Below are 57,671 nucleotides of genomic sequence, written 5' to 3' on the forward strand. Positions count from 1 at the left end.
AAGTTGTTTAGATTATTATATGAATTGAACCGCCGTATGCCGAACGGCATGTACGGTGGTGTGAGAGGGGCTACTTGCTAGCCCCTACTCGATTGGGCGCGGCAGCCTGAGGCCTTTGCTGGGAGACCTAACCCGGCGAAGCATGAGCCGCTGGTAGGTCCCCTGTCAGGACCGCAGATGGCACAGAGCCACAGGCGTTGCGCCACCCAGGTTATCCTTATCATATTCTTGTGTTCTGTCGGGCAATTGGCCTGGAAGTGCCCCAGTCCTGAGACTGTGGGCGATATGGACATGATGCCCGAAAATGCCGGAATCATATCCGCCACATTGCCACAACTATTTAGGGAATTCTTGCGTCTATGAAAAACTTCTTAGTTAGATTAGTGTCCGGTATTCGCATACGAACCATCGGCCATGAAATATTCCTGATATAGAGGACTCGGCCACGAATATAGATCCATATGTTAAGTAAATTAGTGTCCGGCATTCGTTTATGAACCATCGGCCACGAAATATCCCTGATATAGAGGACTCGGCCACTATTCATCTTATATGAATGTGCACCTCAGCTATTATTGAAATCATTAAAGCCAAAATCAGGGATTATTTCAACTAGCGGGCCGTCTCTGAACCGGCAGCGATTCCGCAGGAGCAGGTGCAGTCACAGCCGCAGACGAGCTGGAAGAGCAGCTAAATATGGCCGCGCTGTTTAACGGCGAAAAAAATGTGACAGTGAAGGAATAACATACTTGTATGTTTATTCCGACAATGTCACCTTTTAAAGGCTTCGCAGAAGACTTTATATATTTCGCCTAGTTCGCGGCATATTCTGCTCTTCGCGAGTGAGGCTATATGACTGCCCGCGCACGAGGACCAGCAGACGGGACAGCGGCACGCAACTATTTCAGGAATTCCTCCAGCTTGCCGCTGAGACCTTCGGCCACGAAGTAACCCTCCTCATAAGCCTTCTTCAGCTTATCTTTGTTCATCTCCGTGCGGCCGATATCCAGAGGGCCCATAGGAGCGATGACGAAAGCAGTACCCTTTGTTACAGCCTCCCCGATATAATCAAGAGTCGCATTATAGTTGCGGTTGCGGTCAGACAGAGCTTTCAGCATGTTCGGATAGCGGTGGTACTTGGCCCGCAGCGCCGGCATCAGTGGCTGAGTCTCATGTTTCCTGTAGCCGCAGGGACGCGTCAGGACCAGGACGATCTTATCATTACCATCCTCCTCAGCCCGGCGAATAGGAATAGAATCAGCGATGCCGCCATCCATGTAAACATAGCCATCGATGGGCACCATGCGCGACAGTACAGGCAGGGAACTGGAGGCGCGGACATACTCCATATCCTCGTGCATGTCCTTGACCTCAGGGTACTCCGCCTCCCCGGTGATGCAATTGGTCATAGCCACGCGGAACTTCATGCCGCGGTGCTTGAACTCCTCATTATCTATGGGATAGAGCTTTTCCGGGATCTCGTGATAGAGAAAATCACTGCCGAAAAGATCGCCGGTCTTGCGGAGGCTCTTCATACTGCAATATCTCGGATCATCCACATAATCCGTTGATGTAGCGTAAGCCCTGCCCCTTTGTCCGCAGACATAACTGCAGGCGTGGCAGGCCCCGGCCGAAACCCCGTAAACATTGTCGAATCTGATATCATTGTCAAGGAAATAGTCGATGACTCCCGCGACGAAGATTCCTCTCATTCCGCCGCCTTCAAAAATAATTCCTGTGCTCATTTACCTTTCACCTCTATTGATCTGCCTGCTGCGAACAGGTACAAATACGATTCCCTGACAGGTTTGCCAAGACCTTTTTCCAGGGCTTCACTGTAGATTTCGATCTGTCTTCTGTAAAGTTCCCTGATCCTGGCTTCCTCGTCTTCAACAGCCTTGGACCTGTCGATCCAGTTTGTCTTGTAGTCCAGGAGCACTATGGCGCCGTCTTCCTCGAAACAGCAGTCGACGATTCCCTGAACTATGACATCCTCGCCTTCCATGGACATTTTCACATCGAAAGGCAATTCTCTATAAAGTTTACCACTTTCGTAGGCTTTGATACACCTTTTTCCCACATCTCCCGCAAAAAATTCTTCGATCCTGCCAAGGTCTATGGCGCTGACCTCCGTCGGCAGGAAAATACCTTTTGCGACAAAATCCGACACGGCAGCTTCCAGATAAGGCCGGCCTTCTTTGCCTGCCCGGCTGAAATCCAGGCGCTCCATTATGCCGTGGTAGACGGTGCCGCGTTCTGCGGCCGTCATCTGCCGCTCGCCCTGAAGGAACTTGGGTTTTTCCAAGGTGGGCGGTGACGTGCCTGCATCGGCTACCGGGGCTGGCGCTTCTGTCGAGGCTGGCGCTGCTCCCGGCGCTGGCGCTGCGTCAGACCCCGGCATTACCGCTGTGTCCAGCGGCGGCGCTGTGTCCGCGTTCTCACGGTTCAAAGCGCTGACTGAGTATTTCCCGCGGAGTTTCCTAGCTGCGGCATATGGATACTCGTATTCCAACCGCCTGCTCACCTGCGCAAAGGTTTCCGGATCCGGCTCGACCGTCATCAATATCCGGCTACCGCCTCGGGCTCTTCCGGCGACTTCCTTCTCGGGAGCCACCAGGCTGGCGCAGTCTATGATCTCAGTCTCAGGCATGACCTCCAGCAGATTCAGATATGTCGAAGTACTCGTAATAGAGTTCTCCTTAGCCTGCTGAAATTTCTCACCGTTGCTCACCGTGCCTGTCAGGAACAGCTTCTCCCGAGCCCTTGTAAATGCAACATACAGAACACGGATGTGTTCCTCAAGTTCTTCCTTTTTGATTTTGCTTACTATGATGTTATATGGAAGGGTCCTGTTTTCAGTGTGAGCGGCAGGATCCTCCAGATACATGCCCAGGCCTACATCCTTATGGAAAAGCACCTTACTCTTTCCGGCATCCTGCGCGTAGCTTAACTTGCTGCCGAGTCCGCTTACTATGACCATTGGAAACTCCAGGCCTTTACTTTTGTGAATTGTCATCAGCCGGACCACATCGTCGTTTTCACCAAGGAGCTTCACCTGGCCCATATCAACGTCTTTCTCCTTGACCGTATCTATATATCTTATGAAACTGTAAAGTGAACTCTGGCCGCTGGCCGAGAATGTCTCCGTCCTGTCGATGAGATACCTGAGATTGGCCTGGCGCTGAGTGCCGTCGGGCATGGCGCCCATGATCATATAGTAGCCTGTATCCAGTAGGATCTTCCAAAGAAATTCCGGCAGTGGCATAGCCAGTGACAGTTTCTTCCATCGACCGAGATCTGACAGAACGCGGCTGCATTTCCGTCGCAGCTCGTCGTCACCTTTTCTCTCACCAGCCTCATGGCCGCCCTCCGCGCCCTGGCTGCTGCTACCGTCATCGTCGGCGCCGGCGTAAGCCATGAATGCTTCCACATAGGAGCCCGACTGCCGGGCAAGGCGGATGTCCGCCAGCTGATCCGTGGTAAATCCGAATATCTCAGAACGCAGAACGCTGATAAACGCCACATCCTGATATTTATTATCTATTATTGACAAAAGGTTCAGGCACACATTGATTTCCATAGTGTCGAAGTAACCTTTATTATTGTCTATATATAAAGGTATGCCCTGAGAACTCATGATATCGTAGAATATCCCGGATTTAGTCATTGCGCGCATGAGAATGACCATGTCCCTGTAACGAAGCTTCTTCGTCTGGCCGGCTTTGGAATCATAGTACTCTTTGCCCAGATTTTCCTTGATGAGCCGGCATACTCCCAAGGCTTCTATCTCGCTTTTCTTCAGGTCGCGGATGGCTTCGTCGGCGTCATCCACTGACGATATGTCGATGACCTTAGCTTCAGGCGCAAAGGAAAACTCGCCGTCGTATCCGATGCCCGGGTATAGGCTGGCGTCGGCGTCATAGCCTTCCATGATCGGCTGAAACATCTTATTGATATTGTCCAGGATCACGGGCTTGCTTCTGAAGTTCCGGTTAAGGTCTATCTTCGCCGATTTTCCGTCTTCGCATGCGGCGAAGTCGCGGTATTTATTTTTGAAAATCTCAGGCTCTGCCAGCCTGAATTTATATATGCTCTGCTTGATATCGCCCACCATGAACAGGTTATCCTCGCCTTTGATCCTGTCAATGATAGCTTCCTGAAGGACGCTTGTATCCTGGTATTCGTCGATGAATACATAGAGGAACTTTTCCTTATAGAATTCTGACGTGCCCGGCTGTTTGAGTATGTCCAGACAATCGTGCTCGATATCGTTGAAATCAACCAGTTTCTTTTCCAGTTTCTTTTCCCTGAATATCCTGTCGAAATCCATGACCAGCTTCTGCAGTGTGCGGGCCTGGCCGCTGACTTTATTTATATCCGCCAGCTGGTTCTCTATAGTATCGCTAAAATACGATTCTTTCATGGTTTTGAAGGAGTCTTTCGCCTTGTCCCGGAGAGCACTTACCTGATCCTTGATCAGGGCATACTCTTCCTTCTCATCCTTGCCCGCCCTTAAAGTAGTCCACGACACATTAGAAAGGCCTGCCGAAAGACCAGCCAGGTCACCCTTTGTTGCCAGTTCAGAAAGCCCCGCGCACATGTCCATGTCCGGTTTGAATTTTTCAGCCAGGTTCTCAAGGCCATTATCCAGAAGCAGGTCATAGGCCGCCTTGGCATTGTCGAAGGCTGTTTTGAAAGTGTCGGCTACATCCTCCAGCATGAGGACCATGGCATCGGTTTTCATATAATCTCCGGGAGGCATTTCCAGTTCCCTTATCTTCGCGTCCAGAGTCTCGAAAGGCTCAGGCAGCGCCATGAGGGAATTGTGGACAGACTTGATCATGTCGCGAACGCTGTCATTACTGCGCTCGGAACCGTACCAGTCCAGGAAATCGTAGAAATCCCGATCATCATCTGCGAAACGGCTTTCCAGAAGATCGTCCAGTGCCTCTTCCTTCAGGACTGTGGACTGAGCGTCATCGCAGATAGTAAAGTCCGGCTCCATATCTATAAGATAGAAAAAATGGTGGATCACATCGAGAGCAAAGGCATGGAAAGTACTGATGCTGGCTCTCGGCATGAGTTCCAGCTGATCCTTCAGTTCCGGCACTTCTCTGGATTTTTCCTTCAGCGCCCTGCGTATCTTCTCCCGCATTTCCGAAGCGGCGGCGTTGGTAAAGGTCACCACGAGCATTCTGTCGATGGGCACGCCCTCTTCAGTGACCATCTTCTTGATGCGCTCTACAAGTACTGCCGTCTTTCCCGAACCGGCAGCGGCCGAAACGAGCAGATTCCTGTCTCTCTCGTCTATAGTCCTCTGTTGTTGTTTAGTCCAACCCATAATATTCTCTCCTGTGTTCAACTATTAAATTATACCAAATTATTGGTCATAAGTACATTGCTGATTACCGGCTCTTGTGTTATTATTTAGTCAACTACTGATATTTATTCGAGGATCGGAGTATTATAATGAATAACAAGAAACCAACAATGCTACTGATAATGGACGGCTACGGAATCAACGAAAGCAAACACGGAAACGCCATCGCCCAGGCCCGCAAACCTGAGCTGGACGCCATATTTGCCAAGTACCCGTGGACACGGCTTGACGCCTCAGGCAAAGCCGTAGGTCTTCCTGAAGGCCAGATGGGGAATTCCGAAGTAGGCCATCTGAATATCGGCGCAGGCCGGATAGTTTTCCAGGACCTGAGCCTCATAACCAACGCCATAGAGGATAAGAGCTTCTTCAGCAACGCTGCCCTTTGTGACGCCATGGACCACGTGAAGAAAAACGGCTCGACACTGCACCTCTTCGGCCTTTTGTCCGACGGCGGCGTACACAGCCACATAAGCCATCTCTTTGCACTCATGGACATGGCCAAAGCCCGGGGACTGACTGACCTTTGCGTCCATTGTTTCCTTGACGGCCGCGACGTTCCGCCAAGATGCGCAGAGGAATACATAGAAAGCCTGGAGCTCAAAATGTCCCAGGTGGGCATCGGCCGGATCGCCACTGTCGGCGGACGTTATTATGCCATGGACAGGGACAAAAGGTGGGACCGGGTGCAAAAGGCATACGATGCCATGACCCTCGCCACAGGCGTTGAAGTGGCTACTGGCTGCTCCGCAGTTGACGCCGCTTACGGGCGCGATGAAAATGATGAATTCGTCCTTCCGACAGTTGTCCTGGATGAGAACGAAAAAGCTTCATTAGTTGACGATGGAGATTCCATAATAATGTTCAACTTCAGGCCCGACAGAGCCAGAGAAATCACCAGAGCCTTCGTGGATCCGGATTTCGACGGATTTAGTCGAACTAAGGTTGTAAAGGATCTGAAATATGTCTGCATGACGGAATATGACGCAACTATGCCTAATGTGGAGATTGCATTCCCGCCGGAACATCTGGACAACACTCTGGGCGAATACGTGTCAGGCCTTGGCCTCAAACAGCTGAGAATAGCCGAGACTGAGAAATACGCCCATGTGACCTTCTTCTTCAACGGCGGCGTAGAAGCGCCGAACCCGGGTGAAGACAGAATACTGGTCCAGTCGCCTAAGGTGGCCACCTACGACCTGCAGCCGGAAATGAGCGCCTATGAAGTCAGGGACAAAGTCCTGGAGCAGATAGCCGCTGATAAATACGACATGATAATACTGAATTTCGCCAACGCCGATATGGTGGGCCATACTGGTGTCATCCCTGCAGCCATCAAGGCCATAGAAACACTCAACGCCTGCGTGCCGCCAATTGCTGACGCTGTCCTGGCCAAAGGCGGACAGATACTCCTGACAGCTGACCACGGCAACGCCGATGTGATGCTGGATGATGCCGATAATGTAGTCACGGCTCATTCTCTGAACCAGGTACCCCTGGTACATATCGCCGCTGATCCTGTAGAATTCAAGGACGGCGGAAAGCTGGCCGACATAGCGCCGACTATGCTGACACTTATGGGGATAGAAGTGCCGAAAGAAATGACAGGAAATGTTCTGATAAAGTAGTTGAAACTTAAAAGTCCGAAGCAGCGATTAAACTGCTCCGGGCTTTTTGATTGCATTTATTTTCCTTCATATGGGCTGTATCTGCCGATGAGCTCCTCTGCGACTTTGATACCGTCGCAGGCAGAACTGGTTATACCGCCTGCATAGCCGGCTCCCTCGCCTGCCGGGTAAAGTCCCTTGATGGCAGTGCTCTCGAAATTCTCGCCTCTGACGATACGAACCGGCGATGAACTTCTGGTCTCAACAGCCGTGAACACAGCGCTGTCCTCGTCGAAACCTCTGAGTTTCTTGCCGAGTTCAGGCATTGCTTCTCTGATGTCTGTAACAGCAAACTCCGGCAGACACTCGATTACAGCCGTTGCAGAATCTTTTCCATCTCTGAATTCACCCCAGGTAGTCTTAGGCGCTTTGTATCTGCCGCCGCCGTTTTTATATGCCATGGCCTCGTATTTCTCCTGGAATTCAACGCCGGCCAATGGGGCATCGCTTCCGAAATCCTCAGTCCGAACATCTACCAGCAGGCCGCTGTTGGCAGTTCCGCTGTTTCTGGATCTGAAACTCATACCATTAGTAACCACATGACCTGACTCAGAAGACGCCACTATGACCTCGCCGCCGGGGCACATACAGAAGGTATAAACGCCTCTGCCGTCCTTGCAGTGATGAGCCAGCTGATAAGTAGCGTGAGGCAGATGCTCGTCGCCTGCCGCCGCACCGTACTGAGCCTTATCCACCATTTCCTGAGGATGCTCTATGCGGACCCCTATGGAAAACGGCTTCTGTTTCATCTCCACTCCGGTCTCAACGAGACTGCGCAGAGTATCACGGGAACTGTGGCCTATAGCCAGGACCACATTGTCCGCCTCTGTGTTTATGAGCTGATAACCTGTCTGTACCATGAGCCCCGTCACATGACCCTCTTCAACATTGAGATGATTCACCCTGGCGTCGAATCTGATTTCGCCGCCCAGACGTTCCACCTTCAGCCTAATATTTTTCACCACCTGGCGCAGAACATCCGTACCGATATGTGGTTTTTGTTTATATAGTATATCCTCGTTGGCGCCGGCCTCGACGAACTCCTCCAGGACCTTGCGGATCCGCGGATCCTTGATGCCTGTAGTCAGCTTGCCGTCAGAAAAAGTACCTGCCCCGCCTTCGCCGAACTGCACGTTACATTCAGGGTTGAGGATGCCCTTCTCCCAGAAAGCCTTTACCTCCCTGATGCGGTCCTCCATAGCGTAGCCCCGTTCCAGAACCAGCGGTCTGTAGCCTCTCTCAGCCAGAATCAGGGCGCAGAACATACCGCAGGGTCCGAATCCGATTATGACCGGCCTGCGTTCCATTATCTCCTTGCCTGCTTCCACCTGTTTGTAACTCATATCCGGAGCTTCCGGCAGATCCAGTTTAACGTCCGAAGAGAAGTCCACAGTGTAGACCTTCTTTATGTCCGATTTCCGCCGGGCGTCAATGGAATCCCTGATGATCTCCACATCGAAGATCTTGATGGTATCCTTATGTCCCTTGCCGTATCTGGCCGCGATCCTCCGCGGCAAAACATTGACGGATTCATCTATGCCTAATTTCACCTGATTCAGTCTATATCTTATTACTCTCATCTGCTCATACCTCTTCCTGCCCTGATGCCGGTCTCCCATGCGTTCTGCAGATTGAATCCGCCGCAGGGGCCGTCATAGTCCAGCACTTCGCCTGCGAAATACAGGCCCTTAACAATTTTTGATTCCATAGTTTCTTCATCTACCTGGGCAAGGGGCACGCCGCCACGGGTTATCTGGGCGAAATCCCAGCCCTTAAGGCCTTTCGGGCGCAAAGGCCAGCCTCGCAGGAGTTCCGCCATGGCTTTCACGTCTCCGCCGGACTTTTCATATATGGCCCGGCCTATGGGCTGACGCACCAGGGAATCCAGGATATTCTCTCCGGCCAGGTCTTTCATATGTGCCCGCTGGCGCAAAAAGTTCTCTATGTCTCCTCCCTTTGGGAAGAAGTCCACGAGGATCTCATAGTCGTCGAAACCACCCTTCAGGTTCTTTCCCTCCGGTAAAATCAAAAAACGTGAAAGGTCGAATACGCAGATTCCGGAAATACCGTACTTGGTAAACTGTACTTCCCCTGCTTCTTCGAAAACCTCTTCGCCTTTATATTTCAATATGACTCTCGCCTTGGCACGAATGCCTGCGAAAGCCTTCATATCATCGTATGTTTCTACTGCCGTAAGAGCCGGAGCCAGTCTGGTCACACTGTGTCCCAGGGATTCTGCCAGCTTGTAAGAGTCCCCGGTAGTTCCGAAAGCCGGGCCGGCCTTGCCGCCCCCTGCAATAAGCAGCTTCCTGCAATCAATAGTATGCAGGCTGCTCTTTGTGCCATAGGTCACATGAAAACCCCCGGCATCATGAGTTACGGCGCTGACATGAGCATCACACCGGACTTCGACACCTTCCGACTTATTTCGACGCAGGAGAGCCTCGACTACGTCGGAAGCGTCTTCTGTATACGGGTAAAACCTGCCAGCCTCGTCTTCACGGGTCAGAAGGCCTAATGTCTGAAAGAATGACAGAGTCTCACGGTAGCCCGGGCAATTCTCATTAGAAAGATTGCACTTGCCGTTACCTGTAGCCAGCAGCTTCCTGGCAGGCTCATGCTTCTTCTCGAGAATAATGACCGACGGATCCCCGCCGCTTTTTTTCAGAGCGATGGCTGCCGTCAGTCCCGATGCGCCGCCGCCTATGATGCATGCGTCATACATTTTCTTTCATATCCTCATCGACTATATCATTAACGAGTTCGTTGAAATCCTTACTGTTCTCCGCTTCCTTAGCGGCCTTCTTGGCATGGCGGGCCTTTCTGATAGCACGGCGCACTTCCTTATGGGCCTCTTCAGCGGCTGTTTCCGCCTCTTCAAGTTTCTCTTCCTTAGTCTTCAGAATATCCGGTTTGACATAGGTCATGTCGTAACCGAACTTGATGACAGTGGCTCCCTGGATCGCGAAACATATGCCCAGAATAGCCAGTACCGACAATGGGTACAGCAGATTATTGAAGAATGTGTACAGGCCGATGACTATGTTCAGGGCACTGATGACCAGGTCCCAGTAGAAGTCGAAATCTCTGACTATATTGGCCCTGTCGACCTTCAGCTGCGTCAGAACTACGAAGCCTCTGATACCGGATATCATGACCCACATGCCGAAGACGACGGGCACTGCAATGTCTGCCGCCAGCTGGCCTGTAAGCACTACGACTCCGAGGATGAAAGTTGTCAGTCCCTCTGTAAGGAGCCAATGCTTCTCTTCATTGTTATCCAGGGATTTCCTGTATGAAATGCACTCGAAAATTCCTACTATAATAAGTATTATGCCAATGGGGAACGCCATCGACATGAATGACAGTCCCGCGTTAGCTATGCAAAACACTCCGAAAAGAGTGAATAATATGCCTGCTGCAATTGTAACTATTCGCACTGATATACCTCCTGAAAGTAATTGTAACATCAATCATTATACTTGGGTCCCGGACATAAGTCAAGAAAGGGGCCCCGCCCGGATCAATGCATGAGCAGTCTGATGATCTTATCTTTCAGGGGCGTGTAAGGTCTGTATCTCACCGGCAGATCCAGCCAGGTGCCCTTACTGACGATGCTCCTGTAATGGGTGAATGTATCGAAGCTCTTCTTTCCGTGATAGGAGCCCATACCTGAGGCTCCCACTCCGCCGAAAGGCATTCTGGAAGTAGCCAGATGTATGATTGTGTCGTTGATGCAACCGCCTCCGAAGGAACAGCATCTGAGGACCCTGCGCTCAGTGGATTTGCTGGCCGTGAACAGATACAGGGCCAGAGGTTTTTCGTGGGATATTATGTATTCTATACAGGTGTCTATGTTGGTGTAGGTGATCATCGGCAGAATCGGTCCGAAGATCTCTTCCTGCATTATAGGCGAGTCAAGGCTAACATCGTCCAGCAGTGTCGGCTCTATGAAACGACGCTCAGGATCCGTGGTTCCTCCGACTACGGCTCTGCCGCTTTCCAGAAGTCTGCTGACTCTGTCGAAATGCTTCTGATTTATTATTACGTTCATGTCGCTCATATCTCCGTCAGGGAAGAAGTCGCTGATGGCCATCTGGTATTCTGTAATGAACTCTTCCTTAACGCTTTCATGGATAAACATATAATCCGGCTCCACACAGGTCTGGCCTGCGTTGAGGACCTTGCCGAAGGCGATGCGCCTGGCTGCGATCCTGATATCCGCCGTCTGATCTACGATGACCGGGCTCTTGCCGCCCAGTTCCAGAGTCATCGGCGTCAGATATTTCGCGGCGGACTCCATGACCATGTGCCCCACTGCCGGGCTTCCTGTAAAGAAAATATAGTCGAATCTCTGCTCCAGAAGCTTGGAATTTTCCTTCCTGCCTCCCTGGACAACTGCTATATATTTAGGCGGGAATACCGAATGTATTATCTCGCCAATGGCTGCGCTGGTTGCCGGCGCGTAGGCCGACGGTTTGATGACAGCCGTGCATCCGGCGGAAATTGCTCCGATGAGCGGCTCCAGACAAAGCTGGACCGGGTAGTTCCAGGGTGACATTATGAGGGCAACGCCGTAAGGCTCCGGGGATACGTAAGACCTGGACGGAAACTGCGCCAAAGGCGTGATTTTCTCTTTGTCCATAGCCCAGCTTTCCACGTGCTTCAGGTGATAACGGATCTCGTCCAGGACCATGCCCGTCTCCGTCATATAAACCTCCAGAGGACTTTTGTTCATGTCCTCCTTCATGGCCTCGTTGAGAAGATCCTCATTATCCTTGATAGCGCCTGCCAGCCGCCTGAGCATGGCCCGGCGGAATCTGACCGACCTGGTTCCCCCTGTGTTGAAGAAATTTCTCTGCATTTTTACAAGTTTTTCTATATCCATATTTACGCCTCTTTTCGAATTTTATCGTTAGTAAGATTATAATTCTTTCTCTTTCCACTTGCAAGAACTTCCGTTTGCCACAGGGCCAAAGTCGGGATATAATATAGCCATGGATAGAGTGATTTTACATTGTGATATGAATAGTTTCTTCTGCTCCGTGGAACTTCTGGACCACCCGGAGCTGGCCGGCGTACCGGTGGCAGTCAGCGGCAGTGCAGACAGCCGCCACGGTATTATATTGGCAAAAAACGAGCTCGCCAAGAGGGCCGGCGTCGTGACGGCGGAGACCATATGGCAGGCCCGGCGCAAGTGCCCGTCCCTGGAGCTTTTGCCGCCCCACCATGAAAAATACCATGATTACAGCGCCCGCATCAACAAAATATACCTTGAATATACGGATATGGTGGAGCCTTTCAGCGTTGACGAGTCCTGGCTTGACGTAACGGCCAGTCAGAAACTCTTCGGCACGGGCCGCCCGATTGCAGATAGGATAAGGGCCCGGGTCCACGAGGAGCTGGGACTGACTCTATCTGCCGGCGTGTCATATAACAAAATTTTCGCTAAGATGGGCAGTGAGTATAAGAAGCCTGACGCGACTACGGAGATCACCCGCGACAATTACCAAAGCCTTCTCTGGCCTATGGCCATTGAGGAGATGTTTTTCGTGGGGTTCGCCACGGCAGGAAAACTCCGCGGCGTAGGTATCAATACTATAGGAGATCTGGCCAAGGCCGACCCCAAGAGTATGGAGTCTCTTTTGGGCAAACAGGGACCACTCCTGCGTTCTTACGCCCGGGGCGAAGACACCAGTCCCGTCTGCCTCTTCGATCAGCGTGACAAGATCAAATCCGTAGGAAACGGCTTCACTTTCAAGCGCGATCTCACAGGCCGCGATGATATAGTGACAGCTCTTCTCAGCCTGTCCGATACAGTTGCAAGCCGCCTGCGCAAATATCAGATGAAGGCCTATGGCGTCAAGGTCGACATCAAGGATCCCAACTTCAAGAGCATATCCCGCCAGAAGCAGCTGGCGTCGCCGACTAATCTTGCTGATGAAATAAGAAAAAGCGCCATGGAGATCATCGATTCCTCCTGGCGCCTCTCCGATCCTATCAGGCTCCTGACGGTGACCGCCATAAACCTGGTAGATGAATCCGAAAGCGAACAGCTTTCCATATTTTCTGATGTCAACGCTGCCCGTGAAAAGAGCGAATCCGTTGAACGCACTATGGACGAGATCCGCCGAAAATTCGGCGACAGTTCCATAGGTTTCGGTCAGTTAATCGGCAACGATATCGGCATTGACCTGTAAGACCAGCGCCGGCAGTTTCTGTCAGGCCCGGGCTCGCCGCTTATAGAGCCTTGATGGCCTCGACTAAAGGCCCGATAGCGCTCATATCCCTCAGGTCACAGCCGTTTCTCATACGGTCTATGAGAGAATTGCTTTCTGCCGTCTGCCCCTTGGCGTCACCCTCACCTATTAGTTTCAGTGTGAAGCCCATTATCTGCTTGTCCACGCCCGTGTTCTTGGCAGGATCATAAGCCCCCGGCAGGAAATAACAAGGCAGGCCCTCCAGCCTTTTGACGAAATTTATCTCCCGGCACTGCTGGCAGTTTTCCTCGTGATCCACCGTTATGCCAACAGCGAAAACCATGATCTTTTTCTCGCAGAGACCTTTGTTCCAGTTTTTCTTGAGAAATTCTATTCCCTTGATACCGCCGGAATAAATGCCGCCGCCGTAAACTATGACATCATAATCTTTAATGTCCTTATACTTGACCTTATGGGCGTCGAATAGATCTCCTCCGACTTCTTCCGCCACTTTCCGTGCGTATTCTTCAGTTGTTCCGTGTTTGGAATAATAAACTACCGCTATTTTACTCATTTACTCAATACTCCTATCAGATCGTACATTTCCATATCCAGTTCTCTGGTCTGCTCCAGGGCTTCCAGCAGATCGAATGACACTATGGCTCCGTCTTCTGTGCCTATGGCCTTGCTCTCAGAGTCCTCCTTCAGCAGATCTACAGCCTTGGAGCCACAGAGAGTAGCCAGTATCCTATCTCTCATTGTCGGAGAACCGCCTCTCTGAAGATATGACAGAATGACCATCTTGGTCTCTCTGCCCGTGCGCTTTTCTATTTCATCGACCAGTTCCTGGGTAGTGATATCAACGCCCTCAGCCTTGATTATTATGCTATGCTGCTTGCCCCTGTTGGCGCTCATGACTATCTTCTTGCATAGGGCCGTCACATCGTAAGGAAGCTCAGGTACCAGAATATCCTCGGCGCCGCCGGCCAGACCTGCGAAGAGAGCTATGTCGCCACAGCGTCTGCCCATGACCTCGATGACCGTAGTCCTCTCGTGAGAAGACGACGTGTCCCTTATCTTGGAAATAGCCTCCAGTACTGTAGTCACAGCCGTGTCGAAGCCAATAGTAAAATCCGTATATCCCAGGTCGTTGTCTATAGTCCCCGGAAGTCCCATGACCTTGATGCCCTTCCGCGTCAGATCCGCAGCTCCGTGAAGGGTCCCGTCTCCGCCGATGACTACCAGACCCTCTATGCCGAAGGTGTCCAGCATGGCGATAGCCCTGTCCACGCCCTCTTCAGTTCTGAACCGCTCGCTCCTGGCGGTCTTCAGCATAGTCCCCCCACGCTGCATGATATCGCCTACAGAATTCCTGTCCATCTCCTCGATCTCGCCGTCGATGAGGCCCTCGTAGCCTCTCTGTATACCGTAGACCTCAAGGCCTTTATCTATACCGCACCGTACCACAGCTCTGATTGCCGCATTCATTCCCGGAGAATCCCCTCCGCTGGTAAGTACTCCTATCCTCTTCATCTTAGCATCTCCCTTCACCTTTCGATTTTCACATTGCTGTTGCCGACTATGGCCCCAAGCTGTGACTTCAGACCTTCCGACGGCTCTATTCCCGCCCTTGGATCGGTCCTGACTATTTTCCCGTTCTGCAGGTACATGAGGCCTGTGGCCCCTCCGTGATTCCTGCGGAACAGTTTATGAATGAGTTCAAGGGTCTCGGCCTCGTCCACCTCTGCAGGTATCCTGACCTTGACTATGGCTCCGTCCTCAGTATCCTCTATGGCCTCATCCATATCCACTACGGAATCCGCCAGAAGCTTCGGCACTTCGCCCTCCTTGAAGTTGAGTTTTCCCTTGATTATGACCACCTTGTCCGGCATTATATCCTGCTGGCATCTCTCGTAAACATTAGGGAAAACCACTACCTCCACAGGGCCGTAAAGGTCTTCCATGTCAACAAAAGCCATCATTTTGTTATTTTTTGTGACCAGATTTTTCTTGCCGGTGATCATGCCCGCCATGACGACCTTCATGCCGTCATAAATGTCCGCGCCGCCTTCTGCCATTCCGGCCTCGGCCATGTCGGCGTCTTCATCATCGGCAGTTCCCACCGCCTGGAGATCCTTGGCTGTCACCGTTGCCAGCTTGTCGATGCGGCCTGCGTACTCGTTCAAAGGGTGGTCCGTAATATACACGCCCAGCATTTCCTTCTCCATGGACAAAAGGACCTTCTTGCTGAAGTTTTCTACCTTAGGTAGCTGGCCGCTGGTGTCGCCGGTGTTCATTTCCTCGCTGCTGGTCTGGAACAAAGACATCTGCCCGGCGATGTTTCTCCTGGCGTCGTTCTGAGCGCCCTCCATGAGCCGCTCGTAGACGGCCAGATGAGCTGCCCTGTTAGGATTCAGGCAATCCAGAGCGCCGGCCTTGATGAGGCTTTCCACGGCTTTCTTATTGACTACGCTTACATCTATATTGCTTATGAACCTGAAGATGTCCTCCGGTTCGCCCTTGGTCTCTCTGGTCTCGATTATATTCTCTATGGCGTTTTCACCGACGTTCTTCACGCCCATAAGGCCGAATCTTATCTTGCCGTTGACGACGGTGAACTTCTTGCTGCTTTCATTTATATCCGGCGGCAGGACTTCAATGCCCATTTCCTCGCAGTTCCTGATGTACTTGGAAATAGACGTGGCGTCGCCCATGACGCTGCTCATGAGAGCGGCCATGAATTCCACAGCGTAATACTTCTTCAGATAGCCTGTCTCGTAGGCCACCACGGCATAAGCCGCCGCGTGGGATTTATTGAAGGCGTACTGAGCGAAGGTCTCCATGTCGGCGAAGATGCTCTCTGCCGCTTCCTGAGATATGCCATTGCGCACGCTACCCATGATCTCTATGTTGCCATTTTCGTCATCCTTGCCGTGGATGAAGTATTCCTTCTCCTGAAGCATGACATCCCGCTTCTTTTTACTCATGGCGCGGCGAACGATGTCCGAACGGCCGAAGCTGTAGCCGGCCAGATCCCGGACGATCTGCATTACCTGCTCTTGGTATACCAGGCAACCGTAGGTAACGTCAAGTATGGGCGCCAGTTCTGGCGTCACGTACTTGATCCTCTTCGGGTCCTTCTTATTGGCTATATATGTCGGTATGGAGTCCATAGGGCCCGGTCTGTACAGTGATATCCCGGCCACTACATCCTCGAAGCATGTAGGCTTCAGATTCTTCATGAAGGAAGTCATGCCGGCGCTTTCCAGCTGGAAAACTCCCTCGGTGTTGCCCCTGGCGATCATGTCGTAAACGGCTCTGTCATCGTAGCCCATTCTGGCGAAATCTATAGTGTCGCCGCAGTCCTGCCTGATAAGTTCCAGGGCGTCTCTGATGACAGTCAGGTTCCTCAGTCCCAGGAAGTCCATCTTCAAAAGGCCCAGCTCCTCTATAGTCGTCATGTTGAACTGTGTGGCCACGCCCTTATCTGTCATGTACAAAGGTACATATTCGTCTAATGGCAGTCTGGAGATAACGACTCCCGCCGCATGGGTAGATGCGTGGCGCGGCATTCCCTCCAGGGCTCTCGACATGTCCAGGACCTTGGCTACCCGTTCGTCGCTGTCGTACATGGCCTTCAGCTCCGGGTTGGTGTTCAAAGCTTTCTCTATGGTCATGTGCAGATCGAATGGTATTGCCTTGGCGATCTTATCTGTGTCGGCGTAGCTCATGTCCAAGGCTCTGCCTACGTCTCTTACTGCAGCCTTGGCCTTCATTGTCCCGAAGGTTATTATCTGGGAAACATTGGCTTCCCCGTATTTTCTCTTAACGTAATCTATTACCTCGCCTCTGCGCTCGATGCAGAAATCCACATCGATATCAGGCATGCTGACTCTCTCAGGATTGAGGAACCGTTCGAATATCAGGTTATATCTTATAGGATCGATGTCGGTTATCCTCAGGCAGTAGGCCACCAGACTTCCGGCGGCAGAGCCTCTTCCCGGTCCCACCATGATCCCGCTGTTCTTGGCGAAATTAATGAAGTCCCAGACTATGAGGAAGTACTCCACATAACCCATGGATTCGATGACTCCCAGTTCATATTCCAGCCTCTTCTGAAGCTGAGCTGTCACTGTGTCATATCTGTCCTTAAGGCCTTCAGCACAAAGCTCCCTGAGATACTGCTGGTTGGTCTTTCCTTCCGGCGGCAAAAATTCCGGCAGGTGGTATTCTCCAAAGGTGAATTCCACATTGCATTCCTTAGCGATCTTCTCTGTGTTATTAACTGCGTCAGGCGCGATCCCATCGAAAAGCTTCCGCATTTCTTCCTCGCTTTTCAGGTAGAACTGATCGTTGGGAAAGCGCATGCGATGTTCATCGTAAATAGACGTTGCGGTCTGAATTGCAAGGAGCACGTCGTGGGCCTCGGCATCGGACTGTCTCACATAGTGGACGTCATTGGTGCAAACCATAGGTATGCCAAGTTCCTTGGACAGCCTGACGATCTCCGGATTGATGAAGGCCTCTTCCTGAAGGCCCTGATCCTGAAGTTCCAGATAAAAATTCCCCGGTCCGAAAATGTCCAGAAGTTCTGCGGCTTCCTTCCTGGCCCCGGCGTAATCTCTGTTCAAAAGGCGATTCTGCACGTTTCCTGCCAGGCAGGCGGACAGTGCGATTATACCGTCGCTGTGAGTTCTGAGCATGTCCCTATCTATGCGCGGCTTATAGTAAAAGCCCTTGGTAAAGCCTGCGGAGACGATCTTGATGAGATTCTTATACCCTTCGTTATCCTTTGCCAGCAGCACAAGATGACCCTGATACTTATCTTTGTCAGGATCTTTGTCAGCCATAGTGCGGGCCGCCGTGTAGACCTCGCAGCCTATGACGGGATGTATGCCCTGCTTCTTGCACTCTTTGTAAAAGTCTATAACGCCGAACATGACGCCATGGTCAGTGATCGCGAGGGAGTCCATGCCCAGTTCTTTGGCTCTGGCCACCACATCAGTTATGCGGGCGGCGCCGTCCAGCAGGCTGTATTCCGTATGAACGTGTAAGTGTGTAAATGCCATTTCCGTACCTCTTATTCAATGGTATTATTGTACCATTAATTTCACTGATATGGTATAATGTAATCAAATAATTTAGTAATTTTGGGGAGGTAATCACATATGAAATTTCTTATAGTAGACGCCTTTACGGAAACTACCTTCGGCGGCAATCCGGCCGGAGTCGTTCTGCTGCCTGAGGGCGCAGATTTTCCATCGGATGAGACTATGGTCAAGACCGCCGCTGAGCTGAGATATTCTGAGACGGCGTTCATCAAAGTCCTTGGAGATAACGAGTTCAATATCCGCTACTTCACGCCGGCTGCTGAAGTGGATCTCTGCGGCCACGCCACTATTGGTTCTTTCTGCGCTCTGCAGCACCTGGGCCTGATCAAGACCGGCGACACCTGTGTCAATCACACCTGCGCCGGGGATCTGGAGATAAATGTCGGCGATGGCTTCGTCATGATGGAAATGGCAACGCCGCAGGACCTGGCTACTATTGATACACCTGAGGCTCTCGAGGAGCTTTACAATGTTATGGGTACAAAATATGACTCGTCTAAAGTCACGCTTCTGCCGAAGCTGATTTCTACGGGTCTGCCTGATATAATGATGCCTCTTGCGACTCAGGCTGATTTAAATGCAATGGAGCCTGATATGAAGGCGCTTTCTGCTCTGTCTGAGCGTTACGGAGTGACCGGCGTCCACGCCTTTACTCTGGATTCAGAGGAAGGCGTAACTGCCCACTGCAGAAATTTCGCTCCTCTATATGACATCGACGAAGAAGCAGCTACGGGAACTTCCAACGGAGCCCTGACCTACTACTTCCTTCTGAATAAAATAATCAAACCGGTGGATAAGTGCAAGATCATTCAGGGCGAAAGTATGGACAGGCCTTCGATAATCCTTTCGGAAATCGATGCCAGCGGCGCCGACTGCAAAATCAAGGTCGGCGGCAAAGCAGTAGTTCTGGCCGAAGGAGAAATAAATATATAAGGGCCGCGGCAAAGTTCAGTTGGATTATTTTCCTTAATAATGAACGATCCTGTGGATTATTTTCCTTAATAATGATTAGAATTGTCAGATAAGTGTACCTATTGATTATGATATTCTTTAGTGATATAATTAGGTGAAGTTAGTTCGCACAAGTAAACGGAGGTGTTTATTATGGCAAAGGAATCAATTTTAGAAAAGGCTTATATCCAGGCAACAGATAACATGTCTACAAGCGGCGTTGATAAGGATGCAGCTTTCCAGACAATCAAGTTCGAAATGGTTGCTTATTTCAGCAAACACGATGCCAATGTGACAGAAGCCGAAATCGAAGAATACATTAAGGTCCAGACCGGTGAACTCGACGAAGCTCTATCCGACTATTCGATGATCCAAATGGATAAGAGAATCTAGCCATTACGCGCTGGATCCGAACTACATTGACCAAACAAGACTAATACTAAGAGCTGCCCTTAAGAGTGGCTCTTTTTCTGTGAAAATGGCCCGCCCCCCTAAAACCGACCTGCCCCCAAATACTTACCCAGACCGGTTGGCTATTGTTCCATCAATGGTACCTTTATGCACAAGTTTATGCATCAACCTATTCATCTTCGCAAACCTTGATCAAAAACGTCCCTGCCGACTTGAGGCAGGGAGTGGCCACGCGGCCAGCGGACGGCCGTAGGCCTTGTAGCGCAAGCGTTTCAGGCGATGTAAGCATTTCAATTCGGCCCTGGTAGCCATAATTCAGGCCCACTTCAGGGTGCTTTTGCGCAATTTGGATGCCCATTTCCCATCACGATCCTAGACTTATATGCAAAGTACAGCAACGAAAAAGTTGTTGGAGAATATTCTGGTGTTTGGAACATGAATATTCCCAAACCGGGCATAGCGGTCCAGAGCCCTTGGGGTAGGCTCGCCCGCGGATTGGAAGGAGTGGAATGTCCTCCGATACTGAGTTGAAAGTCCTCCACGCATTGGGGGGAATGTCCTCCGCGCATTGGGGCGAAAGTCCTCGCGCATTGGGGCGAAAGTCCTCCGCGCACGTATTGGCCCAATATACGGAACGATAGTGCGTATTTTATATTATTGTAAACCAAACTCGCACTTATTGGCTGAATCAAATAGGTCGAGGTGCGCGTCAATGGATGTTTTACCCATTATTTCCATTATATGGCTGCATATCATAACTTAAACGCACTTCTGTTCCTTTAAAAAAGTGGATAAGTGCGCGGATAATTGTTGGAATTCCAATATGCGCACCTCCATGTTCTGAGAATGGCTGATAAGTGCGGAAATGAAAATTGGAATACCAAAAACGCACCTTGATTCCTTGATAAGAGGCTATAAGTGCGCAGACGCACTTATAGGTCCAAATCGTTGAGAAAAGGTGCGGGCAACATTTCTAGGCAACATTTCTAGGCAACATATCTAGGTAACATGTCTAGAAACATGTCTAGAAAAACAGGTACATTCCGATAGCCAGAACTATGCATAAACTTATGCATAAAGGTACCATTGATGGAACAATAGACAACCTGCCGAACCAACCTTTCGCCACAGCCCCTTATTCCAGCTTCAGATAATACTCATGTTTCTCCTCATCGAAGGAAATGCGGTAAGTCTCGTTTTTGCCGACTTCAATTTCCAGGACCTCGCGGCCGTAATTGCGGTTTTTGCCGGAAGTCCAGGTGCCTTCATCTTTGGCTTCCACCTCCACCATATGCCTGCCCGGCGTCAGGTAGAAACCTTTATCCACGACAGAATAATTGGAACCGAAGATTTTTGGCTCCTTGCGGTCTACAGAATAGAGGTCTACGAATGTGATGCGTCTGATGTTGGGCTTGTACATAAGAAAGACCCGGCTCACATCGGGATTTGCCTTGAGCCACTGCATCAGTTTTATCTTCTTGACTATCCTGTAAATTATGTAGCCGGCTACTATTACTGCGGCTATTAATGTCAGCGTGATCATGGCGTTTTTGCCGGCGCCCTGTTTGAAGAAAATTATCATAACAAGAGCGAAGAGTACTGCGGCCAGGACCAGCTCGATTACTTTCGTAAATAACTTATTAATGGCAGTAACCTCCTATTCTGGCGCGAGTTCTTTCCTCGCCGAAGATCTGCTGGATCGTCCAGACATCAGGAGACTGAGATCTTCCCATTAGCGCGATCCTGATGACCGTACTTACATGGCCAACATGACCTTTATAATCCTCAGGATGCTTTTTGAAATCTTTTGGTTTGGCAGCATATCCCAGATCCGTTGCAATGGCACGGATCTTATCGAACCACTGGCTTTGATCGTCGCTGTGATCGTAGGAGTCCAGGTATGCCGTAAGGATCTTGCTGACATCCTCCGAAGGGACCTCCTCCGGCATTGGATCCTCGATTTTGAACATATCATCGAAGAAGTAGCTGATGAAATCAATGATCTGCTCCGCGTAGATCAGATCCTTACGAGGCTTTTTATCGTCGCGGCCCAGATCCAGGATTTTCAGCATGTAATCCCTGTCGTCGAACATGTGAGAATACTGCGGTGCGTGCTCTGCCGCCCAGGATTTCAGGAAATCATAGATTTCCGCAGCCGGTATGCGCAGAAGCACATCCTTACTTATGTCATTGAGCTTATTCAGGTCGAACAAAGCTCCGGAACTGCTCATTTTCTCCGTAGTAAATTCGAAATCGTCGATATCCGCATCAGGATTTGCCATGCGCCACTCTTCGAAATTGGAGTTCAATATAGTCAGAAGATATTCCCTGACAGCCGTGGGATGATAACCGCGGCTCCTGTAATATTCCAGTGAAAGCTCAGGATCCTTGCGCTTGGAAAGCTTACGCTTGCTGCCATCCTCGTCCAGCTTCATGAGCTGAGCTGTGTGGCAGTAGATCGGCGGTTCCCAGCCGAGCTTGTCGAAAAGCTCCACATGAATAGGCAGTGATGAAAGCCATTCCTCTCCGCGGACAACGTGAGTCGTCCTCATGAGGTGATCGTCCACAACGTGGGCGAAGTGATAAGTCGGAATCCCCGTAGCCTTCAGGATCACTGTATCCTGGAAGTTTTCAGGCATCTCAAGAGTGCCTCTTACGGCATCCTCAACATGTATTTTTTTCGGTTCAGGCCCGTTTTCAACGAAAGGCACACCGTCAGATTTCAGTCTGACTACATATGGTTTGCCGGCGTTGATGGCCTCCTCCACCTGCTCCAAGGTCCAGTCTCTGCAAGCGGCATACTTGCCGTAAATGCCCGGCGTTGCCTTTGCGCTTTCCTGGTCCCCACGGATGGCCGTTATCTCCTCCTCACTCAAAAAGCACGGATAAGCCTTGCCCTCGGCCACGAGTTTCTTTGCATAGCACTGGTATATGGGCCCGCGGTGGCTCTGAGTGTAGTCGCCGTAGGCGCCTATATCGCCTGCCATGGTAGCGCCCTCGTCGAAATCTATGCCGAAGAATTTCAGCGAGTTAATAACCGTCTCCACTGCACCTTCAACATATCTTTTGTCGTCTGTGTCCTCTATGCGCAGGTAGAAAACGCCGCCGCTCTGATGCGCCAGCCTTTCATCTACGAATGCGCCGTAGAGATTGCCCAGGTGAATGAACCCTGTCGGGCTCGGGCCCAGCCTTGTAACCTTTGCGCCAGGCGCCAGCTCCCTTGCGGGGTACTCTGCCTCGTAATCCTCGGGGCTCTTGTCTATGGCCGGGAATAACAACCCGGCCAGCTTTTCATAATCCATTGATTTTCCTCTACTATCTTTTGATATCTCCGCCGGATAGGACGTCGTCATAGACAGCTCTGCTGCCGCCGATGAACTTAGGCCTTGTCCTGGCGCATACTACATTTGCTTCGCCGATGTGCTTGGTGGCGATTCTTACGGGAACGGCAACGTGTTTCAGATGCATTCCAATGAGAGTGTCGCCTATATCCATGCCTGCGTCGGCTTTGATCTCCTCAACAGCCACAGGATCTGCGGCGTTCTGGTAAACTGTCATAGCGAAGGATCCGCCGGCGTGGAGCTGAGGCACCACATTGCAGATCTCTGTTCCCGGAAGGAGAGCAGCTCTCTCGACAATTATCGCCCTGTTCAGATGCTCGCAGCATTGAGCCGCAAGATAAACGCCCTTTTCCGACAATACCGGATAGATTCCGTCGTAAACCGCCTTAGCCGCGTCTACATCGGAGCCCTTTCCTATATTAGCGCCTTTGATCTCGCTGGATGAGCAGCCTATAACAAAAATGTCGCCTTTCTTCAGCCTTGCTACCTTCAGAAGCTCATTAACAGCTTCGTTGGCCTGCTTTTTGATTTCTTCATACGTCATTTTAATCACCTTCTGATTCTTAAATAATTATACATTCCAGCTGCCCAGATAAGCCTTCTGCTCGTCTGTCAGCTGATCGATTTCTATATCCCAGGCAGCCAGTTTCCTGCGGGCCACCAGATCGTCGATCTCGCCGCTTACATCGATCACTTTATTCTCAAGCTTGCCGTGGTTGTCCTTGACATACATAGCCGACAAAGCCTGCACGGCGAAACTCATATCCATGATTTCTGCCGGGTGTCCGTCTGCGGCGGCAATGTTCACGAGTCTGCCTTCGGCGATGACATTGACCCATCTGCCGTTAGACAATCTATAGCCCATAATGTTGTGGCGGGTCTCCTTTTTCTCAAGGGCAGCCGCCTCCAGAGCTTCCATGTCTACCTCGCAGTTGAAATGTCCCGCGTTGGTGAGGATGGCTCTGTCCTTCATAGTCAGCATGTTGGCAAGGGTTATGGTCTTGCAGCAGCCCGTAGCTGAAACAAAGATATCCCCCAGGGGAGCAGCCTTTGCCATAGGCATGACAGTATATCCGTCCATGCGCGCCTCGATGGCTTTCACCGGGTTCACCTCAGTCACGATGACTCTGGCGCCGAGAGCATCGGCTCTCATGGCAATGCCACGTCCGCACCAGCCGTAACCGACTACTACTACTGTCTTGGCAGCGATGATCAGGTTGGTATTTCTCATGATGCTGTCCCAGACCGATTGTCCGGTTCCGTAACGGTTGTCGAAGAGATGCTTGCAATCAGCGTCATTGACTGCCACCATAGGGAATTTCAGTATTCCCTCCTTCTCCATAGCCTTAAGTCTGATGACTCCGGTAGTAGTCTCCTCGCAGCCGCCCCAGACTTCTTCAGCCAGGTCCGGCCTCTTGGTGTGGAGCATTCCCACCAAGTCGCCGCCGTCATCTATAATGATGTTCGGCTTATGTTCCAGACACATTTCTATATGTCTGTTGTACTCTTCCTCTGTGGCCCCGTGGTATGCGAACACCGCAAGGCCGCTGTCTGCAAGGGCTGCAGCTACGTCGTCCTGAGTGGACAGAACGTTGCTTCCCGTAACAGACATTTCGGCGCCTCCCGCAGACAGGACCAGGCAGAGATATGCCGTCTTAGCTTCCAGATGCACCGATAATGATATCTTGACTCCCTCGAAAGGCTTGGTCTTGATGAATTCTTCTTCCAGACCCTTGAGCAGCGGCATGTTATACCTTACCCACTGGATCTTCTCGTGTCCGGACGGTGCCAGACTGATATCCCGTATATCGTATTTAGCCAATTTATATGCCCCCTCTATTCTACTGTGACTGACTTAGCCAGATTTCTCGGCTTATCTATATTCTCTCCGCGCTCTCTGGCCACATAATATGCAAAGAGCTGCATCGGTACTATGGTCAGTATCGGCGAGACTTCGTCCATGCATTTAGGTATCCTGATGACCTCCAGGGATTTGATCTTGGAGATCTGGCTGCCTTCCTTGGTCACGGCTATGACATGAGCCCTTCTGGCCCTTATCTCTTCTATATTCGAGTACATTTTCTCCATGAGGAAGTCCTGTGTGGCCAGGGCTATAACTATAGTCTCCGGCTCCATCAAGGCAATCGTCCCGTGCTTAAGTTCTCCTGCCGCAATGGCGAAGGAGTTGATATATGAAACTTCCTTCAGCTTCAGAGAGCACTCGTAGGCTACGGCCGAATCTATGCCGCGGCCGATGAAGAATATCTGATCTCTGTTGTAAAGGTTCTTAGCCAGTTCCTCTATGTCCTCAGCCTTGTCCAGTATTCTCTGGACCTTCTTAGGCGTTGCCTTCAGTTCCTTCAGGACCTGCTTATAATAGTCCTCTGTAATGGTGCCGCGCAGGTCTCCCATATAAAGGGCCAGCAGGTACATGCATACCAGCTGTGTGGTATAGGCCTTGGTAGACGCCACTGCGATCTCCGGGCCTGCCCAGGTGTAGAAGACATCGTCTGACTCTCTGGCTACGGAGCTGCCTACGACATTGACCACGGACAAAACTCTGGCGCCCTTGCTCTTGGCTTCCCGCAGGGACATGAGCGTGTCCAGGGTCTCTCCCGACTGGCTTATGGCGATGAACAAAGTCTTCTCGTCAACAAAGGGATCTCTGTATCTGAATTCTGACGCCACGTCTACCTCTACGGGCATGCGGGCCATTTTTTCTATGGCATACTTTCCTACGAGTCCGGCGTGATAGGCCGTGCCGCAGGCTACGATGCTGATTTTATCGAACTTCTCCAGGTCTTCCCTGGTCAGGGAAATGCCGTCAAGCTTGATTTTCCCGTCTTTTCCTATTCTGCGCTGAAGGGTCTCTCTGATAGCCTTAGGCTGCTCGTTGATCTCCTTCATCATGAAGTGCTGGTAGCCGCCTTTTTCTGCGTCTTCCTGGCTCCATGTGACCTTCAGGACATCTCTGTCCACAGGTTTCTTATTGGCGTCAAGGATCTGGATCTTGTCCGGCGTACAGACTACTGTTTCGCCGTTCTCTATGAGGTAGATCTTATCCAGGTATTTCAAGAGTGCCGTCATGTCTGATGCAATGAAGTTGCAATCCTTGCCCAGACCTGCGATGAGCGGCGTGTCTTTCCTGTAAGCCACCATCTTGTCCGGCTCTGAAGCTGATATAGCCCCAAAGGTGTAAGCCCCGCGCATTTTCTTCACGGCCTCGAAAACAGCATCCTCAAGATTACCTTTGTACAAAACGCTGATAAGCTGGGCGATGACTTCGGAGTCAGTTTCTGTGACGAACTTGATCCCGTGCTTACTGCTCAGCTCTTCCCGCAATTCCATGTAATTTTCTATGATGCCGTTATGTACGATGGCTATGTTTCCATCCATGCTGGTGTGGGGATGGGCGTTGAAATCTGTCGGTGATCCGTGGGTGGCCCATCTAGTGTGGCCTATGCCCGTGGTGCCCTCCAGCTTCTCGCCCTTGATAGCCTCCTCCAGGTTGGATATCCTTCCGGCTTTCTTTCTGACGGTTATCTTACCGTTGTCTGAAAGAGCGATGCCGGCGGAATCATATCCTCTGTACTCTAGTTTCTTTAATCCGTCTATAATAATGTCCTTAGCATTTTCATGTCCTGTGTATCCAACAATGCCGCACATATTATCGCCTCCTTGTTTAACTGAATTTACTGCTTATGAGCTGCGCAAGCTCATTGGCCATCTGACCGATGGCTTCCTCGTCTTTTCCTTCTATCATTACTCTGACCAGAGGCTCTGTGCCTGATGGTCTTATGAGTACGCGGCCGTCTCCGGCCATTTTATCTTCTAAGTCTTTGATTGCTTCACATATTTCCGTGTCGTCTTTATAGGCTTTCTTGCCCTCGTTGGTGACCCTGGCATTTACCAGGACCTGCGGGTAAAGAGTGACCTCAGCCGAAAGCTCCGATGGTTTTTTGCCGGATTTCTTCACGGCCTTCATGAACTGCAGGGATGACACGGCGCCGTCGCCTGTAGTGGAATAGTCCAGGAAAATTATGTGTCCCGACTGCTCGCCGCCGATGACGCAGCCCGTCTTCAGCATGGACTCCAGCACGTAACGGTCGCCTACGCTGGTCACGTCTACCTTTGCGCCTATGCCTTCCAGATACTTGTGAAAGCCCAGGTTGCTCATGACTGTTGCAGTGACTGTATCGTGGGCCAGCCTGCCCTCATCCTTCAGCATCTTGGCACAGATGCATATAGTTTTATCGCCGTCGATGACCTGGCCCTCCTCGTCGACTACAATGAGCCTGTCGGCGTCTCCGTCATAGGCCAGACCTATGTCAGCCCCTTCGGCTATGACGCGCTTCTGCAGGCCCTCCGGATGGGTGGAGCCTACGCCGTCGTTGATATTGGTGCCGTTGGGGTTGCAGCCCATGGTTATGACATTGGCCCCCAGCTCTCTGTAAACTCTCGGCGAAGTCTGGAAGGACGCGCCGTTGGCACAGTCCATAACTATTGTCATGCCGTCAAGCCTTATGTCTATAGTGGACAAAAGGTATCTGCAGTAGAGTTCCATGGCGTTGTCTTCGCCTTCCATGCAGGTACCTATTTCGTCGCCGCCCAGATGAGCGTTGACATCTATTCCTCTGAGGATAATATCCTCGATCTTCTCTTCTATGGAATCTGCCAGCTTGAATCCCTTACCGTTGAAAAACTTGATGCCGTTGTACTCATAAGGATTATGAGACGCGGAAATCACGATTCCCGCCTGTGCATCATAATATTTCACAAGGTAAGCAACGGCAGGCGTCGGGATGACTCCTACCTTGATGACGTTGCCTCCGACTGCCAGTATTCCGGCCGCCAGGGCGTTCTCCAGCATGTCGCCGGATATTCTGGTGTCTTTGCCTATTATTATGGTCGGGCGGCTTCCTTCATCGCTGAGGACGTAAGCTCCGGCCTTGCCTAAATTAAAGGCCAGCTCCGGCGTCAGTTCTGAATTGGCTACGCCTCTAACACCATCGGTGCCAAATAATCTTCCCATTTTACCTCCGTTATTCCAGTCTCACGTTTATCTTGGACGGATCCGCCGCTAACCCGGTGTATGTCCCGTCGCACTTTACAGTCAGACTGACTGAATGAGTACCGGATCCAAGTCCGTCGCAATCGGCTGACAGACTGATATCACTTTTGCTTATCTTATTTATCTTGGACGCTATTCCCGTTACTGTTACAGTAACAGTTCCCGTCTTGACATTTCCGGAAAGGTCGCTGCCGACATTGTTCAGATCGACGCTGTCTCCGTCAAATGTAAATTCCCTGCTGTGCATCTCCGATGTGACCTTGACATTCAGCACCAGATCTCTGGAATCATCAGAAAGCCAGATCTGATCCGGCAGATTCGGAACGATATCCACATCAGTGCTCTTGGTTATGCCCGTTACATCTATAGTGTCCGCCGTAATAGAATCCACCTTCTTCAAGGCCCTGTCAGGGCCCTTGATCTTAACCTTCTCAGGGGCGGTAGTCGTACGCTTATACCCGTCGCTGGAACTGTTGGTCACAGGTACCTTCAGACTTACAGTTTTAGTGTAATACAAGGCCGATGTGATCTTGGCCGTGTTCTGCGACAAGCCGATATTCTTAACTTCATTTCCGTGTTTGTCTACAGGCACCAGGTTACTGCTGGTAGATGTTTCATCGGTGGAAACATTGTCGGAACTTATGGTTGCTTTCACATAGGCCACCTTATTGACAAGTGACCTGGCTCCCGACACTGTTACGTTCTCAGGATCGGTCTTGATGGTGGTCGGCTCCTCGCCCTTGGCGTAGTTGCCCGTGTATTTCACCCTGATATTCCGCCTGACTGTCTGCTTTTTCTCCACAGTTACTGTGATCTTGGTCAGGCTCTGGTTCTTCACCTCCGCGCTGTCTGGCACGGACAAATTGATCTTAAGCTGATTATCGCCTTCCGTTGCATCAGACAGGTCAACTGTTGCCACTATATCGGCAGTTTTTATCTTGCTGAGGCTGTTGCGTTTGCCGGAAAGTGTGATCGTCATAGTCTCATCGCTGGCGCCAACTACAGCCAGACCGTTATCGCTGAGAGTCTGGGAGTTGGTCAGGGTCACAGGGATGTCCCTGTATGACTTGGTCGTGACCGGATTCATTTCCCCGACAACGTACATCCACAGTATGACGGCAAGTATCAGGGAGATTATCATGTTACCTTTTTTACTTTGTACCATCTTTCTTCCTCCCCAGGTGCTCTGTCAACTTGCTGAACATAGATGATCCATCAGCGGAATCATCAGGTATGTAAAGGTCGAATAAAGTCTTCTCGACGGTTTTAATGTCGAGGAATCTCTGGATTCTTCCGTCTTTTGCAATAGAAATTATGCCGGTCTCCTCGCTTACGATGAGTACCAGGGCGTCCGAATTCTCAGTTATGCCTATGCCTGCTCTGTGGCGGGTGCCGAGGCTCTTGTTAAGGTTGTTGTTTCCTGTCAGGGGCAAAACGCAGCCTGCGGCGTAGATCTTGTCTCCGCGGATTATGGCCGCTCCGTCGTGTAGAGGCGATCCCTCGTAGAAAAGATTGCCAAGGATCTGGGCTGAAATGTCAGCGTTGATGACTGTGCCGGTCTCAGCTATATCCTGAAGGGTGATCTCACGTTCGAATACCATGAGGGCGCCGGTCTTGGTAGCGGAAAATGACCTGACGGCACTGACGATCTCATCTGTTATCTGTTTGGCTCTGTCCTTGTCTACTTCAACAAGTCTGGTCCGGGACAGCTTGGTTCGTCCCATGAATTCCAGGCCTCTTCTTATTTCCGGCTGGAACAGTACTACCAGGGCGAAAAGGCCGATGGTAAATGCTCCTCCAAGTATCCAATGTATCATATGTAAATCAAGGAATCCTGACAGAAAATATGCCACGACTAAGATAAGGAGTCCCTTAACAAGCTGCTGAGCCCTCGTCTCCTTGATAAATTCCAGTATTTTATATATCACGAATGTCGTGATAAGGATGTCGAAAACGTCGTTTATTCCGACGCTCGAAAAAATGTTATAAAAAAAATCCTGCATACTTCACCCTTTCAAATATACTCTTTATATTTTACTCGAAAATGCGCAATAATTCAAGGGATGCACGGCCATTTAATAAATCCTTAAGGAATCTTCAAAAAGGGCGGGCCGCATCTGCGACCCGCCAAATATTCCAATTAGTATGTAGTCTCCAGCACGCCATAATTGTTGTCTTTTCTCTTATATACAACATTGACGCTGTCTGTCTCCATGTCCAGGAATACGAAGAAATTATGCTGCAGCATTTCCATCTCCAGTATAGCTTCATCAACTGACATCGGTCTCAGCTGGAACTTCTTGGTCCTCATTACCTTAACATCTTCGACTTCATCCTCGTCCTCCGGTACGAACTCGAACTTCAAGGCCTTATTATCGTTATATCTTTTCTTCAGTTTGCCCTTGAATTTAGACATCTGACTTGAAAGTTTGTCTACGACTTTATCGATCCCCTCATAAATGTCAGGTGTTACTTCCTCAGCTCTGAAAACTGCTCCCTTGGCATTGATAGTTGCCTCGATTTTATCTTTTCCCCTTTCCTGTGATAGAACTACGTTTACCGTAATGTCATCTGAGAAGTACTTGCCGAGCCTTTCGAATTTCTTCTCCATGGTCTCCTGCAGGCGCTGATAAGTGTTAAAATTCTTTCCTGTAATATTAACCTTCATATGATGACCTCCCTTTTATATTTGATAATTAATTATAACATAGTTACCTCTTCATTACAATAAAATAAGCAGTTATTCGGCTGACCTGGTCTTTGCCCCCACACTCGCCTTAACCGGGATTTTCCCGAGGACTTACATCTAGAATACGCCATGCTCGCCGGGGCTCTCTGCCCCGGTTTACGTGGATCCCTTTGCCCGTATCTGGCATGGATTTTCAACCACAGACCCGAATAACTGCCTTGACATTATATCAATATTTCGCCGCAAATGCAATGAAAATCACATCGGCCGGCTCATCTGGCGTCATAGCCCGGTAACATTCCAGGGCCGTTGCGCCTGTCGTATAGAAATCGTCGAGCAAAAGCACACGTCTGCCACGCAGCTTTTCCCTACATTTTTCGTCTGCCACAAAACATCCTCTGACATTTATCTCACGCTCCGTAGGTGAAAGGCCGCGCATAGGCGCGGTGTTTTTTGTGCGGCGAAGTGCCCCCGGCGAGAAATCTTTCCCGGTGGCTTTTGCCAGGTATTTGCCTATGAGCGACGTCTGGTTGAAGCCACGCGTCTGCTCCTTGTCGTGATTCATGGGCACGGGCACGATAACATCGTAGTCCACGCCGGCCAGAGCCAGCCTGTCCTTCATCATGGCGGCTATGTCCCTGGCGATGTACTTTTTGCCGTTGTATTTTAAGGAAAAAATCAGTGTTCTCTCATAGATCCCGTACTCAGCGCACCGAAGCATCCTGAGACCGTCCTTCTCGCGGATGTCGCCTGTGTCCCACTTGATGTGGCGAACGCAGTGATCGCAGAGGTTGTAGGTTCTGGTCTCGTCGATGAGATTTCCGCAGCAGTCGCAGTAGAGAGACGGCGGATATAGCAGATCAAGAATTTTCTTCAGGATTCCAGCGATAGCAATTTCTCCAGTCTCGGGCGAAGACCCGAATAGCGCATTTTGATTCGGTCGTTGTCGACCATGGCGTCCAGACGATTTTCCATGCCCACCAGGACGACTACTCGCTTGCCTCTGGTCACAGCCGTGTAGAGCAGATTCCGGGTGGCCAGCATAGGCGGGAACCAGGAAACGGGCATGACAACTATAGGGAATTCGCTGCCCTGGCTCTTATGAACGGTGACAGCGTAAGCCAGCTCCAGCTCGTCCAGTTGAGTGAAGTCGTATTCCACATATTTCTCATCGTCGTAAACTACTGTCACCTTGCCATACTCATTGTCTACGGCTTTGATGAAACCTACATCGCCGTTGAATATGCCCTGGCCGTCTTCGTTGCTTCCGGGGATCTTATAGGCCAGCTGATAGTTATTCCTTATCTGCATGACTTTGTCGCCGGCCCGCAGAATGTGGTCTCTGTATTTTTTCTCCTGTACTCCTGCTTTCGGCGGATTGAAAGCCTGCTGCAGGGCTTCGTTGAGGGATGCCGTTCCGATCATTCCCTTACGTGTCGGCGTCAGGACCTGTATGTCGCTGAGCTTATCTATGCCGTCATAGTAATCCGGCAGACGTTTGGTCACCAGCTGTATCATCAGATCCAGAATGTCTCGTTCGTTGTTCCTCTCCATGAAGAAGAAGTCTGTGTTCCTGCCGTTTATCTCAGGATACTCTCCGTGATTTATCCTGTGGGCGTTGACCACGATCATGCTCTCCTCGGCCTGGCGGAATATCTCCGTCAGCTTGGATGTCTGGATGAACCCGCACTGGATTATGTCCAGGAGCACATTGCCTGCGCCCACTGACGGCAGCTGATCGCTGTCTCCCACCATTACCAGTCTGGTGCCCGGTTTGATAGCTTCCGTCAGACCCTGCATGAGCATCAGATCTATCATGGACGCTTCATCGACTATGACGGCGTCGAAGTCCAGAGGATCCTCGGCGGTCTTGCCGAACTGCATGTCGGCTGTGCCCTCGGAATAGTAGTATTCCAGGAGTCGGTGTATAGTCGAGGCGTAGTGGCCGGATGTCTCGGTTATCCGCTTGGCGGCGCGCCCCGTGGGGGCTGCAATGGCTACCTTCAGGTCACTCTCCTCGAAGATGTTTATTATAGTGTTTATTATAGTAGTTTTTCCTGTGCCCGGCCCTCCTGTTATGACGGAAAGTCCGCTGGTCAGGGACTTCTTGACGGCGGCTTTCTGCTGGTCGGAAAGTTCCACCCCCGAGGCTTTCTCTGTCAGGGCAATGGTCTTGTCTATATCCACGGACAAAACCTTCAGCTCTCCTCTGGCTATGTCTGCGATGTTGGCGCAGACTTTCTGCTCGGCGGCGTAGTATGAATACAGGTACACGACCTTGATGTCGTCCAGATCTTCCACCTTGACATCGCCGGTGAAGGCCATCTCCACCAGGCATTCGTAAACCTGGTCCCTGGTCAGGTCAAGGAGCTGGGCTACCCGCTCACAAAGCTCATCCTGAGGCATGTATGTGTTGCCGTCGCTTATGAAAAACATCAGGCAGTATTTGATGCCGCTTTTGATACGGAAGGGGCTGTCCCCATTGATACCCATTTTTCCGGCGATCTCATCGGCCTTCTTGAAACCGATGCCGTAGACCTCCTCCACCAGCCTGTAAGGGTTCTCTCGGATCAGCTCCATGGAATCCTTGCCATAGGCTTTGTACAGGCGCAGGGCCGAAGCCGACGGTATGCCGAAGCCCTGAAAATACAGGGAAACCTTTGCGAATTCCCTGTGACCCGCGAAAGACTTGGCTATATCCCCGACCTTCTTTTTGCCTATGCCCGGGACTCTCGTCAGCTTACCCGGATCTTCTTCCATGATTTTCAGGGTATCCTCGCCGAAGATGTTCACTATGGCCGTGGCCGTCTTGGGGCCGATGCCCTTGATAACTCCGGACGCAAGAAAACCCTCAATTCCCACCTTAGACGACGGCAGCACTTCTTCTGCCTCTGTGAAGGCAAACTGCTCCCCGTATCTCGGATGGATCTTGAAGGTTCCTCTCAATTCATAACAGGTACCCTTAGTCGCTTTGGACAGATTGCCGACTACTGTGATCAGTTCGTCGTCAGTCTCCATTTCGGCTATGGTGTACCCGTTTTCTTCATTATGAAATATGATCTCTGTTAATACGCCCTTTTTCTCTTCCATTTCTCTCTCGATCATCTCATCCAGTGAACATATCTGGACTTGGCCTTGAATTTGTTCTTGGAATATTTCTTAGCTATCTTCAGGAGATAGGTCCTGTCGTTGTTCCTTGGATCCTGATGGGCCTTGGCAAGAACCTGGTAAAGTAGGTCCTCGGCCTGCTCAGGGCTGTCGGTGATGCCGGCTTCCATGATGTCGTTGCCGTCTATTACCAGATCTTCAACAAAAACAGGCTCGTTGTTCATCTTGATCTCGCTCATGAGGTGATTGCGCGCTTCTATCTTGATGGCCGGCTGATCGTAAACTATCCTCTGGGCCTTGGCCAGCATGTGCACGTAATTGTAACGCTTGAGTCCGTGTTCGCAGACATAGCGCTTGAATTCCAAGCTGTTGGAAAGGAACTGGATCTTCACCATTTCTGTCATGGCATCCTGGAGATGGGCCTCTGTTTCCGGATCGAAGTTCATCCTCTTGATGGCCTCCAGTCCGTGCTTCTCGTTGAATACCGTGTAAAGCAGCCCCAGCCTTCTCAGTCTGAGGGCCTTAGTCTTATCTATATTCTTACACAAAGTCATAAACTGCTGCATTTCGCCAGTGTTCATTTTGCGCGATACTTCTTCGCCGAAGATGACTGCCATGAGTCCCGTGTCGGCCATCATGTTCAAAGCCTTGCCTGTGTATTCTCCTGTCAGGACCAGTTCCAGTTCCTGCCTGATCGGCGCGATGCTGTGGTTCAGCAGGAGCCTCCAGTTTTTCAATATTGCCTGATATACGTCTTTCTGCAGGTCGAAGCCCAGGTCGGAAACGTATCTCATGGCTTCCATCATTCTGATTGGCTCTTCCTGGAATAATTCGTCGGCGTTGCCTATGGTATTGATGAGTTTCTTCTTGATGTCTTCCAATCCGCCGTATTCGTCGATGACTGTCCTCTCCGGGTTATCGGCGATGGCAGCAACTGTGAAACCGTAGTTGCTGAGTTCTTCCTGGATGGTCCCTTCCATAGTGGTGATGTCGCAGATGGCTCCCTCGATATGTGATGTTTCCTCATCATCCTCGACTTCATGAGTGAAGTCCAGTCTTAGTATGCTGTTGGCCTCGTCGATGACTTCTCCGTCCGGGAATACTTTCTTCATATCTTCCAGGCCGGCCTTGGTGACCATATCCCAATCAACTGGAACCATTCCCTTGGCCCACTGTATAATGCAGTCTCCCACGGCATAAGTTTCGAAGCCCGCTTTCTCCAGGGCCTGAAGTGCATTCAGCACGTCTTTATCGAATTTAAGCAATTACTTGTCCTCCTCGGGTTTATATAATCTCCTGTTATCAAGTGTCCATATCCGGTCGGAAAATCCGCCGGGTTCTGTGGCCGCCAGGGCATCGAACATGTCGAACATTCTGGCGTCGAGTATGTCAAGGTAATGGAGTACTTCTGCTTCCGGGAACAAAGGTTTCTTGGGGCTGCCGTATTCCGGCTCGTAGTGGTGTGACAAAACCATATGCTCCATCATGAGTGCTTTCTCTCTCGGGAATCCCAACTCTGCGGTGATCCTGTCCAGGGATTTCACTCCCATGACGATATGCCCCAGCAGCTGGCCTTCCATGGAATATCCCGGTGAAATGCCGTACTCGTTGGACTCTATCTCGTTGAGTTTCTCCATGTCGTGGACGATTACTCCTGCCGCGACCATGTCTTTATTCAGGTCGGTGTACACTCCGCAGACTGCGATGCCTGTCATGAGCATTCTCTTCATATGGTACAAAAGTCCGCCGTACTCGGCATGGTGGTTCTTGGATGCTGCCGGATAGTACATAAGTCTGTCACGGTTGTCGTCCAGTTCCTTCAGACAAAGGGCTCTCAGGTCCTTGTCTTCCATGGCCTCTGCTACGCCGTGGATATAGTTGAACATATCATCTGACTTTTCCGGGGCGGCCTTAATGTAATCGGCTATTTCCAAGCCGTCGCCGTCGTTGGCTGCCCGAATGCGAAGGACTCTCATCTGGGTCATGCCCTGCCACTCTGTGACTTGTGCTCTGACCTTGACGATATCGCCTTCTTTTATTTTACAAAGGTTTGCTGCCTCTGTGTCGTCTACGTCCCACTTCTTGCAGGATACTTCTCCGGTCTTGTCTCCCAGTGTCACGTCCAGATACTGCTTCTTATTGGAACCCAGTTTGATCCCAATGGACTTGACCATGAAAAAGTCCGTTATTTCATTGTCTTTAATTAAATCTTCTACGAAAAACTGCTTCAAATTTCCTCACTCCATATACTAATCTGTGCCGGCGCTTTCATGCGCGGCCGGCACTTTCATGCGCGGCCGGCGCTTTCATGAGCGGCCGGCGCTTTCATGCGCGGCCGGCGCTTTCATGAGCGGCCGGCGCTTTCATGCGCGGCCGGCGGCGCGGCTCGCCACCGTGCGCTGCTTGCTCCGTCTGGCATTCCGCCGTGCTCCGCACTCGGCCGGCGCGCCGTGGCTCGCCACCGTGCGCTGCATTTTGCGTCACTGTAAATATTATAGCATAAAAAAAAGTGTAATGCTACAGAAATAATTGGGAAATTATGGAATTTATTATATGTCCCTGCCAGAGAGCGGCCGCGGGCGCTGTGCTTTCGCGCCGAGGCTGGCCGCGGGCGCTGTGCGCTGCGCAGCTGATCATATTTTCGGTGCGCTGCGCCTCTTCGCCGCGCAGCTGATGTGTTTTATGATAAATCGCGATTTTTCTCTTTTAAATACGAATTTTGATTCGTAGTATCAAACCATGCATAATTATCCGATGATTATACACGTTCCTTGATTGTAGACCAAACAACCGCCAACTGATTGTACGTACGCCAGTACAAAGAGTATCCTCAAGACCTTGATGTGGCTCATTATCCGCACTTTTTATCGGTGAATCCGACTAAAACGTGCGCCATAACTCAGATTCCAATTACGACTTCGTATTTTTGATTCCAAAAACGACTAAAAATCATAAAACACTTATTCGGGGTTTTCACCAAATTTAAAGGAAAGTAAATATTATTCGTAGGAATTGTATAGCGGCGGACATCCGCTATTTTTTACACAAAAAAACATGCGGCCGCAAAGCCGCACATCATAATTATCAGCGTGTCAAAATCATCTGCACTTATTTTTACTTGATCAGCTCTTCGATTTCTTCCAGACTCAGCCCCGTCAACTTAGAGACCTCTTCTTTAGACGTCGATTCGAGCATTTTACAGATCATATTTTTTCTTTCACTCTCGCGACCGACTTTCTCGCCTTCTTCACGACCATATCTGCGAGCGTCCATTATCTTTGCTTCTACTAACATATAACTGTGCCTCCCTTCGGGATCCATCCGCACCTTCGTTACCTCGTTTTCAATGTTGCGATAGAGCGGCTTCTCAGGAACTTTCTCCGGGTGCTCTATATATCCGAGCAACTCGATCAGCCTGTCCGATACAGGTCCTTTGTTTCCCTTAGTACTTAAGAATATTTTAGCCGTTTTATCGTTCAATTGCAACCCTGATTCTTCGTGGCAGTCGTTAGTGAAAGTGTATTTGTAATCGCCGTACCCGAATGGTTTTCTGCCTTCTTTTACTTTTTCTACAGCTACTTTCGATGTACATGAATCATACCATAGCTGGTAATAAATGTCAATAGTTAACAGGCAAATATTAACATTTATATATTGTCCAATCCGTCAATTATGTCCGTCCGTAATACCTCCCAGCATACATAGACTATCGTTCCACCAATGGTACAGTTATGCATAAACATATTCATCTTAGCAAACCTTAACCAAAAACGTCCCTGCCGAATTGAGGCAGGGAGTGGCCACGCGGCCAGCGGACGGCCAGCGGCCTATTTGCAACGCCTGCGTGAATCTGCTGCCAGCACCAGATGCGATCCCCATCATCATAAGACATCTCAAGACATCATAAGACATCATAAGACATCATAAGACATCTCAAAGCATTACATATAGCGCCGGAAAATATACTCAACGCCATATTTGCGATAACGGAAATGTTCTCCGATCATTTTTCCGCATCTGGAAATTTGTAGGTACTGTGGTTTCAAATGACTTAGTTGGTGCAGGTACGGGTGGCGATGTTCTACATGCCAGCAATTCCAATAAGTCTGGCAATATGGCAGGCCGGGAGATCCGGGCTGGCGCACCCATGGAGTCTATGCATGATTTCATGCATGATCGTTCCATTGGTGGAACAATAGGCCAAGTTGTTTTCCAACAAATCGCCATTATCGCCCTCTAAAAAAAGAACTTCTCTCGGAATTGGCCCAGACCCATTCCAACATATGACAATATTACCAATTAACTGGCAATATTGTCGGGTTGTCATCATTTCAACAGACTAAATTGATCATCAACAAACTGGATCTGCACTATTTGACATGAATTTTTTCCAAAACGTGCGGGGGTTCTTTTCTGAAGCGTCCGAAACGGGGTTTTGTTGGAAAACATGTCTGGCGGCCCCTAACCGGCCGCCGACGCTGGACCGGATCGCGCGGCCCCACTAAAAAAGCCCGCCGGGCAGGCGGGCTGGAGCAATCGTCGGGGCCGGGCAGGCGGGCTGGAGCTTGCGCTTATGCTGACGACCGGGCTACAGCTGGGGGCCGGCGCCTCGGGCCAAACCTTAGCATTTGGGCCCAGAGTTTATGTTTTGGCCAGGGCGACGGTCGCCTTGAACAGGTCGCCGTCTATATAGATATCGAAGTCGCCGCCCATGAGGTTGGTCAGATCCTTGGCAATTGCCAGGCCAAGGCCGCTGCCCTCAGTGTTGCGGGATTCGTCGCCGCGCTTGAAACGCTCCATAAGCTCATCGGCGTCAATGTTCAACTGATCGCGAGACATATTCTTCACCTCTAGAAGGACTTTGTCGTCTTCCTCGAGGATGTCGATGTAGGCACGGCTGTTAGGCAGAGCGTACTTGCTGACGTTGGTCAACATGTTTTCGATGACGCGCCAGAGAAGCTGGCCGTCGGCCATGACGTAGGCGTCCTCTGCCTTTGGCGTGAAGATCACCTGGATATTGTTCTTGGCCAGGTTTTCCTCCAGCTCGGCCATGGCCTGATTAGCAATGGAAATCATCTCTATGCGCTCCAGGTTTACTGGAATGTCTCCGCTGGAAGCCTTGGCAGCATCAAAAAGATCCTGAGTAAGCTTTTGCAAGCGGTTGGTTTTTTCGTCTATTATGCGCAGGTATTCCGGCGCATTCTCACTGTCAAGGCCTTCCTTTTTCAAAAGGTCCACGTAGGAAACCATTGAAGTCAGCGGCGTCTTCAGGTCGTGAGACACATTAGAAATAAGCTCCGACTTCATGCGCTGATTCTTCAGTTCGTTTTGAACGGCTATGTTCTGAGCCTCGCCGATGTCGTTGATGTCCGCAGCCAGACGCTCCAGCTCGCCATCGCCCTCCACCGGTATTTTGTATGAAAGATTGCCGCTTTTCACTTCGTTGACGCCGTCCTTGATAGCCTGATACTTTGCAAGCCACTTCGGCACGAAGATTATTATCAGCACGATCATTACCGCCGTGCCTATCCACGTAGCGCAGATCAGCGCAGCCAGGATCAGGAAAACCATCACATTAGAGAAGGTTTTGTCGCTGGCGCTGACAGCCCGGGCCCCGTAGTAACATATGGCACCGATGACAGTCTTTTTCCAGAAGCACCTGCTCTTCAGCTTTCTTGCTATGGACTGGACGATGGCCAGCTCCACGGCGAAGATGCCTGCCAGGAGCAACGCCGAACCGAAGATGCTCAGCCAGTAAGGCCGCATGGCCTCCGTGCCGAAGTCTCCGAAGATGCCCCAGTAATCGTCCGACATGCTGCCTTGGATGTTGAACAGGTTCGTCACCCATTTCCCCTGCAGTATGACAGTTGCTATGAAATATGAGGCGCCCAAATAAGCCGCGCCGACGCACACGCCCATGACCATCTGCAGATCCGCAAACAGCTTATCAAACCAGTTGAAGATGATCCGGTTGTCGGAGTCTTTCCTGCCGGTCTTCATTACGGACAGGACCAGGGCCACGCAGGTCACACAAAGGGCTGCGATGAAAATCGCCCAGACCCATGTCACGCTGCTGCTGAATGCCGACGCTGTTTTTTCGACGTAACCGTAGTCGCCGTACTGGGCCGCGTACAAAAAGTACAGCAGGAAGCCCACGAATGACGTGACTGATGCGCCGGCAACGAACAGTATGCTGCTTACCAGCCACGTTGTCCTTCTTTTATCATATTTTTTCAATTTTGTATCCAATTCCCCACACCACCTTTAAATATCTTGGATCTTTAGGATTTATCTCTATCTTTTCTCTGATTCGCCGGATATGGACTGCCACGGTATTCTCCGGATTGTAGGCAGGCTCTTTCCAGACTGCCTCGTATATCTGGTCCATGGAATACACGCGCCCCGCGTCCTTTACCAGCAGTTTTATTATGCCGAACTCTGTAGGCGTGACTGCGACCTCCTCCCCATCGACGGTCACGGTTTTCTCTTCATCGTCTACAACAAGTCCCCCTGATTTGTAAACCCCGGATTTCTTCTCCATACTGCCCAGGTCCACATATCTTCTCAGATTGGATTTGACCCTGGCAATAAGTTCCAATGGATTGAAGGGTTTGGTCACATAGTCGTCGGCGCCTACGTTCAGGCCTGTTATCTTGTCGTAGTCCTCCGACCTGGCAGACAACATTATGATGGGGATGTTCTTCTCCTCCCGGATCTTCATAGTCGCCTGTACCCCGTCCATTTTCGGCATCATTATGTCCATAATGATAAGATGGATCTTCTGATTATCTACTATGTCCAAAGCCTGCACCCCGTCGTATGCCTTGAACACCTGATACCCCTCGTTCCTCAGGTAGATCTCGATAGCCCCTGCTATCTCTTTATCATCATCACAAACAAGTATATTCATCTGCCGTCCCCTTTCTGTTTACAAATCTATACTAACCCACAGATATTGCGATTTAGTGGATATATTTCTTACGACTTTATTAAGAAATTATATCACAGATCGGCCGAATATCCAAAAAAGCAGAGGCCCCGAATGGAGCCTCCGCTGTGTGAACTTTCTAAGGTCTATTCAACTATTACTTCAACTGCCGCATTGCATCCGTTAGGAGCAACTACGTAGATAGTCGTAGTGCCGGCCTTAAGGCCTGTCACTGTGCCGTCTTTAGCTATGGTCAGAGTTTTCGTAGCGGTCACCTTGCTTGCGTTGTATTTGCCGTGGTGAGTGCCTACAGCGGTATGTGTGCTGAAGCTATGGCAAAGTTCTCCGTTAGCATCATAGGCGCAAACGCGATACTTGTATGAGCTGCCCCTCTTCAGGCCTTTAACCGTGTATGTAGTCTCTCCATTACGGTTTTTTTTGTACAGAAAGTACCCTGACAAAAATCAAAGGCAGAAAGGAACAATATGTTTAAAGAATCATTTGATAACCTCAGGACCAACAGTGCCCTGGTGCACAACATCACCAACTACGTGACCGTCAACGACGTGGCCAACGTTTTGCTGGCGGCGGGGGCCAGCCCCATCATGAGCGACGACATCGACGACGTGGCGGACATCACGGCCATCTGCGGCGGCCTGAACATCAACATCGGCACCCTCAACGGGAACACCATCCCGGCCATGTTCGCGGCCGGGGCCAAAGCCAACGCCCTGGGCCACAAAATCCTCCTGGACCCGGTCGGAGCAGGCGCAAGCAGGCTGCGTACGGACACGGCCCTGGACCTAATGCACAAAATCCACTTCGACGTGATCCGCGGAAATATCTCGGAGATCAAAACTCTGGCTACGGGCTCGGGCACTACGAAGGGGGTGGATGCTGACATTGCCGACGCAGTCACGGAGGATTCTCTGGAGTCGGCAGTGAAATTTGCCAAGGATCTTTCCAAAGCCGCGGGCTCCATCATCGCAATTACCGGAGCCATTGACCTGGTAACTGACGGCGACAAATGCTTCGTCATCAGAAACGGCCGACCGGAAATGGGGCTTATTACGGGAACGGGCTGTCAGTTGTCAGCTCTTATGACTGCTTTCATCGTGGCGAATCCTGATAACTGCTTGGAGTCTGCGGCTGCGGCGGTCTGCGCTATGGGTCTTGCCGGCGAGATTGGCTGGAGCCGTATGCAGCACGGCGACGGCAACTCCACTTACAGAAACCGCATCATCGACGCCGTGTATAATATGACCGGCGACGCACTGGAAGAAGGCGCTAAATATGAGATCAAGTAAGACCGGGGCCGACCAGGCCGCAACAATGACTGACCAGGCCGCAACAAGTTGCGGCCGCCGGCCTGACGCCGACTCTGCGGGTTGCGGCCGTCGGCCTGACGCGGACTCTACAGGTTGCGGCCGTCGGCCTGACGCCGACAGCCTGCGCCGGGCCCTACTCCTTTACGCCGTGACCGACCGGCACTGGCTGCATGGCGAAACTTTGTACTCCCAAGTAGAAAACACCCTGCGCGGCGGAGCCACCTTCATGCAGCTCCGTGAAAAAGCGCTTGACTACGACAACTTCCTAGCCGAAGCCAAAGACCTGCAAAGACTGTGCAGGAGCTACAGAGTACCTTTTGTTATAAACGACAATGTAGACATCGCCCTTGCCATGGACGCCGACGGAGTCCACGTGGGCCAAAACGACATGGAAGCCGGCGACGTGCGGGCGAAACTGGGACCGGGAAAAATTCTTGGAGTCTCGGCAGAAACCGTGGAAGAAGCCGTCCTGGCGGAAAAGCGGGGCGCGGACTACCTGGGCGTGGGAACAGTTTTCCCGACGAGATCCAAAGACGACGCCATACCAGTGAGCCACGAAACGCTCACCGCAATCTGCGACGCGGTCAGTATTCCGGTCATCGCAATCGGAGGCATAACCCTGTCGAATGCCGGTGAACTGGCGGGCAGCGGCATCTGCGGCATCGCAGTAATCAGCGCCATATTCGGGCAGCCGGATATCGAGGCGGCGACTGCTTGGTTGCTAGAAGCGACCCGGGAAATGATCGGGAAATAAGTTGGTCGCTGCGCGTTGTGCGGCATCCGGCGGACTCGCTGCGCGAAATTAGTCGGGACTAGCTGCGCGGAATCTGTCTAATGAATTAACCACAAATATTGGCTTAACCTACCTGCGCACGGATTGGGCTAATATCGGAGACGATAGTGCGGATTTTTCATTATTGTAAACCAAATTCGCACTTATCGGTTCAATCTGATAGGTCAAGGTGCGCAGCACTGGTGGCGAGATCCATAATTAGTAATTAATGGAAGAGAATTGAGTTCTAAACGCACTTTTTTCCCTCTCAAATAGCTGATACGTGCGCGGGTAATCGTTGGAATTCCAATATGCGCACCTCCATGCTCTGAGAACGGGAAATAAGTGCGGAAATACAATTGGGATCTGCCAAAATGCACCTTTGTTCCTCGATAAAGGGTAATACGTGCGTGCTCGCACTTATACGACCAAATGGCAGCAAGGAGGTGCGCGGCCAAGATTGGGAATCTGGCGGACTCGTAACGAGGAATCCGGCGGACTCGCTACGCGCAAGAATTGGCCTGAAACGATAGGCATTGTGGCGCGCTACCGAATATCAATGGGAGTAAACGCAAGAATCAGGGAAATTTCAGGGGCACTGTGGCGCGTAGGCAAATTTCTACGGTGACAGACGCAAGGTTCAGGGAAATTCCAAAGGCATTGTGGCGCGCAACCATTGGAATTGCAATCATGGAAGCCTGTATACGCCACACCGAGACTGTTTTGAGCCCGATCCTTGCGCGGAACCAGATACAGAAAGACTACCCCGCCACACAGAAGCCTTTTTGAGCCTGATTCTTGCGCGCAGGCACTTATGCGACCAAATGGCAGTAAGGAGGTGCGCGGCCAACCGGCCAACAGCCTTGCGCCCCGGCATCCCGACCAACCAGCCAGCGCAACCCAGTCCAACAACTACATAACAAGCTATCACAAATCCGCGGCGGATCTGGGGGCACCACTCCCGTCGCAATACAAAATTAATGTTAGGAGACAACATGGAAAAGAAAGTAGCATTAACGATCGCGGGGAGCGATTCCTGCGGAGGCGCCGGTATCCAGGCAGATATCAAAACCATGACAATGAATGGCGTATATGCCATGAGCGCTGTCACGGCTCTCACTGCCCAGAACACAACCGGCGTAAGAGATATAATGGAGGCAACTCCGAAGTTTTTGGGGGAGCAGCTGGACGCGGTTTTCGCGGACATCTTCCCGGACGCGGTTAAAATAGGAATGGTTTCGTCGACGGAACTCATCGACGTCATCGCCGACAAACTGACGGCCTACGGGGCCACCAACATCGTAGTGGATCCCGTAATGGTTGCAACCAGCGGGTCACGGCTGATTTCGGAAGACGCAGTGAGTACTCTTTGTGAACGACTCCTGCCCCTCGCCACAGTCATCACCCCAAACATACTTGAGGCAGAGATTTTGTCCGGGCTGACTATTGCAACACCTGACGACATGGTCACGGCTGCCAAGGCCATCTACGGCAAGTTCGGCTGCAACGTCCTGTGCAAAGGCGGGCACAACACCAATGACGCCAACGATTTGCTTTACGGGCGCGGCGGGATCAGGTGGTTCCGCGGCAGGCGCATCGACAATCCGAACACTCACGGCACGGGCTGCACGCTTTCCAGCGCTATAGCGTCGGGCCTCGCAAAAGGCCTGCCTCTGGAGGATTCTATCGAGGGCGCAAAGGCTTATTTGTCGGGGGCTCTTGCGGCGATGCTGGATCTTGGCGCGGGCAGCGGGCCTATGGACCACGGGTATTTGCTAGACGCGGGCGTTGACGCCGGCTCTGGCGTTGACGCCGGCCGCAACGCCCATGCCAAAGGAGGTGGTTGCCATGAGTAACAGGCGCACCTCGATTTTTGACAACGGCCTCATCTGGTTCGGCGCGGGAGTTTCCATCGCCGAAATCCTGACGGGGACATACTTCGCGCCGCTGGGCATGGCCAAAGGTCTGGCCGCCATCCTCATCGGCCACGGCATCGGCTGCGTGCTGCTGTTCCTGGCCGGCTACATCGGCGCCCTGTCACGGCGCAGCTCCATGGAAACCACCAAAATCAGCTTCGGCAACAAAGGCGGGCTTTTGTTTGCTTTCCTCAATGTGCTGCAGCTGGTGGGCTGGACGGCCATCATGATCTATGACGGGGCCCTGGCCGCCGGCGGGATTTTCGGCGTGGGCCACTGGGTCTGGTGCTTAGTCATCGGCGGGCTCATCGTCCTCTGGATCCTCATCGGCATTACGAACCTGGGCAAAATCAACACTGTGACTATGGCGGCTCTCTTCGTTCTGACGCTGATCCTATGCAAAGTGATTTTCTTCAGTGGCCACGGTGTGGCTGTGACGACGGGCTCACTTTCCTTCGGTGCCGCAGTTGAGCTGGCTGTGGCCATGCCACTTTCCTGGCTGCCGCTGATCAGCGACTACACCCGTGAGGCGGAAAAGCCTTTCGGCGCGACTCTCACCAGTGCTGCGACTTACGGCGCAGTGAGTGTCTGGATGTATCTCATTGGAATGGGTGCGGCGATTTTCACCGGCACCACGGACATTGCTTTGATTATGGTGAAGGCGGGCCTCGGCATTGCCGGCCTTCTGATCATCGTCTTCTCGACGGTGACCACCACATTCCTGGACGCATATTCCGCCGGCGTTTCCTCGGAATCAATTCACTCGAAGGTCGACGGCAAAACCGCGGCTATGGTTGTTACTGCCGTGGGCACGGCTTGTGCTATGGCCTTCCCCATGGATGACATCACTAACTTCCTGTACCTGATCGGCTCCGTATTCGCGCCGATGATTGCGATCCTCCTGGCGGATTTCTTTATATTGAAAAAGGACCGCCACACCAAAACCTTCTGCTGGGGCAATCTGGCGGTCTGGGCGGTGGGCTTCGTGCTCTATCGCTATTTGATGACGGTGGACCTGATCTGCGGAAACACCCTGCCGGACATTCTAGTCACCCTGGTCCTGACGATCTTGGTGAACAAAATTTCCTCTGTGGTTTCCGGCCGTTCGAGTGCCGGCCGCACGGATGCCTCGAGCCACGGTTCGGGCTCCAGGTCTGACTCCAATCGCACGGCGTAAGCCGGCGGCTGCCGGCCGCGCAGCGTAATATAATACGCGGGCGCCTTGGCCAGAGGTCGGGCCACCGACCACTGCACCTTGGCCGCCCGCACCTCTATCTATTAAATTAGGTCGATACGTGCGCTCGCGCACGTATCGACTCATATTTTTTATAAATAGTGCACTTAGGTCAAAAAATTCTGGCCTCCGCGCACGTATCTGGGATTCTCAGAGCATGGAGGTGCGCATATTGGAATTACAACAATTTCCTGCGCACGTATCAGCTATTTGAGAGGACAAAAAGTGCGTTTAGTCCTCAATTTTCTTCCATATATTACTATTTATGGTCGCTACTACCAGTACCGCGCACCTTGACCTCTTCAATCAATCCAATACGTGCGATTTTGGTTTACAATAATAATTAATTCGCACCATCGTCCCTGATATTTGCCCAATACGTGCGCAGGGATCTTCCCAGCCATTTTCTGTACATTCTTATTTTCCATTTATACCAATTTGAATCGCCTAATGGCAATCCGATTTATCATAATGCCAAACCGGCGCCGCGGGCTAGCCCACCCAAAAGGCTCAGGCCCGCGGGCGCCCGGGTTGATTACAATAAAAAGAAGTTACAGATGAAACCACAAATCGCAAGTTTGGATTTCATTATTGTTGCAGATATAGTATAATATAGACATAACAAGGAGGTGCATTCAGTATGATTAAGGAAACTAACAAACTAGATTCTATGTGTGGAGTATCAGACGAAGAATTAACATTAAGATTCCACGAGGCCGTTAGAATTGCTAATGAAATTAAAAAGGTTAAGGGTGTTCCAATAGCAAAATTTGATAAGAAGACTCGAAAAGCCTATTTAGAATATCCAGATGGCAGGAGAGAATATGAATAACACCGAAAACCAAAGATGATTGTACTTACTGGTTATAACGTAAGTAAACACTAAAAAATCCGAGTGGGTGCTCGGATTTTTTAAGTGCTTAGTTATTATCTTATTATTTGGGTTATTATGAGTTATTTATGAGAAAGAATGTTTTGAAAGGATTAATGAATTCTTTTGTCATTTCCTTTTGACAGTTATTATTATAGGAAATGAATGTGACGATAGTATGCCGATTGATAGTAGGCTATGTAAATAATGTGTGTCACCGCGTACATAATGCGTACATAATAGCCTCACATTTACATAGGCTATCGTTCCATCAATGGTACGTTACATACATTACTATTCTCTATACTCTCACGTTTATATGCAAGTTACGACAACCAAATTGTTATTCAAGCATTTTTTCGTTGCGCTAACTCTGCCGAAATGCCCTTGCATTTCTGGTAGTTTCTAAGGATTTCTAAAATATCTCGCCTCGTAATCGTTGCAATCACTCATTCACGAACAAAAAACAGCTATGCATATTTCTATGCATAACTGTACCATTGATGGAACAATACCCAACTGCCACAGTAAGGCATTTCGCACGCCTTGTATCGCAGGCTGCCCACGCACGCGGGCGTTTGCAGGGCGGCGAGCCGGCAGGCGATCGGCGAGCAAGCAGGCGCCCCGCCAGCAGAGCCCACCCTAGTTCGACGCGGCGGTGCTGGTGCTGACCAGCTTCTGAAGCACTTTGTTGGCTACAGGGCCAGCGACGGCGCTGCCGTAACCGCTGTCCTCAACGCAGACAATAAAGGCGTAAGGATAGTTGGAATTCTTGATGAATCCTGCGAACCAGGCGTTCGGATTCTTATTATACACTTCTGCCGTGCCGGACTTGGCGTAGATTTTCAGGCCCGGATAATTATACTGGCCGTATTCCGACGTGACATTATTTCGCATCATACTGCGGAGCTTGGTGGCAGTAGCTGAATCTATCATTTGATTAGTTTTCTCCGAAGTACCGAGAGAACTGTGGATCAGCTTAGGAACAGTACCTTTGCCGTCATTTGCGATTGCACTCAGATACACGAGCATCGAGCATGGATTCAACTGATCCTTCCACTGGCCGATTCCGGCCCAGGCCAGATTCAGCGTTGCATTGCTCGGGAACTCGAATGAACCTTTGGCGTTGTGGACGCCGTCTATATCATAAGACGTAGTCAGACCGCATTTTTTAACATAAGATTTCATAGTCGAAGCACCGATCTCCTGAGTCAGCTCAGAGAAACCGCAGTTGCAGGACTTGGCCAGGGCACTGCGGAAATTTACCGTGCCGTGAGCCTGAGTACAGGTTATCTTCTCACCATTAATATAGCGGGTGCCGCTGCAGGTATAAGTCCAGGAACTCAGATCATCCAGATTCTCGATAGCAGCCGCCGATGTGAGCAGCTTGAAAATCGAACCCGGAGTTATGGTGCCTGACAGGAACTTATTGATATAGGTCCCAGATTCAACAGTTGACGGCGGATCGGCCGGATCCAGAGTCGGCTTGCTTACCATGCAGATGATCTCGCCGGTCTTGTAATTATATACGCCGACACAGCCATTGTAACTGCCGAGAGCCTCATAAGCCGTTTTGCATATGTCCTTATCAATTGTAAGAGTTATGTCATTGCCTTTGCCCGTTATACTGTAAACGCCGGTCAGCGTGTTATAACCCACAAGCTTATCTTTGAAGGCGCTTTCCGCCGAAGTGGAAATATTGCCGTCCATATCGCCAACCGCGTGGACCGTGGCCATTCTGGTTTCTTTGTCGCTGCTGTATTTGACGATGCCGCCGCCATTCTTCGCCAGGATATTGCCGTTGACATCGTAGATTTTGCCGATGGAAAGCCTGCCGCTGTCGTAAATGTGGCTGTTGGCGTAGTATGTCGCCCAGTCGTCGCCCACCAGGACGAACTTCACTACGAAGACACAAAGGCCCGCAAACAGCACAGCCGCCAGCAAAAGGCACAGCACTGCTCTTTTTTCTAACTTTTTCACAGTTCATCGCCCCCTTCACTTGTCAGACCTTTGTCCGACATACTCACTGCTATGCTTGCGTTTTGCCGCGTGTCCGCCGCCTTCAGGAAGGCCAGCAATCCCCAGGATGCTATCATGGATGTTCCGCCGCTGGCTACGAATGGGAAAGTTACGCCCGTCAGCGGGAACAGATCCACGGATCCGAAAACGTTAAGTATAGTCTGGAACAGGAACAGTGACATAGCCGAGCATGCGGCTATGGTGTAATATGTGGAACGCCCTGCCCATATGGACCGGAAGGCGAATATCGACAAGGTGATTATGGCCATGACCGCCATGATTGCAATGATCAGGCCCCACTCCTCGGCGAGAACGCCGAAGACCAGGTCAGTCTCCGAGGCCACGACATTTCTGAGCCAGCCTTTGCCGGCGCCCAGTCCCACAAAACCTCCGCTGGCAGCGGCCGACATGGTCCGCGTCTGTTGATAGCCCGCGGAATCAGCGTACTCCCAGACATGACCCCAGACCGCGAATCTGTCCGCTACGTAGGATTTGAACCTGATGACCAGCAAACCCCCGACGAAGGCAACGCCAACGATCAGGATGAGTTTTGTAAAATCCCCGCTCCGCAGGAAAGAAATTATCAGGAATGTGACAAAGAAAATTATCGCCGTGCCGAAGTCACCCATAAGTGCCAGGCAGCCGAAGCAGAAAACCGAAAACCCTGTAAATATGAGGGAATTTTTCTTTCGGAACAGTTCGTCCATAGATGCGGCACCGACCCAGATGAAGGCCAGCTTCACGATCTCCGAAGGCTGAAATGAAAATCCGCCTAACTGGATCCAGTTGGAAGCGCCGTTCTTGGTCGTTGCAAATGCAAGGTTGAAAAGCAGCAGCAGTGCCGCCGCGATATACATGAATTTCTTGATTTCGATAGTTCTGTCCAGGTCCCTCAGATAAGTGCACATGAAGAAGAACAGCGCCACGCCGACTCCGATAGCGATGAACTGCTTGAACACCTGATCCGGCAGGCAACTTGACGTGACCGCCAGGCTCAGGGTCGACAGGAAAAACGCTATGATTTCCAGCTCGAATCCTTTGCGGCGCATGGTTCTGAGGATGATCACATAGGCCCACATAAGGGCGCAGAGTCCTGCGAATGCCAGCATGTTCAGGGTAGTGAATTTTTCGCCCAGGGCAAAATGCAACTGGATGACCGTCAGTATCTGGAACAAAGTTATTGCCAGAAGTGATGGCCACGGTGAAATAAGCCGCGTGTCCTCGGTCCGCAACTGTACGTTGTTCCGGTGCTCTTCAAGACTGATGGGGAACAAAGTGCAGACGGCGGCGCCCAGCATTATGGTATCGCCGACTTTTACCTCTGTCGGTATGTAAGGCCTGGCCTTGACGCCGTTGATTATGGCTCCGTTCTTGGATCCCAGGTCCATGTATGTCCAAATGCCGTCGTTGTCACGGGTCAATGTCCCGTGGTTCCTGGAAACGCTCAGATCGTCCACCTGGATGTCGCAGCTCTTGGCTCTGCCGATGACGTTTTCCCAATGGGTAAGCGGCAGATTCTCATAATCGCCTATATGCAAGTATGCCCAGACTTCCGAAGGGTTCTTACTCTTCAGAAGGGACAGTATCGATTTCAGCAATATAAACAGGGCGAGGAAAATAAAGACCCATCTGACGATCGCCGTGTATATGAGCGCGACGCTGTCCGTCGCCGTAAACACTGTCGTGGCGCTTTCCATGATGTTCTCGAAAAATTTTCCTATGCCCTCTAGAATTCCCTGTACTATCTCCATAAAACACTCCTGTGGTATATCATACCACAAAACCCCCATCGATTCCAACTACCTGTCCTGTAATGAATGACGCTTTCTCTGAAGCGAGGAAACTTATGAGCTCCGCCACTTCCTCCGCAGTCCCCAATCTGCAGAGAGGAGTTTCATCCTTCAGGGCCTCTATGTCAGCTTCCGTCAGCTCAGCGTTCATGTCAGTGTCGATGACCCCCGGCGCCACGCAGTTGACCCGGATCCCCGAAGGGCCCAGCTCCCTGGCAAGACTTTTGCCCAGGCCGATGACTGCGGCTTTGCACGCCGAATAGCCCGCCTCGCATGACGCGCCCGTGACGCCCCACATGGACGATGTCAGGACGATGCTGCCCCGCTTGTCGCTGACCATGGCCGGGATCGCCGCCTGAAGAACGTTGACCACGCCGTCCAGGTCCACCCCGCGCAAAGTCTCCCATTGGGCGGCTGTCATGTCGGTAAACAGCCCGATGAGGCTGACGCCGGCATTGCACACGACTACATCAAAGGCCGGCTTGCCCAGGTCTCTGCAGGCGCTTTCTACACATACAAAGGTCTGCTCCCTGTTAGCCACGTCGCACCTGATAGCCATGGCCCCGGTCTCTTTCACCAGGGCTGCGGCCTCTTCAGCGCTTTCTTTGTAACAAAAAGCGACCTGATAGTCTTCCGATATTAATTTCCGTACTGTCGCCCGGCCGATGCCTCTCGACCCGCCGGTGACTAAAGCTGTCTTTTTCATAGGTATATTTTATCACAGTTAGAAGCGCTAATCTACTGGACTTTTGCGAAAAACAGTGGTAAACGCGATTTTAAGGTGAAAACAACATCGCGTTGTAGTTTTAACCTTAAAGTCGAATAACAAAAGGCACAATGAAAATTCTCATTGTGTCTTTTGCCGCTAATTATTTATTTTACCATCCTATTTACAAGGTCTATTTTAGTTCTCTGGATATCATGTTGTCATAAGTCTGATGTTCTACGATCATTCTTGATTTTCCATCTTTGACAAGGGCAACTCCAGGGATAGGATTCTTGTTGTAGTTGCTTGCCATGGAATAACCGTAGGCTCCTGTGGCGAATACTGCGAATGTGTCGCCTGCCTGAGGATGCGCGATCTCTAGATTGTTTATCAGAATGTCACCTGACTCGCAGCACTTGCCGCAGACTGTAACTGTGTCTGTCTTCGGCTCGTTTGCCTTATTGGCGATCACTCCTGTATATTCTGCCTGATAAAGAGCCGGCCTGATATTATCTGTCATGCCGCCGTTTACGGATATATATGTCTTGATGCCTGGAATTTCCTTGATACTTCCAACTGTGTAAAGCATGATGCCAGCTTCTGCGGCAATGCTTCTGCCCGGTTCAATTACTACATTAGGTCTCTCAACTCCGGCATTTTTATAGTAATCCTCGATTTTCTCCATTATCGGATCCAGGAAATAACTATATGGTTTTCTCTCTTCATTTATATATGTGGCGCCAAATCCTCCACCTACATTGATCTCTTTAATGTCGTATCCATAAGCCTTCTTGATTTTCTTTACCAGACCCAGCAATACATCCAATGCCATGAGATATGACTGGTTGTCGAATAACTGTGAACCCACATGGAAATGTAAGCCGTAGAACTCGACATATTTAGAATCTATAGCAGCCTTGATCTGAGGCAATATCACCTCATCATCCATAGGAATACCAAACTTGGAATCCTTTCCGCCTGTAGTGATGTACTTGTGTGTTGCACTCATTACGCCCGGCGTGATCCTGAACAAAACCTTGATAGTAGTGTTGCATTCTCTGCAGGCCTGCTCGATCAGCGACAATTCCTGAGGTCCGTCGATGATGATCCTGCCTATATGATTTTCAACTGCCAGTTTGATTTCATCATAGGATTTATTATTTCCGTTGAACTCGATTCTCTCAACGGGGAAGCCTGCCTTAAGAGCTGTATAAAGCTCGCCTCCGGAGACAACATCTACACACATTCCCTCTTTGTTCAATATATCCGCCATTGCAAGGGTGAAAAAAGCCTTGGCTGCATAAGCCGCTCTGGTCCTCGGGTACTTGTCCATGAAACTTTCCCTGATTTCTGAACATCTGCTTACAATGTCGCTCTCAGAATAGACATATAGTGGCGTGCCATACTTCTCTGCCAGTTCAACAGTATCGCAGCCGTCAAAATACAATTTGTCGTTCTTAATTTCTCTTATCATTTTCTCTCCTTATCAACTTATAGCTCTCCGTTTAATGATTAAAGTCAATTACGGGAATATATCAAGCAAAAATGATGCCAAGCCATAAATAGCCATTTTTCTGATAATTTGCAAGGCTTATCGGTGATTTTCTCTCTTCCGTGTACAAAAATCCATATAAATCGTCCCGATTTCAGAACGGTGTATTCTTGTTAGTGAACTCGCTTTGCTAAAACCAATTAGAGCGTAAAACCCGTATATGAAATTAATCAACACTATTAATTTGGTAGCACGAAAGATTCCTCTCATGCCACCAAATTCAATATAAGCTGATTATATTGTGTTATTTTCTACCTGCCCGAACTTGTCTTATGCCTCGTTTTATAATTACAACAAAACATATCATTATTCCAACAGTACCAATAATCTTAATTGGATTTCCGCTCAAGAATCCTATTATAGATTCAGGTATCCACCATGTAAAAAATGTAATAAAATTATCCACATTATTCTCCTTATTCCATATGTTATTGCATTAGAATTCTCGATAGTAGTTACAGGTAGTGGTTATCTTTCCACCTTAAACTTTATGCTTCTACTACTGGTATCCATTTTGCAGACTGCACCTAATGGTATCGTCATCATTGGTGTGTCGTGTCCTGATTGTATATTATACATAATAGGTACTTTTATATCTTTCAGAATATCTTCGAAATCTTTAACCGGTGTATATTCAGGCATTACCTCATTGCCACAATCAGCAAACTGACCAAGAATAATTCCAGCCACTCCATCATACTTGCCTGCATCCTTCAAATGGTAAGCGTACCGTTCCAAACGAGGTACGTCTTCACCTACTTCTTCGATAAATAGTATCTTCCCTTTCGGTTGTATTTCATATGGAGTGCCGATAGATGCTGATAGAAGTGATAGATTTCCTCCTACTATTGGGGCTTCTGCCATCCCGTCCTTTAATACTTCAATATCAAATCCATTAGTATTTTTAAATTCATAATACTCATCTGCATTAATAGCATCTTTCAAACTTTTTGCTGTCTGTTCATCGTAATCATCTATCATATTTGATGATACCATTGGGCCATGGAAGGTCACCAAATTACATTTTTGGTTAAACAGCAGATGCATGCTGGTAATATCGCTATAGCCCACAAATATTTTAGGGTTGCTTTTGACTATGTCAACATCGATATATGACATAGCACGACTCCCGCCATCGCCTCCCCTGACACAGAATATTGCATCTACATCAGGATCAGCAAACATTTTATTAATCCACATGCCTCTAGTTTTGCCATCGCCAGCCATAAACCCACCGTAATTATCAGAAATATTGTCTGACATTTTTACTGAATATCCAAGCGATTCAATAACTTCTTTACATTTTAATTCTCGTTCTTTGGGAACGAATGAACTAGGTGCAACCAATCCTATAGTATCACCTTTACTTAATTTCTTAGGATATTTCACAAAACCACTCCAATCCGTAGTTACAATTACCTAACATTTTAATACCAAATGATATTAACAACTAATACTGCTGCAATAAATGAAGCCAAATCAGCCATCAATCCAGCTGCTATGGCATGTCTAACTTTAGTAACACCAACACATCCGAAGTACACTGCGATAACGTAAAATGTTGTTTCAGTCGACCCCATTCCTACCGACGCTATCCTACCAATTTGGCTATCAACGCCATACGTTTTAAACAAATCGGCCATCATGCCTTGGGCTGCACCTCCTGAAAATGATCTCATAATCATCATAGGTAAGTTTTCTCCAGGGCATCCTAACAAACTAGTAAGTGGATCAATTATTTTTACTAAAATATCCATTGCTCCAGATTGCCTGAACATGCCAATTGCACATAGCATACATACTAGAAACGGAATAATACTAACTGCAACATTAAATCCTTCTTTTGCGCCTTCGCAAAACACCTCATACACTCTTACTTTTTTACATATTGCGTATAGTGGAATACCGCAAATAACAACCGGTAACGCATATTTGGAAATATAATCCATTATTGTTATAAACATTCTTTACCTCCCTACTCATGCTTCATTTTCAGCTTCATTAACAGTTTCTGTGTCAGTTTCTCCTGATCCAGAATCAGCACTAGCCTTTAATACTGCCAAATGAACTTTTTCTGTTGCTGCAGCAATCTCTTCTTTTGTAGTAGCCTCCCATGGAACATAATAGTTATTAGGAATAAATGAACCTTCTGCTTTTTCTTTAGCTAAAACATTTTCAAGTTTCCACATTTTTGTTTTAGAGAAAATCTTGGCGCAAATGATACCTGTTGCTGTTGAAATAATCGTACATAATAACATAGGCCCAACTACTTCCGTTATGTTTGCCGAACCCGCTGACGATCTAAACGCCAAAACGGTTGTAGGTATGATTGTAACTGAAGAAGTTGAAATTGCTAAGAACATACACATAGCGTCTGTAGCGGTATCTTTAGTTTTGTTTAATGTTTGTAAGTCTCCCATTGCCTTTAATCCAAACGGTGTAGCCGCATCGCCCAAACCAAGCATATTTGCAGCTATTTCCATTGCCATTGAAGCCATTGCTGGATGTTCAGGTGGTACATCAGGGAATAGTCTCTTCATGATTGGCTTTAAAGCATGGCTCAATTTTTGTGTAAGTCCACATTTTTCTGCCACCCTCATTAAACCTAACCAAAATGCCATAATTCCAATTAGACCAAATACTAACTTAACTGCATCGTCAGCAAAATCAAATACTGCTTGCTGCACATCGGCGATCTGACCTGTAAATACACCGCATACTATTGCGATTACAACTAGGCCGACCCAAATAAAATTCATCATTGATAATTCCTCCTATAAACAAATGAATAATAATGAATAAGTAATAACCTATAGTATTTTTATTATGCAATATGTATGCCATATAATATATCAATTATAAACCAGTATTCGCCCATATTTTCATAATAATCTGTCTATGGAATCCTAATATTGGGATTACTCATCCTAGTATTGGGACGAATTCTGCGACAAATTTAACAATCTTAATGAAGTTTTCCCATACAACAAAATACCAGGCTACACATTTATCCAATGGTTGCCTGGCTTACTACTACTATATTATTTTTAGTATAAAATTCAAAAGACTACAGTTTTTCCTAAGACCATCTGTTGCTAAGCATTGTAATACTCATAGACATTCAACGCCATTTCTTGGCATAAGCGTTCTGCCTTTGGTACATCAGTATTATTAGAGGCAAAGCAAAATATGTATGGCTTCTTTGCAAATATAATTCCTACATCATTTGCAATGCCTATGTCTTCTCCTGTTTTGTGTGCAATTGGTATGTTCCTTAAAAAAAATGGTATCTTATATGTAATCTGTTGATTCTGCAAAATCGAGCTCATTTCAAAACTAGCCCTTTGGGAAATCATTTCACCTGTATATAATTCTCTGAAAAAAGCACCCGTTTCCTCAAGTGAAATAACATTCTCCAAGCCCTGATTGCCTGATCCCGTATCAAACATCTTACGGCTTAGTATACTCTTATTAGCATGCTTTGAAGCCATAAAATCATTTATTGCTTCTATCCCTATCACATCTATTAGCATATTGGTTGCAGTATTATCACTAATAAGTATCATCAATTTTATAATATCATCCACTGTTAACTCAAGCCCATCATGCATGCAATTAAGCACACCACTTTCAGGGAACATATCCTCAGTCAAATTACCAGTATTTAAATCCGCCGCATAGTTCTCCGCACACGCAAATGGAACTTTATCTAAGTTTTTTAATGTCACAATACTATCACGTTCAAGTATTCCTTTCTCTATCTGGTCAAAGGCCGCTGCCATAATCCAGATTTTTATTACACTTGCAGATTTAAATAAATCATCAACGTCTCCATTATTATTGCAACCTCTAGTGTTATCTATGGCAACGCCATCGATTACTTCAATTTCATCTCCATCCTCTATTCCTTGCGCGTATATTCCAACATGCCCCTCCAAAGTATAGGTTTCTTCTTTCATTTTTCCTATCAATTTTCTGCTATCCATTATTCCTCACTCTATTACAATTTAAACTAGTTATCACGCCAACATAAAATTAGCGTGTCCGCATGATTTTCATCAGAATGCCTCTTCCTTCATAATCATAAACACCAGCAATAAGTACTTTAATGCATTTATTGTTACAAATATGCACAAGAGTGCATATACCGTTCTGATTACTTTAAATACAAACCCGTACCCGGGCAGTTCTTTATTGTCATTTACAAATTCTATTTTCTTATAGACTAATAACTTGGTAAAACTATCTACACCATTTTTTGAAACTATACCAAATCTAAAAAACGGTATCACCAGCTTAGGCTTTTCATCCTTTTTATAATATAATTGTATACCATTCCTAGTAAAATGAACAAACTTAACTGCATCCATATCAACGTCAACATGTCTGCCAAGCATTTTATTGTGATATGTCAGGGTGTGCTCAGTAAAATCCGTGTAATAAAAGCTATACGCTATTAAGAAAAACGCACATACAATTAGGCATGCTGTGAATAACAGCAAAAAAGATAATGTGCTATAATACTGATCATAATCGCCTATGTGAAATACTTTTATCTCTGTGAACAAAAATATCCTACTTAATGCAAATACTATCAATGAAACCAAGAATAACTGTTTCGACAATGAT

45 protein-coding genes are annotated in these 57,671 nt (G+C 49.6%); 9 read left to right on the forward strand and 36 right to left on the reverse strand.

Annotated elements, in window-relative coordinates; all coding sequences use genetic code 11:
- Nucleotides 1-899 precede the first annotated feature (899 nt).
- Both EV211_RS03520 and addA read right to left on the reverse strand, forming a co-directional pair.
- The gene (locus tag EV211_RS03520) at nt 900-1,745 is read right to left on the reverse strand and encodes a patatin-like phospholipase family protein (protein WP_133528053.1); all 846 of its coding nucleotides are present in this window, start codon (nt 1,743-1,745) and stop codon (nt 900-902) included.
- Nucleotides 1,742-5,341: a helicase-exonuclease AddAB subunit AddA gene (gene addA / locus EV211_RS03525; protein ID WP_133528054.1), complete on the reverse strand. Its 3,600-nt coding sequence runs from the start codon at nt 5,339-5,341 to the stop codon at nt 1,742-1,744. The genes EV211_RS03520 and addA overlap by 4 nt, the downstream gene beginning before the upstream one ends.
- Before the next feature lie 128 nt (nt 5,342-5,469).
- On the opposite strand from addA, the gene gpmI reads away from it, so the two are divergent.
- On the forward strand, nt 5,470-7,005 hold the full coding sequence (gene gpmI / locus EV211_RS03530; protein ID WP_133528055.1) for a 2,3-bisphosphoglycerate-independent phosphoglycerate mutase: 1,536 nt from the start codon (nt 5,470-5,472) through the stop codon (nt 7,003-7,005).
- Nucleotides 7,006-7,061: 56 nt separating this feature from the next.
- Here gpmI and EV211_RS03535 read toward each other — a convergent pair whose 3' ends face one another.
- From EV211_RS03535 to EV211_RS03550, 4 genes are all read right to left on the reverse strand, one after another.
- Nucleotides 7,062-8,624: an NAD(P)/FAD-dependent oxidoreductase gene (locus EV211_RS03535; protein WP_133528056.1), complete on the reverse strand. Its 1,563-nt coding sequence runs from the start codon at nt 8,622-8,624 to the stop codon at nt 7,062-7,064.
- Nucleotides 8,621-9,769 (reverse strand): BaiN/RdsA family NAD(P)/FAD-dependent oxidoreductase, encoded by a 1,149-nt coding sequence (locus EV211_RS03540; RefSeq protein WP_133528057.1) that lies wholly within the window; start codon nt 9,767-9,769, stop codon nt 8,621-8,623. Before EV211_RS03540 ends, EV211_RS03535 begins: the two co-directional genes overlap by 4 nt.
- Nucleotides 9,762-10,484 (reverse strand): DUF308 domain-containing protein, encoded by a 723-nt coding sequence (locus EV211_RS03545; protein WP_166635356.1) that lies wholly within the window; start codon nt 10,482-10,484, stop codon nt 9,762-9,764. The genes EV211_RS03540 and EV211_RS03545 overlap by 8 nt, the downstream gene beginning before the upstream one ends.
- 83 nt (nt 10,485-10,567) lie before the next feature.
- Nucleotides 10,568-11,932 carry an aldehyde dehydrogenase gene (locus EV211_RS03550; RefSeq protein ID WP_133528059.1) on the reverse strand — a complete coding sequence of 455 codons (1,365 nt, stop codon included), beginning with the start codon at nt 11,930-11,932 and terminating at the stop codon, nt 10,568-10,570.
- 109 nt (nt 11,933-12,041) lie between these two features.
- Between EV211_RS03550 and dinB the strand changes: the two genes are divergently transcribed.
- The gene (gene dinB, locus EV211_RS03555; RefSeq protein ID WP_133528060.1) at nt 12,042-13,244 is read left to right on the forward strand and encodes a DNA polymerase IV; all 1,203 of its coding nucleotides are present in this window, start codon (nt 12,042-12,044) and stop codon (nt 13,242-13,244) included.
- Nucleotides 13,245-13,284: 40 nt separating this feature from the next.
- Here the strand turns inward: dinB and EV211_RS03560 are convergent, their stop codons facing one another.
- From EV211_RS03560 to EV211_RS03570, 3 genes are read right to left on the reverse strand one after another with little or no spacing between them, the layout of a single operon-like run.
- Entirely contained in the window at nt 13,285-13,818 is a 534-nt protein-coding gene (locus tag EV211_RS03560; RefSeq protein ID WP_133528061.1) for a flavodoxin domain-containing protein, read from the reverse strand.
- On the reverse strand, nt 13,815-14,777 hold the full coding sequence (gene pfkA, locus EV211_RS03565; RefSeq protein WP_133528062.1) for a 6-phosphofructokinase: 963 nt from the start codon (nt 14,775-14,777) through the stop codon (nt 13,815-13,817). Before pfkA ends, EV211_RS03560 begins: the two co-directional genes overlap by 4 nt.
- Nucleotides 14,778-14,791: 14 nt before the next feature.
- Nucleotides 14,792-18,313 (reverse strand): DNA polymerase III subunit alpha, encoded by a 3,522-nt coding sequence (locus EV211_RS03570; protein WP_133528063.1) that lies wholly within the window; start codon nt 18,311-18,313, stop codon nt 14,792-14,794.
- A 99-nt stretch (nt 18,314-18,412) separates the two neighbouring features.
- Between EV211_RS03570 and EV211_RS03575 the strand changes: the two genes are divergently transcribed.
- Together EV211_RS03575 and EV211_RS03580 are read left to right on the forward strand one after the other, a co-directional pair.
- A complete protein-coding gene (locus EV211_RS03575; protein WP_133528064.1) occupies nt 18,413-19,288 on the forward strand; it encodes a PhzF family phenazine biosynthesis protein in 876 nt (291 codons plus the stop codon).
- Between the two features lie 171 nt (nt 19,289-19,459).
- The gene (locus EV211_RS03580; protein WP_133528065.1) at nt 19,460-19,699 is read left to right on the forward strand and encodes a hypothetical protein; all 240 of its coding nucleotides are present in this window, start codon (nt 19,460-19,462) and stop codon (nt 19,697-19,699) included.
- 1,153 nt (nt 19,700-20,852) lie between these two features.
- On the opposite strand, the gene EV211_RS03585 is transcribed toward EV211_RS03580, so the two are convergent.
- The 17 genes from EV211_RS03585 to EV211_RS03665 all read right to left on the reverse strand — a co-directional run bounded on the left by EV211_RS03585 (nt 20,853) and on the right by EV211_RS03665 (nt 41,315).
- Nucleotides 20,853-21,260, reverse strand: coding sequence for an SPRY domain-containing protein (locus EV211_RS03585; RefSeq protein WP_166635357.1), 408 nt, complete (start codon nt 21,258-21,260; stop codon nt 20,853-20,855).
- Nucleotides 21,261-21,357: 97 nt separating this feature from the next.
- Nucleotides 21,358-23,019, reverse strand: coding sequence for a glutamate--tRNA ligase (locus tag EV211_RS03590; RefSeq protein ID WP_133528067.1), 1,662 nt, complete (start codon nt 23,017-23,019; stop codon nt 21,358-21,360).
- A 13-nt stretch (nt 23,020-23,032) separates the two neighbouring features.
- Nucleotides 23,033-23,602 carry a TIGR01440 family protein gene (locus tag EV211_RS03595; protein WP_133528068.1) on the reverse strand — a complete coding sequence of 190 codons (570 nt, stop codon included), beginning with the start codon at nt 23,600-23,602 and terminating at the stop codon, nt 23,033-23,035.
- 27 nt (nt 23,603-23,629) lie between these two features.
- Entirely contained in the window at nt 23,630-24,880 is a 1,251-nt protein-coding gene (locus tag EV211_RS03600; protein WP_133528069.1) for an adenosylhomocysteinase, read from the reverse strand.
- A gap of 14 nt (nt 24,881-24,894) precedes the next feature.
- Nucleotides 24,895-26,724: a glutamine--fructose-6-phosphate transaminase (isomerizing) gene (glmS, locus tag EV211_RS03605; RefSeq protein ID WP_133528070.1), complete on the reverse strand. Its 1,830-nt coding sequence runs from the start codon at nt 26,722-26,724 to the stop codon at nt 24,895-24,897.
- Between the two features lie 16 nt (nt 26,725-26,740).
- A complete protein-coding gene (gene glmM / locus EV211_RS03610; RefSeq protein ID WP_133528071.1) occupies nt 26,741-28,090 on the reverse strand; it encodes a phosphoglucosamine mutase in 1,350 nt (449 codons plus the stop codon).
- 10 nt (nt 28,091-28,100) lie between these two features.
- Nucleotides 28,101-29,294: a CdaR family protein gene (locus EV211_RS03615; RefSeq protein WP_133528072.1), complete on the reverse strand. Its 1,194-nt coding sequence runs from the start codon at nt 29,292-29,294 to the stop codon at nt 28,101-28,103.
- Nucleotides 29,281-30,132, reverse strand: a complete 852-nt coding sequence (gene cdaA, locus EV211_RS03620) for a diadenylate cyclase CdaA (protein WP_133528073.1) — start codon at nt 30,130-30,132, stop codon at nt 29,281-29,283. Before cdaA ends, EV211_RS03615 begins: the two co-directional genes overlap by 14 nt.
- 137 nt (nt 30,133-30,269) lie before the next feature.
- Entirely contained in the window at nt 30,270-30,797 is a 528-nt protein-coding gene (gene hpf / locus EV211_RS03625) for a ribosome hibernation-promoting factor, HPF/YfiA family (protein WP_133528074.1), read from the reverse strand.
- Between the two features lie 250 nt (nt 30,798-31,047).
- Nucleotides 31,048-31,539 (reverse strand): ComF family protein, encoded by a 492-nt coding sequence (locus tag EV211_RS03630; RefSeq protein WP_133528075.1) that lies wholly within the window; start codon nt 31,537-31,539, stop codon nt 31,048-31,050.
- 152 nt (nt 31,540-31,691) lie between these two features.
- A complete protein-coding gene (recD2, locus tag EV211_RS03635) occupies nt 31,692-33,908 on the reverse strand; it encodes an SF1B family DNA helicase RecD2 (RefSeq protein WP_133528076.1) in 2,217 nt (738 codons plus the stop codon).
- 11 nt (nt 33,909-33,919) lie between these two features.
- A complete protein-coding gene (locus tag EV211_RS03640) occupies nt 33,920-35,191 on the reverse strand; it encodes a tRNA nucleotidyltransferase/poly(A) polymerase family protein (RefSeq protein ID WP_133528077.1) in 1,272 nt (423 codons plus the stop codon).
- A complete protein-coding gene (locus tag EV211_RS03645) occupies nt 35,192-36,157 on the reverse strand; it encodes a 3'-5' exoribonuclease YhaM family protein (RefSeq protein ID WP_133528078.1) in 966 nt (321 codons plus the stop codon).
- A gap of 883 nt (nt 36,158-37,040) precedes the next feature.
- Nucleotides 37,041-37,406 carry a hypothetical protein gene (locus EV211_RS03650; RefSeq protein ID WP_133528079.1) on the reverse strand — a complete coding sequence of 122 codons (366 nt, stop codon included), beginning with the start codon at nt 37,404-37,406 and terminating at the stop codon, nt 37,041-37,043.
- Nucleotides 37,407-38,567: 1,161 nt separating this feature from the next.
- Nucleotides 38,568-40,175 (reverse strand): HAMP domain-containing sensor histidine kinase, encoded by a 1,608-nt coding sequence (locus EV211_RS03655; RefSeq protein ID WP_133528080.1) that lies wholly within the window; start codon nt 40,173-40,175, stop codon nt 38,568-38,570.
- Nucleotides 40,150-40,836, reverse strand: a complete 687-nt coding sequence (locus tag EV211_RS03660; RefSeq protein ID WP_133528081.1) for a response regulator transcription factor — start codon at nt 40,834-40,836, stop codon at nt 40,150-40,152. Before EV211_RS03660 ends, EV211_RS03655 begins: the two co-directional genes overlap by 26 nt.
- A gap of 164 nt (nt 40,837-41,000) precedes the next feature.
- The gene (locus EV211_RS03665) at nt 41,001-41,315 is read right to left on the reverse strand and encodes a fibronectin type III domain-containing protein (protein WP_133528082.1); all 315 of its coding nucleotides are present in this window, start codon (nt 41,313-41,315) and stop codon (nt 41,001-41,003) included.
- 24 nt (nt 41,316-41,339) lie between these two features.
- On the opposite strand from EV211_RS03665, the gene thiM reads away from it, so the two are divergent.
- The 5 genes from thiM (at nt 41,340) to EV211_RS03690 (ending at nt 46,936) form a co-directional block, all read left to right on the forward strand.
- The gene (gene thiM, locus EV211_RS03670; protein ID WP_133528083.1) at nt 41,340-42,161 is read left to right on the forward strand and encodes a hydroxyethylthiazole kinase; all 822 of its coding nucleotides are present in this window, start codon (nt 41,340-41,342) and stop codon (nt 42,159-42,161) included.
- A gap of 169 nt (nt 42,162-42,330) precedes the next feature.
- Nucleotides 42,331-42,936, forward strand: coding sequence for a thiamine phosphate synthase (thiE, locus tag EV211_RS03675; protein ID WP_334295781.1), 606 nt, complete (start codon nt 42,331-42,333; stop codon nt 42,934-42,936).
- Nucleotides 42,937-43,949: 1,013 nt separating this feature from the next.
- Nucleotides 43,950-44,810 carry a bifunctional hydroxymethylpyrimidine kinase/phosphomethylpyrimidine kinase gene (gene thiD / locus EV211_RS03680; protein WP_133528084.1) on the forward strand — a complete coding sequence of 287 codons (861 nt, stop codon included), beginning with the start codon at nt 43,950-43,952 and terminating at the stop codon, nt 44,808-44,810.
- Nucleotides 44,803-46,047, forward strand: a complete 1,245-nt coding sequence (gene cytX, locus EV211_RS03685; RefSeq protein ID WP_133528085.1) for a putative hydroxymethylpyrimidine transporter CytX — start codon at nt 44,803-44,805, stop codon at nt 46,045-46,047. Before thiD ends, cytX begins: the two co-directional genes overlap by 8 nt.
- Before the next feature lie 697 nt (nt 46,048-46,744).
- Nucleotides 46,745-46,936 carry a hypothetical protein gene (locus tag EV211_RS03690; RefSeq protein WP_243108542.1) on the forward strand — a complete coding sequence of 64 codons (192 nt, stop codon included), beginning with the start codon at nt 46,745-46,747 and terminating at the stop codon, nt 46,934-46,936.
- A 681-nt stretch (nt 46,937-47,617) separates the two neighbouring features.
- Here EV211_RS03690 and EV211_RS03695 read toward each other — a convergent pair.
- The 10 genes from EV211_RS03695 to EV211_RS03735 all read right to left on the reverse strand — a co-directional run bounded on the left by EV211_RS03695 (nt 47,618) and on the right by EV211_RS03735 (nt 57,610).
- Nucleotides 47,618-48,955, reverse strand: coding sequence for a penicillin-binding transpeptidase domain-containing protein (locus EV211_RS03695; RefSeq protein ID WP_133528086.1), 1,338 nt, complete (start codon nt 48,953-48,955; stop codon nt 47,618-47,620).
- On the reverse strand, nt 48,952-50,745 hold the full coding sequence (locus EV211_RS03700) for an FtsW/RodA/SpoVE family cell cycle protein (RefSeq protein ID WP_133528087.1): 1,794 nt from the start codon (nt 50,743-50,745) through the stop codon (nt 48,952-48,954). Before EV211_RS03700 ends, EV211_RS03695 begins: the two co-directional genes overlap by 4 nt.
- Nucleotides 50,746-50,764: 19 nt before the next feature.
- A complete protein-coding gene (gene fabG, locus EV211_RS03705) occupies nt 50,765-51,490 on the reverse strand; it encodes a 3-oxoacyl-ACP reductase FabG (protein ID WP_133528088.1) in 726 nt (241 codons plus the stop codon).
- A 193-nt stretch (nt 51,491-51,683) separates the two neighbouring features.
- Nucleotides 51,684-52,964, reverse strand: a complete 1,281-nt coding sequence (gene lysA, locus EV211_RS03710) for a diaminopimelate decarboxylase (RefSeq protein ID WP_133528089.1) — start codon at nt 52,962-52,964, stop codon at nt 51,684-51,686.
- Between the two features lie 322 nt (nt 52,965-53,286).
- Nucleotides 53,287-53,448, reverse strand: a complete 162-nt coding sequence (locus tag EV211_RS10670; protein WP_166635359.1) for a hypothetical protein — start codon at nt 53,446-53,448, stop codon at nt 53,287-53,289.
- Between the two features lie 62 nt (nt 53,449-53,510).
- A complete protein-coding gene (locus EV211_RS03715; protein WP_166635360.1) occupies nt 53,511-54,431 on the reverse strand; it encodes a S66 peptidase family protein in 921 nt (306 codons plus the stop codon).
- Nucleotides 54,432-54,469: 38 nt separating this feature from the next.
- The gene (locus EV211_RS03720) at nt 54,470-55,006 is read right to left on the reverse strand and encodes a spore maturation protein (protein WP_133528091.1); all 537 of its coding nucleotides are present in this window, start codon (nt 55,004-55,006) and stop codon (nt 54,470-54,472) included.
- A 15-nt stretch (nt 55,007-55,021) separates the two neighbouring features.
- Nucleotides 55,022-55,804 (reverse strand): nucleoside recognition domain-containing protein, encoded by a 783-nt coding sequence (locus EV211_RS03725; RefSeq protein WP_133528092.1) that lies wholly within the window; start codon nt 55,802-55,804, stop codon nt 55,022-55,024.
- Between the two features lie 333 nt (nt 55,805-56,137).
- Nucleotides 56,138-57,028, reverse strand: a complete 891-nt coding sequence (locus EV211_RS03730; protein WP_133528093.1) for a serine hydrolase — start codon at nt 57,026-57,028, stop codon at nt 56,138-56,140.
- Nucleotides 57,029-57,100: 72 nt separating this feature from the next.
- Nucleotides 57,101-57,610 carry a hypothetical protein gene (locus EV211_RS03735; RefSeq protein ID WP_133528094.1) on the reverse strand — a complete coding sequence of 170 codons (510 nt, stop codon included), beginning with the start codon at nt 57,608-57,610 and terminating at the stop codon, nt 57,101-57,103.
- Nucleotides 57,611-57,671: the final 61 nt, after the last annotated feature.

It is taken from the genome of Aminicella lysinilytica (genome assembly GCF_004362975.1).
GTDB classification, from domain to species: domain Bacteria; phylum Bacillota; class Clostridia; order Peptostreptococcales; family Anaerovoracaceae; genus Aminicella; species Aminicella lysinilytica.

Coding starts and splice junctions, on each gene's coding strand:
- EV211_RS03520 (WP_133528053.1), bottom strand. CDS start 1,745: ATGAGCACAGGAATTATTTTTGAAGGCGGCGGAATGAGAGGAATCTTC.
- addA (WP_133528054.1), bottom strand. CDS start 5,341: ATGGGTTGGACTAAACAACAACAGAGGACTATAGACGAGAGAGACAGG.
- gpmI (WP_133528055.1), top strand. CDS start 5,470: ATGAATAACAAGAAACCAACAATGCTACTGATAATGGACGGCTACGGA.
- EV211_RS03535 (WP_133528056.1), bottom strand. CDS start 8,624: ATGAGAGTAATAAGATATAGACTGAATCAGGTGAAATTAGGCATAGAT.
- EV211_RS03540 (WP_133528057.1), bottom strand. CDS start 9,769: ATGTATGACGCATGCATCATAGGCGGCGGCGCATCGGGACTGACGGCA.
- EV211_RS03550 (WP_133528059.1), bottom strand. CDS start 11,932: ATGGATATAGAAAAACTTGTAAAAATGCAGAGAAATTTCTTCAACACA.
- dinB (WP_133528060.1), top strand. CDS start 12,042: ATGGATAGAGTGATTTTACATTGTGATATGAATAGTTTCTTCTGCTCC.
- EV211_RS03560 (WP_133528061.1), bottom strand. CDS start 13,818: ATGAGTAAAATAGCGGTAGTTTATTATTCCAAACACGGAACAACTGAA.
- pfkA (WP_133528062.1), bottom strand. CDS start 14,777: ATGAAGAGGATAGGAGTACTTACCAGCGGAGGGGATTCTCCGGGAATG.
- EV211_RS03570 (WP_133528063.1), bottom strand. CDS start 18,313: ATGGCATTTACACACTTACACGTTCATACGGAATACAGCCTGCTGGAC.
- EV211_RS03575 (WP_133528064.1), top strand. CDS start 18,413: ATGAAATTTCTTATAGTAGACGCCTTTACGGAAACTACCTTCGGCGGC.
- EV211_RS03580 (WP_133528065.1), top strand. CDS start 19,460: ATGGCAAAGGAATCAATTTTAGAAAAGGCTTATATCCAGGCAACAGAT.
- EV211_RS03585 (WP_166635357.1), bottom strand. CDS start 21,260: ATGATCACGCTGACATTAATAGCCGCAGTAATAGTAGCCGGCTACATA.
- EV211_RS03590 (WP_133528067.1), bottom strand. CDS start 23,019: ATGGATTATGAAAAGCTGGCCGGGTTGTTATTCCCGGCCATAGACAAG.
- EV211_RS03595 (WP_133528068.1), bottom strand. CDS start 23,602: ATGACGTATGAAGAAATCAAAAAGCAGGCCAACGAAGCTGTTAATGAG.
- glmS (WP_133528070.1), bottom strand. CDS start 26,724: ATGTGCGGCATTGTTGGATACACAGGACATGAAAATGCTAAGGACATT.
- glmM (WP_133528071.1), bottom strand. CDS start 28,090: ATGGGAAGATTATTTGGCACCGATGGTGTTAGAGGCGTAGCCAATTCA.
- EV211_RS03615 (WP_133528072.1), bottom strand. CDS start 29,294: ATGGTACAAAGTAAAAAAGGTAACATGATAATCTCCCTGATACTTGCC.
- cdaA (WP_133528073.1), bottom strand. CDS start 30,132: ATGCAGGATTTTTTTTATAACATTTTTTCGAGCGTCGGAATAAACGAC.
- hpf (WP_133528074.1), bottom strand. CDS start 30,797: ATGAAGGTTAATATTACAGGAAAGAATTTTAACACTTATCAGCGCCTG.
- EV211_RS03630 (WP_133528075.1), bottom strand. CDS start 31,539: ATGCTTCGGTGCGCTGAGTACGGGATCTATGAGAGAACACTGATTTTT.
- recD2 (WP_133528076.1), bottom strand. CDS start 33,908: ATGGAAGAGAAAAAGGGCGTATTAACAGAGATCATATTTCATAATGAA.
- EV211_RS03660 (WP_133528081.1), bottom strand. CDS start 40,836: ATGAATATACTTGTTTGTGATGATGATAAAGAGATAGCAGGGGCTATC.
- thiM (WP_133528083.1), top strand. CDS start 41,340: ATGTTTAAAGAATCATTTGATAACCTCAGGACCAACAGTGCCCTGGTG.
- thiD (WP_133528084.1), top strand. CDS start 43,950: ATGGAAAAGAAAGTAGCATTAACGATCGCGGGGAGCGATTCCTGCGGA.
- cytX (WP_133528085.1), top strand. CDS start 44,803: ATGAGTAACAGGCGCACCTCGATTTTTGACAACGGCCTCATCTGGTTC.
- EV211_RS03690 (WP_243108542.1), top strand. CDS start 46,745: ATGATTAAGGAAACTAACAAACTAGATTCTATGTGTGGAGTATCAGAC.
- EV211_RS03700 (WP_133528087.1), bottom strand. CDS start 50,745: ATGGAGATAGTACAGGGAATTCTAGAGGGCATAGGAAAATTTTTCGAG.
- fabG (WP_133528088.1), bottom strand. CDS start 51,490: ATGAAAAAGACAGCTTTAGTCACCGGCGGGTCGAGAGGCATCGGCCGG.
- lysA (WP_133528089.1), bottom strand. CDS start 52,964: ATGATAAGAGAAATTAAGAACGACAAATTGTATTTTGACGGCTGCGAT.
- EV211_RS03720 (WP_133528091.1), bottom strand. CDS start 55,006: ATGTTTATAACAATAATGGATTATATTTCCAAATATGCGTTACCGGTT.
- EV211_RS03725 (WP_133528092.1), bottom strand. CDS start 55,804: ATGATGAATTTTATTTGGGTCGGCCTAGTTGTAATCGCAATAGTATGC.
- EV211_RS03730 (WP_133528093.1), bottom strand. CDS start 57,028: ATGGATAGCAGAAAATTGATAGGAAAAATGAAAGAAGAAACCTATACT.